This is a genomic window from Grimontia marina (assembly GCF_900060185.1).
Taxonomy (GTDB): Bacteria; Pseudomonadota; Gammaproteobacteria; order Enterobacterales; family Vibrionaceae; genus Enterovibrio; species Enterovibrio marinus.
In genome coordinates this window covers 56651-114321 of sequence record NZ_FIZY01000012.1, presented here as the reverse complement: position 1 = coordinate 114321, position 57671 = coordinate 56651, and the positions used below count along the sequence as shown (strand labels likewise).

Below are 57671 nucleotides of genomic sequence, written 5' to 3'. Positions count from 1 at the left end.
CGAGTTTTTTCATGTTATTTCCCTACTTGCAAAAAAAAGGGCGAATCAATACCGCCCAGTAAAAATGGGTGCCAAATCGAGCTAGAACTGTTTTAACGATTCACAAAGAAGTGTTTGTTCAGGTAATCAACCATTGGAATGAAAGCGGGGTTTTCCCAGCTTCTAAGCACTTCATGCGGCAAGAGAGTTGGATCATCAGTACCAACAATCCCCTTGTTGATGAACTTGCTGCCGTCATTAATTTCAAGCTCTCCAAGCGGTGAGGTTTTTGAACCTTCAACCATATACTCGTAAACCGTGCCGGCTACTGCCCCAGGGTTCATGTCGACACCAGCAGCTTCGTGAATTGGGTCAGGGTCATTGGTACATGATGGGATTTGACCATTGGAGTAAGCACAATAGTCATAAGATGAGATATGCGGCAGCACTACAGATTGAGCATTTGCCTGCGCCGCAACAAAAGGGATAGCGATATTGAAGGCGGCATAGGCTGTATCCAGCTCATCACCTGCGAGCGTTTGATCGTCAATGTAGTAATCAAAAAGCTGCATCATTTTCTGGTAAGTCGTTGGGCCGTTCGTCTCGTTGATACCGCCATCTTGGGTGAACAGTAACTCAACGCCATTGACCACACTTTTACCGTTCAAGGCGAGGTTAACAACAAATTCTCCTGCTGGCGTTGGTGAAGAAGGGTCAACATCGTTCTGAGAGGGAATGACGCCCAATACCAGTGTTTTGGCATTAAAGGCATTTTGAACATCACGGCTCGCCCAGGTCATCATATTAGTGACCCGTGTTACAACGGCTTGATGCTCTGAGGCAGAAATATTGGAAGGGTCAAAGTTAAGAACGTAAACCCCTTTGTTGAAAGGACAGTTATTCACGTCCTGTGCTGATGTGAATTCACAATTATCAATGGACTGATAGATATTCACTGTTGTTGCTGTGTTACCTGAATTTGACTTGTCCTCGCCACAACCTGTAACGACTAACCCCAAAGCCAGTGCAAGGCTGATACTTCCTGCTCGCATCTCTTTAATCCCAAATATACGAAAACACCAAAACATCCCAGTAAGGCGCTTTGTTAATCCTTATAGAGCATCCAAGCTCAATGCATTTGTTTTGCGAATCATCGTCCGGACAATCAATTCGGCGGCATTATATGAACGGTGTTTTTAATTCTCAAGATGAAATCACATGTAAAAGTTATGGTTTTATATTTGTGTTATCTGATGAAGTGCGTACCAAATATTCTGTCTGATAGAGCATTCGTAACATCGCGATAACCTGGAGTGTAACAACGGAAAGAGCAAACGTTTGCTTTGTGTGCGTTTAAATGAATATTAAGTGAGGGGGGAAGGGGCTTTTCAGTTTGACCCTTGAAGAGGCAGTGCTTCAAACATGTATAGGAGATGGCAGTTTTATGACGCCGATATTGATCTTGGTGATAACATTAGCGCAAAGTTCAAGTGGTCAATAAGTAGCCTCTCAATGCAAGAAAAAGCACTTGGTGGGCTTGTCACCAAGTGCTTTGGGTATGTGTTTCATCCAACGAAAAATGAAAACGCATGCCCTTTGTCCATGCTAATCGAAAAACAAGTGCTTTGTGAATGCTGCTTTGCACGGACTTTAATCGTCCCTAAGAATGATTGTGATGAGAAAGGGAGAAGCATGAAGCAATCTATTATCCACATTGCTTTGGTCGTGAAAGACTATGACGAAGCGATTGATTTCTACATGAACAAGCTGAAGTTTGAATTGATTGAAGATACATACCAACCAGAATAGGATAAACGTTGGGTTGTAGTGTCACCACCAGGTTCAAACGGGGTGACCTTGTTGTTGGCAAAGGCATCGAAACCAGAACAACTCAATTTCATCGGCAACCAAGCTGGTGGCAGGGTATTCCTGTTTCTGAATACTGATGATTTTTGGCGTGATTATCATCGAATGGTGGCGCTGGGAATCAAGTTCGTCCGTGAACCGAAAGAGGCAGATTACGGCACGGTCGCTGTGTTTGAAGATTTGTATGGCAATCTCTGGGATTTACTTCAAATGAAGGATGAGCATCCAATGGCGCTTCGTGCTGCTCTGTGTTCAAGATGAAGTAGATGGTGACGAGAAAGAAGGCCTCTTGCTGCATGCTGGCAGAGCGCTGCTGACAGAGGCCTTTTATTATGAGGTTGTTTGTTCAGCGATTGTAAACAGATTGGCCATAGGAATAGGTGTCATATACGGTTCTGTCATCACCCAACGTCATTAGCACAAAGAGTTTGTCTTCTAATGATTGAGCGTGTTCCATCCTGAACTTCATTAATTGGGTCGCATGTAAATCCAGTACAACAAAATCAGCTTCTTTGCCTGATTCGAAATTACCTATTAAATGATCCAGAGAGAGCGCTTTGGCTCCGCCTAATGTGGCCTGATACAGCGATTTCAAAGGGTGCAGCTTTTTACCCTGAAGTTGCATCACTTTATACGCTTCGCTCATGGTTTGAAGCAGTGAAAAGCTGGTGCCAGCGCCGACATCTGTTCCCATTCCTACCTTAATTCCCTTGGCTTCCATCTCGGAAAGAGGGAACAAGCCGGAGCCTAAAAACAGATTCGAGGTAGGGCAAAAAGCTATCGCCGAATCGCTTTCTGAGAGCCTCTTGCATTCGCCATCACACAAGTGAATACCATGGGCAAACACTGAACGGCTGGATAGTAAGCCTTGCTGGTCGTAGACATCCAGGTAGTTTTTACTTTCGGGGAACAGCTCCTGTACCCACTCGATCTCTTTTTGGTTTTCAGAGAGGTGAGTGTGCATATAAACATCGGGATACTCTTCAAGCAATTTGCCTGCTAAACGTAATTGCTCAGACGTGCTGGTGGGTGCAAAACGAGGTGTCACGGCGTAATGCAAACGCCCCTTGTTATGCCATTTCTCAATCAGCGCTTTGCTGTCTTCATAGCCAGACTCAGGGGTGTCGGTCAGATCTTCAGGTGCATTTCTGTCCATCAGTACCTTACCGGCAATCATTCGAAGGTTTCGCATCTCAGATTCCTGGAAAAAGACATCGACGGATTCTTTATGTACTGTGCCGAAAACTAACGCCGTTGTGGTGCCATTTCGTGCGAGTTCATCAAGAAACTGTACGGCAACTTCGCGGGCGTAATTTACATCAGCAAAGCGCTTTTCTTCTGGGAAGGTGTAGTTATTCAACCAGTCCAGGAGCTGTTCACCGTAGGCGGCGATCATCCCTGTTTGCGGGTAGTGGATATGGGTATCAATAAAACCCGGTGTGATCAGTTTGTTCTCGAGCACGACCACTTCAACGCTGGGGTCGAGCGAAGGAAGGATATCGTCAGCATGACCAACTTTCACAACGTGACCATCGGCAACCAGTAGAACGCCATCATCAAAGTACTGATAAGAGTCTTCCAAACCCACGTCCGTTGGGTTGGCAAGGCTATGTAATATGGCAGCGCGAAAGGCTTTTGCCGGATGAGCTTTTGGGTCTGTCATTCCTTTATGCCCTTATTTTCTCGTTATTTTTATTATCATTATCTTCAGGCTCTCGTTTAAGAATAGAGAGTTTCTCAGCCTGTTTCTGTGATGCTGAATGGGAAGAGGGCTCGCGTTTATTGGCAATCTGCTCACCCTGATAGCAAGCGATAAGCTCACCTGTTACAGATACCGCAATCTCCGCTGGGTGTTTTCCTTTCACCGCGTCCATGCCGATAGGGCAAATCATGGTGTTAATGGTTTCATCATCAAAGCCGCGTTCTTTTAAGCGATAGTCGAAGCGTTTGCGTTTTGATAGGGAACCAATCAGGCCAAAGTACTTAGCGTCTCCACGTTTCAAAATGGCGCGTGAGAGGTCGAAATCCAACTGATGATTATGGGTAAGTACGAGATACATACTGTTAGTTGGGAGCGTGGACACTTCGCCAACAGGATCGTCCGTTAAGCGCATTTCCACGTTGTCAGGAATGACATCAGGAAATTGATCTTCTCGCTCATCAATCCAAATCACGTTAAATGGCAAAGTAGCCAGAATATGGATCATGGCTTTGGCAACATGTCCTGCTCCAAACAGTGCCAACGCATGGCGCTGTTGACCGATTGGCTCGAAACTCAGTGTGACCATCCCACCACAACACTGACCGAGACGTGCGCCCAGATTAAAGTGCTCGATTTTCATGTCGCTTTCACCTCGGGCGAGCATCTCATGGGCAGTTTTCATGGCGACATGCTCGAGGTGACCACCGCCAATCGTGGCGATAACCTCGTTTTGGGAAACCAGCATTTTGGTGCCCGCCCCACGGGGGGCGGAGCCTTTGTCTTCGAGTACCGTGACCATCACACAGGGCGTGCCTTTGGCTTCAAACTCTGCCAGCGCCTGGATCCAATTGTCTTTAAACATCACTGACCTCCATTTCCCGGCGTTTACAGCGTGAATGACACAGGCGATTTGCCTTTTCGCGCTTGTTTGATGGTGTTGTATACCTGCTCAGGTGTCGCTGGTGCAGGTAGATGAGGGATCTCGCCTTCATCTGCTACACTGACGATTGCATCACGAATAGCGCTCCACACTGAAATGGCCAACATAAACGGCGGCTCGCCGACCGCTTTAGAATGGAAGACGGTGTCTTCCGGGTTGGCGCGGTTTTCGACCAATCGAGTGTTGAATATTTCCGGTGTATCAGCGACAGCGGGGATCTTGTAGCTGGCAGGACCAGAAGTCATCAACTGGCCTTTGTCATTCCAAACCAGCTCTTCTGTTGTCAGCCAGCCCATGCCCTGAATAAAACCGCCTTCGACCTGGCCAATATCAATGGCTGGGTTAAGCGATGCGCCCACATCGTGAAGAATGTCAGTGCGCAGCACTTTGTATTCGCCGGTGAGCGTATCGACGATCACTTCTGAGCATGAGACGCCGTAAGCGAAGTAATAGAACGGGCGACCGCGTCCTTTTTCGTGATCGTAGAAGATCTTCGGAGTGCGATAGAAACCGGATGCCGCCAACGATATTTGGTTAAACCAACACAGTTCGGTGAAGTCAGCAAAAGTGATGGTTTGCTTGTTGCCAATCGACACGATACCGTTGCTGAAGACTACATCTTTAGGTGAAACATCGAAGTGCGAGGATGCAAAGTTAACCATTCGCTCTTTGATGGTGAGTGCGGCATTTTGCGCGGCTTTACCATTCAGGTCAGTACCGGAAGATGCTGCAGTTGGTGAAGTGTTCGGTACTTTTTCTGTGTTGGTTGCTGTTACCTGAATCGCGCCGATATCCACACTAAAGGTTTCAGCGACAATCTGGGCGACCTTGGTGTTCAAGCCCTGACCCATTTCCGTGCCACCATGGTTCAGCGAGATGCTGCCATCGGTATAAACCGTGACTAGCGCGCCAGCCTGATTGAGAAATGTCGCGGTAAAAGAGATACCGAATTTCACAGGCGTGATAGAAATGCCTTTCTTCAGAATAGGGCTGTTGGCGTTGAACTCCGCAATGGCTTTTCGGCGCTTTTCATACTCGCAGGACATTTCCAAATCAGTGGTCATTTCGTGAATGAAATTGTCTTCGACCTTCTGGTAGTAGTGCGTTTCGTCACGACCTTCGCCTGCGTAGTAATTCGCTTTACGAACTTCAAGAGGATCTTTCTTGAGGTGACAGGCTATTGTGTCCATCACATGTTCAATAGTCATCATGCCCTGCGGGCCACCAAACCCACGGTACGCAGTATTCGACGCCGTATTGGTTTTCACACAATGCCCGGTTACCGTGGCATTGCCGAGGTAATATGCGTTGTCAGAGTGGAACATGGCGCGGTCGACGATTGATCGAGACAGATCCGGTGAATGGCCAGCGTTACCCGATACCACGATTTCGATTCCTTGAATTACACCGTTGTCGTCAAAGCCCACCTTGTATTGATTAAAGAAGGGGTGGCGTTTGCCGGTCATCATCATGTCTTCACGACGTGGTAAACGGAATTTCACCGGTTGCCCTGTTTGATTTGCTATCACGGCTGCGATACAGGCGGGTGCAGCGGCTTGTGTTTCTTTACCACCAAAACCACCACCCATACGGCGCATGTCGATCAATACCTTGTGCATAGAAACACCCAAAACGGACGCAACCAGTTTTTGCACTTCTGTCGGGTTTTGGGTGGAGCAGTAAACAATCACGCCACCATCTTCAGTGGGGACAACACTCGAGACCTGGGTTTCAAGATAGAAATGCTCTTGACCGCCGACATGGATTGAGCCTTCCAACACGTGTTCTGCATTAGCTATCGCTGCCGCTGAATCTCCCCGTTTTTGGGTATGGCTATCGGTAACAAACAGCTCCTGCGCCAAGGCTTCTTCTACATCAAGAGCGGCAGGCAGCAATTCGTATTCAACGATGGCGGCTTCTGCACCTTTTCGTGCATTGTCGAGGCTGTCAGCGGCAACAGCAATCACAGGCTGACCGACATAAACAACCTTGCCGTCAGCGAGCATAGGATCGCCAGGAAGGACAGGACCAATGTCGAGTTCACCCGGCACATCTTCAGAGGTGATCACAGTGCGAACACCGGGCACTTTGTAGCAAGGTGATACATCCAACTTAGTAATATTCGCGTGAGCATGTGGGCTCATCAGCGCGTATACATGAAGCTGATTAGGGAATTCGCCGCGATCATCAATGTAGAGCGCTTCGCCTGATACCTGCTTTTCAGCACTTTCATGTTTTACCGATTTGCCGACGCCAGTTGCTAATCCAGCTTTCGCTTGTGCAGTCATTTCTTCCATGGTCATGGCTGGGGCCGTTTTACGAGACATAATGAATCACCCTCGTTTCAATTTTCTTTCCATCAGCCGTATAGCTGAGTTCTGTGAACAGACGGTAAAGCAGGTTCGCTGCAGTTTCAGCGCGATATTCCTTTGTCGCCCTAAAGTCGGATATTGGCGAGAAGTCATTTTCCAACGCCGACATTGCGGCTTGAATTGTTGCGGCACTCAGCGGATTGCCGACAAGTTCCTGTTCGCAATGTGTTGCGCGTGCTGGAATGGCAGCCATGCCACCGAAAGCAATACGAGCTTCAATGACAGTGTCACCTTCGAAAGTCAGCCTGAATGCACCGCAGACTGCTGAGATGTCATCATCAAAACGCTTCGAAATTTTGTAGGCTTTGAATGCCTGATTAGGTTGCGGTTTCGGCACACGAATGGTTTGTACAAACTCAGAAGGTTGTAGCGCCGTCACTTTGTAATCTTTAAAGAAGTCTTCAAGCAGGATTTCCCGCGCCGTTTCACCACGGCGAAGAATCACGGTGGAGCCCAAGGCAATCAGCAGAGGTGGCCCGTCACCAATGGGAGAAGCGTTGGCAATATTGCCACCGATCGTGCCTTGGTTACGGATCTGTAAGGACGCAAAGCGTTGTAACAGCGCGCCGAAATCTGGGTAGTGTGGTTCTAATGCGCGATATACATCAGTGAAGGGCACATTGGCACCGATTTCGATATGGGTGTTAGTCTCGTTAACGGTTTTGATGTCGTCAACACGGCCAAGATAGATCAGTTTGTCGATATCGCGATGAAACTGTGTCACTTCCAGCGCAAGGTCAGTACCACCTGCCAGAAGTTTCGCAGTGGGGTGCGCCATCAGCGTTTTTGCCAGTTCATCGCTATTAGTCGGTGTGAATGCGGTTTTACCGTCTGCGTGATATTCCAGTTCAGGTTTGCCAATCGCATTCAGCTTTTCAATCGTTTCACGCTCGTACTCTGCAAACTGGTCGCGAATCGGTGTTTCCTGACTCAACGACAATGCAGCCTCTACAATCGGGCGATAGCCTGTGCAACGACAAAGGTTGCCCGCCAATGCTTCATAAGTATCTTCTTTGTCTGCATTGGGATGATTCTTGGAGAGCGCGAACATCGACATGATAAAGCCAGGTGTACAGTAGCCGCATTGGCTGCCGTGAAAATCAACCATGGCCTGTTGTACGGGGTGCAGTGAATCTTTTGTACGCAAGTCTTCTACTGTGATGAGTTGCTTACCATGCAGTGCGGAAACAAAGGTCAAACAAGAATTCACACTTCGGTATTCCAGCTTGCCATCAACCACTTCACCTAAGACGATAGTACAGGCTCCACAATCACCTGAACCACATCCTTCCTTAGTACCTGTCTTACGCACATGCTCGCGCAGGTAGTTCAACACAGTGAGGTTTGGAGAAATATCACTCTCTTCCTGCAAAGTCTGATTTAAAAGAAAACGGATCACACGACCTCCATGACGTTTTCGTATCCATTAATTACAACCTAGTCATTTCTGACCGACTGGTCAACTTTCTGTTAACAAGTGATTATTCTGAAATTAACAATAAAATATTGAATAAAAACAGTGGTTAATGAACTTTTCTTAGGATCGACTACAAAAATGTCAAGTGTGGATTGTATACAATATGTGAGATTGATCGTTCCTAATTCTCGGTTTTGATAACTGAGATGACGATGACAGAAAGAGAAAACGGCCTGAAGCTTCAACATTCAGGCCGTTTTTAGGCTGATTGAGTGAGGTATTAGGCTTTCTTCTTCAAGACATTCGAAAACACAGCATGAAGATCCTGTGAGCCAGAGTCATCATGCAGGTTCAGTTTAGAATTGATATGGTCAAGGTGAGTCTTCATTAGCGCAATAGCCGCTTGCTTATCTCCCGCTTCAATCACATCAAGCAACTGGGTGTGTTCGTCACAGGCACAATTTGTTTTCTTGGATGATTCATAGAGGGCGATGATCAGAGAACACTGCGACACCAGACTGCGTTGAAAACTCATTAGCGGCATATTGTTCGCCATGGCGGCGAGTTCAATGTGGAATTCACCTGAAAGACGGATACTGCGTCCGGTATCGCTTTTAACAACGGCTTCATTTTCCTCTGCAACCATGGCGCGGCATTTGGCGATCTGTTCTGGTGTCGCGTTCTCTGCTGCCAGTTCGACAATAGCGAGTTCCATTACTTCACGTGCTTTGAGGATTTGCATCGCTTCCTCAACGGTTGGCGATGCCACAATAGAACCGCGGTTTGGACGGGTACTGACAACCTGTTCTACAGAGAGCCGGAGTAATGCACGGCGAATGATGGTGCGGCTGACGCCGAAGATCTCGCCTAATGCTTCTTCGCTGAGCTTTGTACCTGGTGGTAGGCGCTGTTCCAGAATGGCATCAAAAATATGACCGTATACGATGTCATCCTGGGTTAGTTTAGAGTTTGTAGGTTTGGTTTTCTTATGAGTTGCTTTGAGAAGCCCTGTCATACAGTTGTTCCTTTCCCGACTCGCCGTCTCTAGCGAGCCCGCTGCAAAATAACGTTCTAAAAGAGAACGTAAAGGTTATGCGTCTTGTTTTGTATATGAATAGCCAAACTGATTGTACAACATTGCTGGAGCAATTGTATCTATGGTGTTATCGGTTTGTGGGGCGTGTTTTGTTCCAAGGAAGAGAATCATGAACATAGAGCAATCGGCCAGAGGCTTCTGGCCGTTTGGATTGGTGGACTAGCCTTCCAGAGTGGCATCAGTTTTTAAACTGGATGCGACAATACCTGCAATTGCTACCGCTTCATCAGTATCAGAAATATCGCCGGAAACACCAACGGCGCCGAGCAATTCTGATTCTGCATCACGAATAAGTACACCACCAGGAACAGGAACGAGGTTACCCTGTGCAAGTGTGGATACTGACGAGATAAAACACGGTCGATGCTGGGCATCATCTGCAATTTTTCTGGAAGAGCAGCCCAGAGCGAGTGCTCCCCACGCTTTTGCAATCGCGATTTCCGGCCGCATCATGCTGGAGCCATCTTGCCTCTGTAGCGAAATGAGTGCACCACCTCTATCCAAAATGGCTACTGTTAGCGGTTGGGTTTTCCGTTCTTGCGCTGCATCGAACACCTTGGTGGTGATTTCCAGTGCTTTTATCATCGTCAGATTTTCCATTGAAGGTCTCCTAGATCTTTAGGGGCGGCTTAAAGCAGCCGCCAATGCTCGTTATTCGAGTTTTGCGTAGCAAGGAATGGTGAGAAAATCCGCAAAGTGAGTATCGGTTGAAAGGGTGAAAAACAACGCCGATGCTTCATCAAATTTTCTGAATTCGCCATTGCCTGCTGACGCTTTCATGTCCTTTACTTCCTGATCGAGCCACGCTCTAAATAGCTCAGTGGTAAATGGTCGACCATCATCCAGGGACACCTGATGCTTGAGCCATTGCCAAATGTTGGCGCGAGAAATTTCAGCTGTAGCGGCATCTTCCATCAACCCGTAAATAGGTACGCAACCAATACCACGTAGCCAGGCTTCCATATAAAGCACCGCGATTCGGATATTCTTTCTTACACCGGGCTCATCTTTTGGTCCTTGGCTTGGTCGAAGAAGGATTTCGCTGTTAAAGCTTCCATCAGGAATAAAGTGGCGTTGGTTTGTCGCGCCATTCAGGTATTCATCAAATATTTCGCGGGCAAGTGATACCAAGTGTGGATGAGCGACCCAGGTGCCATCATGACCATTCGTCGCTTCACGGCGTTTATCTTCAATCACTTTCTGTGTTACGCGAGCCATCTCGTCAGGATCTTTGGATGGAATGAAGGCAGACATACCGCCAATTGCTAATGCTCCACGGCGGTGACAGGTTTGGATGAGACGTTTGCTATATGCCTCTAAGAAGGGTTGATCCATACCAATGGCATGACGATCAGGCAGGATGCGGTCAGTATGATTCTTGAGCGTTTTGATGTAGCTGAAAATATAGTCCCAACGTCCGCAGTTCATACCTACGATGTGCTTACGCATCGCATGGAGGATTTCTTCCATTTGGAATACGGCTGGAAGGGTTTCAATCAGCACTGTCGCACGGATAGTGCCAGTTTCAACAGAAAAGTACTCTTCCGTGAAGTCAAAGACTGACTCCCACCATGCAGCCTCTTCCATTGATTCGAGTTTTGGCAGGTAGAAATAAACACCTTGTCCGCGTGCGTTGCGGGATTGGTAGTTATGGAAAAAGTACAAACCGAAATCCATCAAGCTTGCAGGCATGGGTTTGCCTTCAAATAAGATGTGGGACTCTTGTAGGTGCAAGCCACGTGGTCGATGGATCAACGTAGCGGGTGTTGATGACAATTGATAGTGCTTACCGGTTTTCGGGTCGACATAAGCCATCGTACCTGTATTCGCATCGCGCATGTTGATCTGGCCATTCACCATGTTTTCCCAAGTTGGTGAGGTGGCATCTTCAAAGCAGCACATAAAAATATTTGCGCCGGAATTAAGTGCGTTGATCACCATTTTGCGGTCAATGGGACCAGTGATCTCAACCCTTCTGTCGAGTAATGCCTCTGGGATATCTGCGACTTTCCATTGACGGTCATCTCGAATACTTGCTGTGTCAGTACGAAAATCTGGAAGCACACCGGTATCGAATGTCTCTTGTTTTCGTTTACGTTCAGCCAGCAATGAATTCAACTGACCACTAAAGCGGTTGCAAAGTGATGACAGAAATGCGAGCGCATCGTTGTTGAGTATGCTTTTGGCATCTTCGTTAAACAAAGGGCCGGTTACCTGAACACTAGTAGGGCAGGAGTGGTTTTCTGACGGATTTTCTAATTCATACATAGGTAAGGTCCTTTAAGTAAATGTATACAATAAAAAGCTATATAAGATGTTTATAATTGTTTTGATGGAGAACAATAAAAGCACAGTGTTAATGCAATGTGAATAGTTCAAAGCCAAATTTCATCATTGTCAGGGTCTTGTCTGACCTCTTTTCTAAGTGCCATGTGTACTGATCTCATTTCCTAATCAATGTTAAAAAATGTTTAATAACTGTTAAAAAATCCTTGCGATTAATAATTAATCGATCTAAGAATACAATTAATAATTAAATTGTATACAAAAAGGCGTTTTGTATGGGAAAGATGAGAGCGATTGATGCAGCTATTGCAGTGCTGAAAAAGGAAGGTGTGGTGAAAGCCTTTGGTGTGCCCGGCGCGGCGATAAACCCTTTTTACTCTGCATTGAAGAAAGCGGGAGGTATCGACCACATACTTGCCCGTCATGTTGAGGGGGCCTCTCATATGGCTGAGGGCTACACACGAGCGAACCCTAGGAACATCGGTGTCTGTATTGGGACTTCAGGCCCTGCAGGTACCGACATGATCACCGGGCTCTACTCCGCACAGGCAGACTCAATTCCGATTCTTTGCATTACGGGGCAAGCACCACGCGCAAGACTTCACAAAGAAGACTTCCAGGCGGTCGATATAGAATCTATTGCTCGTCCTGTGACCAAGTGGTGCTCAACCGTTCTTGAACCAGCTCAGGTTCCGCGAGCTATCCAACACGCTTTCCAAGTCATGCGTTCAGGTCGCCCAGGACCTGTGCTCATCGACCTCCCTTTGGATGTTCAACTGGCAGAGATCGAATTTGATATCGACAGTTATGAGCCTCTTGAGCCATACAAACCTTCCATTTCACGCTATCAAGCGGAGAAAGCGTTGGCTATGCTGAACGCCGCTGAACGTCCACTCATTGTTTCAGGTGGGGGCGTGATCAATGCGAATGCTTCTGAGCTCTTGCAAGAGTTTGCTGAGACTGTTGGTGTCCCAGTTATTCCAACTTTGATGGGCTGGGGCACTATTGCTGATGATCATGAGCTGATGGCTGGCATGGTTGGCCTTCAAACCTCTCACCGTTATGGCAATGCATCACTGCTTGAGTCCGACGTGGTGTTCGGTATTGGTAACCGTTGGGCCAACCGTCACACGGGCTCTGTAGATGTGTATACCCAAGGTCGTAAGTTTGTTCATATCGATATTGAGCCCACACAAATTGGTCGCGTTTTCTGTCCTGACTTGGGGATTGTATCTGACGCTTACCAAGCGCTTACTGTGCTGATCGAAGTAGCAAAAGAATGGAAGGCAAAGGGCAAATTGAACGATCACTCTTCATGGGTTGGTGATTGTCAGCAGCGTAAAGCTACCATGCTGCGCAAAACGCACTATACGGAACAGCCAGTCAAACCGATGCGTGTCTATGAAGAGATGAATCGCGCGTTTGACCGTGAAACCTGTTACGTCAGTACCATTGGTTTGTCTCAAATTGCTGCTGCGCAATTCCTACACGTTTATAAACCGCGCCACTGGATTAATTGCGGTCAAGCTGGACCTTTAGGCTGGACGGTACCGGCTGCGTTAGGTGTTCGCGCTGCGGATCCTGAGCGCCAAATTGTCGCTATTTCCGGAGACTACGACTTTCAGTTCATGATTGAAGAGCTCGCCGTTGGTGCCCAATTCAACCTCCCTTACATCCACGTACTGGTGAACAACTCTTATCTGGGGCTTATCCGCCAAGCACAGCGCCAGTTCGATATCGATTACTGCGTGCAGCTTGCATTCGAAAACCAGAATGCACCTGAACTTGCCGATTATGGTGTCGATCATGTGACTGTGGTGGAAGGGTTGGGTTGTAAGGCATTGCGTGTCAGTGACCCAGAGCAAATTGCGTCAGCGTTTGAAGAAGCAAAGGCTTTGATGGCGAAGCATCGTGTGCCGGTTGTTGTAGAAATCATTCTGGAGAAAGTCACCAATATCTCCATGGGTGTAGAGATTGACTCAGTGAATGAATTTGAATCTCTGGCTGACTCTATTGCTGATGCGCCGACGGCGTTGGCTGCGGATCGCAAATAACTTCTCGGTTCTTATGGAATAAGGAAATTGAAATGCCAAAGTTAGCTGCCAATTTATCAATGTTATTTACGGAACTGCCTTTCATCGAGCGCTTCAATGCTGCGGCAAACTTCGGTTTTAAGGGAGTGGAGTACCTATTCCCATACGCATTTGATGCCAATGAGCTGAAGGCTGAATTGGATCGCAACCATCTCATGCAAGTGTTATTTAACCTACCAGCAGGGGATTGGGACGCGGGAGACCGCGGGATTGCTGCTGACCCGGCACGTGTCGATGAGTTCCGGGCAGGCGTTGCACTCGCGATTGAATACGCCAATGTATTGGACTGTGAGCAAGTGAACTGTCTCGCTGGGATTGTTCCTTCGGGTGTTAGTCAGGAACAAGCTGAAGAGACTCTGGTTGAAAACTTGAAATTTGCGAATGCTCAGTTGGAAAAGGCCGGTATCCGGCTGGTTGTGGAGGCAATCAATACCAGGGATATTCCCGGCTTTGCGCTTACCAATACCAAACAGGCACTTGGGATTTGCGATGCTGTCGGCAGTGACAACCTTTCACTGCAGTACGACATCTACCACATGCAAATTATGGAAGGGGATATCGCTCCTACCTTGAGCTCAACGTTAGACCGTATTGGGCATGTTCAGCTTGCAGATAATCCCGGCCGTCATGAGCCTGGGACCGGAGAGCTCAACTATCACTTCCTGTTCAGCCACCTAGATTCTATTGGCTATGAGGGTTGGGTTGGGTGCGAATATAAGCCGGCTACCACCACCGAAGAAGGCATGAAATGGCTTCAGACATACGGACAAAATGAGGAGTAATGGAATGACAACTATCGCATTTATAGGCACCGGCATCATGGGTAAGCCAATGGCTGAAAACCTACAAAAAGCCGGTTATCAACTCACTTTGTCAGAAAGCCGTTCGGCGGCACCTGCTTCTTTAGTCGACGGTGGTGCAAAAGCCTATCCTTCGAATCGTGAAGCGGTCAAGGACGCGGATTTCATTATCGTTATGGTGCCAAACACCCCAGATGTCGAAGATGTTCTGTTTGGTGAAGATGGTATAGAGCCAGTGCTGGATGCCTCAAAGACGGTCATCGATATGAGCTCTATTTCCCCCATTGAAACTCAAAGCTTTGCTGCCCGGGTTATCGAAAGTGGTGCTGCTTACCTTGATGCGCCTGTTTCTGGCGGTGAAGTCGGCGCCATCAATGCCACATTGACCATCATGGTGGGTGGTGAAGAAGCCACGTTCGAAAAAGCATTGCCACTGTTTGGTGCCATGGGGCAAAACATCAATCTGGTCGGTGATAACGGTGCAGGTCAAGTGTGCAAGGTCGCTAACCAAATCATTGTGGCACTCAATATTGAAGCCGTGTCTGAGGCACTTGTGTTTGCTTCAAAAGCAGGCGCAGATCCAGCAAGGATCCGCAATGCGCTGCTGGGTGGCTTTGCTAATTCAAAAGTGCTGGAAGTTCATGGTGAGCGCATGGTGAAAGGAACCTTTGACCCTGGTTTTAGGATCCGCCTGCATCAGAAAGATTTGAACTTAGCATTAACAGGGGCTGAAACGCTTGGCGTTTCACTGCCGAATACAAAATCCGCACAAGAGCTATTTAGCTTATGTGCTGAGCAAGGTGGGGAAGATTGGGATCACTCTGCGCTTATTAAAGCCATTGAATCGCTTTCAAACCACAACATCCGCGGCGAATAACGCCGTGCACCATACCAAGCAGTTTGAAGTGTCCAGCTTTTCGCTGCTTGGTGTACCTCCAACTTGACTTTACGTTTTACAGGTCCTTAGTATTTTGCCCGCTTCTTTCACGACGGGCTTTTTTTTCTATGGAGATAAGCAATGGATCAGCAGGAAGTGTTCAAGGAAGGCGAAGAAACCCCAATAAAACAGTCAGAATCAGAAAAGACATCCATTGGAGGTTTATCACCCTCGATATTTCTCCGGGAATTGTTTGACGCTGCGGTTGAAGCCGCCCTGCCTCATGGAAATATTAAAAAGTACCTGCCCGAAGACCGTTCGGGGAATTTAGTCGTGATCGGTGCAGGTAAAGCGGCTGCTTCAATGGCTCAAGCGTTGGAAGATGAATGGGATGGGCCGATAAATGGCGTTGTTGTCACACGTTATTTGCATGGCGCACCTTGTAAGCACATCGAAGTATTGGAAGCGTCGCACCCGGTTCCTGATGGTGAAGGCGAGAAAGTCGCGAAGCTCATCCTAAATTTGGTCACGAACCTTGATGAAACTGACACGGTGATATGTTTGCTATCCGGCGGAGGCTCAGCCTTATTAAGCTTACCTGCACCTGGCATCGACTTTTCCGAGAAACAGGAAGTCAACAAAGCCCTGTTGAAATCGGGAGCTACCATCAACGAAATGAATTGTGTAAGAAAGCATCTTTCCGCTGTAAAAGGAGGGAAGCTGGCACAAGCGGCTTACCCTGCAAGTGTGCTTACGCTTGCGATATCTGATGTGCCGGGAGATGCCGCAGATGTTATCGCATCAGGTCCGACAGTCGCAGACCCGACGACGCGTTTTGATGCTATTAACGTATTGAATAAATATGACATCCCAGTAAGTGACAATGTCACTTTGTGGCTGGAAAGCGAAGCATCTGAAACCCCAAAAGCCGGTGACGAGAGACTGTCAAAAAGCCGTTTTGAGATTATTTCAACGCCTTTCGAATCTCTGGTTTCTGCGCAGACTTTATCGGAATCGCTAGGGATTCCTGCTTATATTCTGGGAGATACTCTGGAGGGAGAATCAAGGGATGTCGCACTGGTGCATGCAGCCATGGCAAGCAGTGCAGCTAAACATGATCAGCCTTTCCCTGCACCTTGCGTCATCCTCTCTGGCGGTGAAACCACTGTAACAGTCAGAGGTAATGGTCGTGGAGGGCGCAATTGTGAGTTTCTGTTATCACTCTATCAGGCGCTTGAGAAAGAGCCCGCGATTCGGGGCAGAATTTATGCGTTGGCCTGCGATACGGATGGCATTGATGGTGTGGAAGACAATGCCGGAGCAGAGTTGAAACCGGATTTTTATGTCGCCGCTGCAGAGAAGAAACTGTCACCCGAACCTTACCTGACTAACAACGACAGTTATGGTTTTTTTGAAGCGCTTAGCGGCTTGATTTTTACCGGGCCAACCCGCACCAATGTGAATGACTTCAGAGCAATATTGATATTACCAGAGTGATTGACTGGATGAATTGTCTAGGATTCATTAAAGTTGTGATTACACGCTTTAATGAATCCACGGACGGGCAATGTCACGCATCAGGACGAAAAATCAGGAAAAGATCATCGAAGTTGCCAGCCAACTGTTTGCAGAAAAAGGCTATGCCGCGACAACGACAGCCGAAATTGCCCAACGCGCTGAAATTCCCAAGCCCAACCTCTATTACTATTTCAATACCAAAGACAATCTCTATCGTGCAGTGCTGGAAAGCGTCACTCAGCCATTGCTTGAAGCGTCTTACCCTATCGAGCAGCTCAACGACCCGAGAGATGCGCTTACCCAATATATCCGTACCAAACTGCGCATATCTAAAGAATACGCCGCCGCTTCGAAGACTTTTGCTGCTGAAGTGATGGCTGGCGCACCACACCTCCCTAGTGACATTGCAGAATCCTTGATGGATCAATCTCGAATGATTCTGAACAAGTTCGAATATTGGATTGATCGGGGTTGGATGGAGCCAGTGCCTCCCAAGCATCTGATGTTTATGCTCTGGTCATCAACCCAAACCTACGCTGACTTTAACTGGCAGATATGTCAGGTCAGCGGCCAGTTTGAACTAGAAGATCAAGACTTCGAAGATGCGGCAGAATTTCTGGTGAATTTGGTGCTGAGAGGGTGCGGCGTAAAGCATGCGAATTGAGTTAGTTTCAAAGCGATAAATACAAGGAAGCTCATGCAACACATTATGTTCGATATCGATGGGACACTGATTCAATCCTATGAGTTCGACGAAAAATGTTTTATGGATGCCGTTCATGAAGTCACAGGAATTGCCATAAAGAATGATTGGGAAACCTACCCGCATGTGACCGACAGAGGTGTTCTTCAAACCTTTATTGAAAGACAAGTACCTCAATACTCACTTGAAGAATTGGAAAACAGAGTAAAGCCCGTTTTTATTCAAAATATCGAGCAAACCATCAAAGAAAGCCCAGCGATTGAAGTTAAAGGTGCAAAGCGTTTCCTTCTGCACGTATTGAACAATAACGACTATATCGTTTCGGTTGCGACTGGTGGCTGGGGAGAGACTGCGAGATTAAAGCTTCAATCTGCTGGGTTCGATACTGACAACCTCATCATTGCATCTTCAAATGATCATCATGCACGTATTGAAATTATGGCAATTGCACAAGCGAAAGCTGATCCTTCTAAAGGTTTGCCAATCACCTATTTTGGCGATGCGATGTGGGATGTAAAAGCTTGTAAAACGCTAGGCGTTAACTTGGTTATCGTTGGAGAAAGAGTCCAGCACCATCAACGTATTTCAGATTACTCTTCACTGGAGACTGTATTGGGCCTTCTCAGTTAATGAGAAGATTGACGGCTCATAAAGAACCATTCGAGTTTAAGACTCACCAACTCATAAAAATTAGCAAGGGCTAATGTAAATCTTAGTCTCATTGTCTCGCCAGATCAGACAGCGCTCCGCGAGCATACTGCGATAAAGGACTATATCGCAGTATTTTTAGGCAGGAACTGTCATGAAAAAAGTAGGATTAGGCGTGTTACCGCTTCTCTTGTTTGGCTGTGGAGGTAGTGATGATCCGCAAGATGGGATTGTATTTCCTGATGGTGATGGGACTTCGCTTAGCTCGTGCTACAACCCAACATTAAACGAACTGGGTACAGAAACTATCACCAACATTTCAAAGAAAGCTGGATTGGCTCAACCCGTCAACGTTCAAGAGAGAGAGGTTGTTCAGGCTGTTGTGGATTATGAAGGCCAAAGCGGAGTGTTGGAAGTCAGACTCTATGATGATACGCCCGACAACAGAACATATGTTGTTGTGGATGAATCGAGTCAGGCAGTAACAACGTTAGGTCAATTTTTTGAGGGGGAAATGATAACTTACAAACCAAGTGGGCTGGCATATTTCTTTGACCTTGCTTCTGGTGAATCACGCACACAACCTACTATTACGGTTTATACCGATGGTGTGGAGACCGGCACAATGGATGTGAAAATGAAGTACGAGAAAAGAGAAACCGTGACTGTACCAGCTGGCACATTTGAAACGTGCTTGGTCACTCTCGAAATCATGCTAGTTGACGACGGACAAGAGTCCACCGCTCTCTTCAAAACAAACTTTGGTATCGGAAATGGCATAGCCATCAGAGACGAGCTTACAGCAAGTAGCAATGGCACGACTTTGACGACGGTTGACGAGCTAATCTCAGGAACAATCAATGGTGAACCCATCCAGTAGGACGTGGTTCAGATTTCACCAACACGAATTCCAATGCTTTTAGATATAGAAATATTGGTTATGTAGACAGGGTTGTTAAGCAGAAATGGCTGCTCTAAGGTCAACAGCCCCTAACCACCAAGGGAAGTTTCTCTCGAATAAATTCCGCCAACGCTTTGGTATGTGGCGGTACGCCTAGCCTTGAAGGCATCAACAAACTTAAACTTGCCGACTGTGAAAGCCAATCAGGCAGAACGCGAACTAGCTCTCCCGTTTGTAATGCAGTGCGGCATACATAGTCAGGCAGTGCAGTCACACCTAACCCTTCAATCGCGGCTTGTCGTATGGTCGACATATCTTCTGAGCACAAAGCGATATTGGATGTTTGGTGAGTACGTAGCCCGTCTCGGTTCATGAGTGGAATAGCGTCTTTGGAACCGCTTCTGCCAACTTTCAGAAACTGACAATCAGCAAGATCGTAGGGCGTGTTTAACTGTTGAAGCGTTTCGAGGTAACGGGGCGAGCAGTAGAACTGCCATTCCACAGTAGTAATAAATCGCTGGATGAGACTGGAGTCAGGCAGCTCTGCGCTATGTCCGCGGATTGCTATATCAATCCCTTCGGCGACAAGATCTTCCATTGCGTTGGTAACACGTTGCTCGATATGCACTTTAGGATGTAGCTTGGCAAACTCGGTCACAATGCTTAGTAAGGCAAATTGAGCGACACCTGTTGAGCAACTAATGACCACTTTTCCTGTGAGTTTCCCACTGCGGTTATCCATGGCAGCTTCTGCAAGTTCTAAGGTATCTACCAACTTTCGGGCATGATGGTAGAAGCTCTTTCCCTCTTCTGTCACCGCAACATTGCGGGACGTTCGCTGTAATAACCTGACACCTAAGCGCTCTTCCAGCTGTACAACATGTCGGCTCAGCCGTGACTTTGGCATATTCAACGCTTTAGCGGCGGCAGTGTATCCCTTTTTCTCAACGACATGCACAAAGTAAAAGTAGTCATTCAAGTCGACTTTCATTTTATTGTCCTATTTATGGAACGTAGAGTTCGAATTCTAACGGTTTTTATCCGGAATCCAACTCGTTACATTGTTTTTAAGCCAACAAATAGAACGGAGTAGAGCAATGACGAATACAGCAGCCCAATTAAACCAGAGTACTGTCTTGGATAAGCATGTTACTGGCAGCCCATTGAATATTGGAGAAGGATTCACGGGTATTGGTTTTCGCCATACGCAATTTGAAGGGGCGATGGACCCAATCATTATGGTTGATCATTACACCATGACAGTACCGACATTCGGCGCGCATCCACACGCGGGTATCTCAGCGGTTTCCGTTCTGTTTGAGGATACAGAAGGCAAATTTAACAACCGTGATTCGCTAGGCAACGACTTTGATATTCATGCGGGCGATCTCTATTGGCTGAACGCTGGTCGTGGCGCGGTTCATGACGAAGCACCAAGACTTGGTGCGAAAATTCATGGTTTGCAGATCTTCGTGAATCTCCCGGCAAGGTTGAAACATGAGTCGCCTAGCTCTCTTCATGTGAAGCGAGAGGACATGCCTACGCTGGTAGGAGAAGGATTTCGCGTTAGGCTGGTGCTAGGAGAAAGTAACCGCGCGAAAACAAAGGTCTCCTCGGTATGGCCGTTTACCATTCTTGATGGTTTTGCCGATGAGCGTTCAGGTTTTGAACACCAAATTCCAGATGACTTCAATGCTTGGCTCTATGCCGTGGAAGGAAAAATCGAGTATCAATTAGACGATGAATGGCATGTTCTAGATCAAGGCGAGTCTGTCTCAATCATCCCTAAAGACGTTTCCGTATTGAGAGTCCGTGGTGATAACAAGAAGCAGAGCCATTTTGCTCTGTTGTCTGGGGAAACCATTAATGAGAGCTTTGTCCAGCAAGGACCGTTTGCAATGAGCTCACAACAAGAAATCAATGAGGTTGTTGTCCGCTATCAAGCCGGAGAGTTGGGCCAGCTTTAAGACCAGACTGATATTGATTATCCCAAGTATCATTATTGAACAAGATTAAACGATGAAAATACTCGCTTTTGCTGCAACTAACAGCCGTAAATCAATTAACAAGCAACTCGTCCAATATGCGGCGGGAAAGATCAAGAACGCTGATGTCGACTATGTAGAAATCAATGATTTTGATTTACCTATCTACAATAGCGATTTGGAAGAAGATTATGGCATTCCTAGATGTGCCTACGCTTTTCAGAAGCGGATAGAAAATGCCGACGCAATTTTAGTGTCATTTGCTGAGCACAATGGCAATTTTACGGTGGCATTTAAGAACCTGTTTGATTGGCTAAGTCGTATCGATCGAAACGTCTATCAAGGAAAGTCGATTATCTTGCTCGCGACATCCCCAGGCCCAGGTGGCGCAAAAACAGTACTGAAGCTGGCTAAAGAGGGGGCTCCGCATTTTGGTGGTAATGTCGTCGGAACATTTAGTTTACCGAGTTTCTATGACAACTTTGACCAGGAAAACAAAGCCATAAGAGATACAAGCCTTACCGCAGAATTAGATGAAATATTGCGTCAATTTGAGGGCGCTGTTTCTCCAGTCTAGCAAGTTAACTCTCCTATTAACTTCGATAAAACCCGCAGCCCAATGCGGGTTTTTTGTTTGCGAAAACACATAGCCTAAGACGGTGGCGTAGCCGAATATACCGATATGGATTAGTGCTTATTTCCAGAACTATTAGTTCATTTAGTACCGGATTATGTTGCTAATCACGGTGCTGTAGATTGGTTTCTGTACAACAAACAGTACGACTATGGATAAGGAGTTCGCATGACAATCAATAAAGTCACCTTAGCAACAGCGCTTGTTACTTCAATGGCACTTGCTCCAGCGGTGATGGCGAAAGAAGGAAGCCCAAAAGGCGCTGACACTGTGAAATCTCACAAACAGTCTTATCAAGGTAAGCGCTTCAGCAACTCTGATGTAGATTTCTCGAACTGCCGGGAAATTGCGGGAGGTATAGCTGTACAGAAGGATGCGCTGACTTCGCTGGTGCCGGCAGACATTAAAGTAAACAGCCTTTCTGACATGGGTTTTGTATTTGAGGGGTCAGACAACCTCGGCATGCTGATTATTCGATCATTACAGTGCGAAGTCATTCAAGTGACAGATGCAAAGGGCCGAGTATTCACTGATGAGAATGTCGCGTTTGCTCATGTGGGCACACCAATCAATACTTCCAATCTACCTGCGACGACCTTCAATAACGACGGTTCTAACGGCGCTGATTTCAATATATTCGCATTGAGCTACCAAACCTCTTCTCCTGCATATTACGGCGCGATGAAAAGAATGGGTATGAAAACTGCGATGTTTAATGAACACATGATTAACGCGCAGGTTGATACCACGCCGGGTACCTGTGATGTTGCACAACTCAGTGTGAGTGTGCCGGGCAATCATGACTATTCATTTAGCATCTTCGGTGAAGTGGTAGAAGCAACCGCCGAATGTCACCCTGGCGGGGCAAATTTTGTGGCGAACTGGTGGAGTGTTGATCGCAAGAAACGCGTTTCAGCACTCAGCAATTTAGTGACGGATCAGACGTTCACTGAAACTGCTGGCCCTAACGTATACGTAGCAGCGAAACCCGGGACGACCATGGGTTCTCTAATTGGTGAGGCACCATCAGCCTTTACAGGATTCTCCGGTAGCGGCTATTTTCCATCCGGTGGTATTGGCAATGTCGATATGGTGGCTGAAGCTTTAGGTAAATTGGCGCGTTAAACTTCCACTGCAAATAGCGCTATTAAGTCAAACGCCCCTAATAGAATAGGGGCGTTTGTTTATGTGCTCATTCCGCGAGCTGGTCTGCCAAAAACCGAGCCAACAAGAGCGTCAGATTCTCTCTTCGTGCTTTATCCGGCCAAACCGCGTATCGCCCAAGCTTACGCAGAGACCAATCTGGAAGAAGTTGTACCAACGCGCCGGATTTTAGCCCTGGCTCGGCGATATGTTGGGGCAGAATCGCGATCCCGGCATTTTGATGAGCAAGATGACAAAGCGCTTCAATGGTGTCGACTTGCAATTGAAAATTGTTAAAAACGACGAGCACTTTGTCATCGCCAGACATGAACTCCATTCTGTCCTTACGATGTTTGAAGCTTAACCACTCAAGATCAACAAGATCGTCTGGATGCTGCGGTGGTGGGTGAGAAGCGGCATATTCAGCGCCAGCGACCAAAACACGCTGATATTCCCCCAATTTTCGAGAAAGCATAGAACTGTCATCTAGCCAACCAATCCGTACGTTCAGGTCATACCCATCGTCAATCAGGCTGACGGGCATATCTGTATAAGAAATTGACAGGGAAACACGAGGGTATAAGCGGGTGAATGCAGCTAGTGCAGTGGATACGTCAGAGGAAGCAAGAAATGCAGGTAAGGAAATACGCAACTCTCCGACGGGTTCAACCGAGATAGCATTGAGCTCGTTTAATCCCAGTTCTGCTTGCTTGAGCATTTCTACCACTCGAGGGTAAAACATGCGCCCCTCATTGGTCAGGGAAAGCTTTCTAGTCGTGCGGTAGAGCAGCGTCTTACCTTGGTAATCTTCTAGGTCTGAAATGGTTTGGCTCACTCGGGAAGGAGCAAGATTTAGCTGTTTGGCGGCAGCTCGGAATGATCCACCGTCGACAACACGGACAAAGATAGCCATATGTTTGAGGTATTCAATCATTGTTCTTCCTGAGCGAATTATGAAGTCCGTTAATACACGATAATACAAATAAACATCTTCTTGTACATTGTTTGTGTGCGACATGGCGTACGGGAAAACAAAGGGACATGAAGATGATTTCAAAGAAAACCAGGCTCTCACTTGCGGTATTGGCTGCGACTGTATTATCTACTTCGACTTTTGCAGAAGGTGTGTATGTCACTGTGCTGGCGGGTAAAAGCTATCAAGCGACAGACAGTGAAGCCTATGGCGACAACATAGCTGTTGATGCGGATTTTCCAAACGACTTTGATTCCGGTGATGGTGAGGTAGGTACGATTGGCTTGGGCTATATCGTTAATGAGTCGTTCCGAGTCGAAGGGCGATTGGGTTATCGCGAAAGCGATTTTAGCAGCACACGTTTTGGCACCGTAGCGAGAAATGGCGAGGAGTATGCTCTGGTCGGAAAACTTGAGAGCACAACGCTAACGGTGGAAGGCTTTTATGATATCGATACAGGCACTGGCTTTTCGCCCTATATCAAGGGTGGCTTGGGTATCGCCCGTAACAAGTACAGTGCCAAACTAGGTGGTCAGGGCGTTTCCGCCTTTGACGCATTTGATGGTGTGTCAGATGGCTTTTACGATGGTTATCCAGACAAAACGGAGACGGAATTCACCTGGAATGTCGGTGTTGGAGCAAGCTATTCCTTCAATGAAAGCTTTGCAGTCGTTGGCGAGTATCAGTATGTCTCGCTGGGTGATGCTCAAACCTATCAGGATTCCTTTACCGATGGCTTCCAAATAGACGGCGCTACCGCCCACGAAGTGTCTCTTGGGTTGCGTTATCGTTTCTAATACGGTTGGGAGAGAAAGCTTATGAAGTTCAGAGTGAAAAGCGTGAGTTGGTTTTCAACAGTTTTGCTTGCCGCAACATTAAATGCGCATGCCAATGTCGATGGCGAACTTTCTCCAAGAGAAACGTCTATTCCGGATACGACCGATAGCGTTCCTCATGTGCAGTTGAATGTGAAAACAGATGCTGACCTGATTGCTGAATTCAGAAACAAGGTAGCAAAGATCCCTGATGTATCATTGTAAAGCTCAATGCTTTCTCTTCCTGGTGCGGAAGGCTTCTGGATTCGCGAGGGTGTTCCGCTTGCGAATCCTCAGGTCATCGTCGGTGGCCGAGAATTCGCGCATTTACATCCAGACGGCAGTCTTCATGCTTCACTACCGCCAGAGTTAGCCAAAGAAGCGGTGAAAAACAACTGGGCAACCTTTCATCCCTGGTCGTCTCAGCGTTTGGGTTGGGAAGGCTTTGTCATGATCTATACGCCTTCGACTCAAGCCGAAGTTGATGTTGTTTATGCGCTGGTGGTTTCGTCGTTCAACTACGTCACCGGTAAAGAGATCAACGCGCAAAGCTTAAGCGGAAAGAAATCGGTTAAGCGTTCCCCTAACTAACATGGCAAAGAAAAAATGAAGGCGCTTTTTAGCGCCTTAGTTGTTGAGCTTTAGCAGCCAGCTTTCTTGCTGCTGCACGGTGCCTTACCATCAACTCTTGCTTATCAACATCGACCAATTCGCCATCAACCACCCGCCAATCACCATTAACCATGACGCGGTCTGCGCGATGGTGGCCGCAAAGCACCAGCGCAGCGAGAGGATCGTGGCTGCCACAGAATTGAATTTCATCCAGCTTGAACATAGCAATATCTGCCAACATACCTTTGTCCAGCGTGCCGATGTCTTTTCGGCCGATATTTCTCGCCGAGCCCTGTGTCGCCCAGCGGAACGCATCAAAGTGACTGACTTTGGCAGAACCGTATCTCAGGCGTTGAATGTAAGTCGCCATTCGTAGCTCATTCACTAGATTGGAGCCATCATTGGAAGCGGAGCCATCCACGCCAAGACCAACAGAAGCGCCAGCTTGTTCTAGCTCTAGATTTCGGCAAATACCCGAGGCGAGCATCATGTTAGAACTTGGACAATGACAAATTCCAATGCCAGATTGTCCAAGCCTGCGAATCTCTTCGTCGTTGAAATGTATACCGTGTGCCAGCCAGGTTCTGTCATGCAGCCAGCCCACCTCTTCCAGGTAATCGACGGGACGATAACCGAAACGTTCGAGACAAAAGTTTTCTTCGTCTATGGTCTCGCATAGGTGAGTATGTAGCATCACATCATGTTGTTTGGCAACGTGAGCCGTTTCTTTCATGAGCTCTGTGGTGACAGAAAAAGGAGAGCAGGGGGCGAGGGCAATTTGAGTCATACCGCCAAATTCAGGTTGATGATATTCGCGGATTAGGCGGACGCTATCATCAATGATGGTTTGTTCAGTTTGAATGGTGTGCCTTGGGGGCAGCCCGCCCTGATCTTCACCAAGACTCATTGATCCTCGGGTCAGCACAGTGCGTAAACCGAGCTTTCTAGTGGCTTCTACCTGAATATCAATGGCGTGTTCCAAACCAACTGGGATTAAGTAATGGTGATCGGAAGCTGTGGTACAACCGGAGAGCAGCAACTCAGAACTGGCGAGCTCTGTCCCAAGCTGCATCATTTCTTCATCAAGGCCAGCCCAAACGGGATATAGCGCCTTGAGCCAATGGAATAACTCTTTGTCCAATGCATCTGGATAAGCACGGGTGAGCGTCTGGTAGAAATGGTGATGGGCGTTAACCAAGCCGGGTAACACAATATGCTCTGAAGCATCTAGAGTATGGTCAAAAGGTTGGGTGGGAGCAGCGCCTTTGGCGACCACTTCTACTATGGTGTTTCCTTGAACAACAATGCCGCCAGCCGCGTCATCATTCGTTCCAGTCCAAATCGCGAGAGGATTTTTAATCCAGGTCGTCGCCATGTAATTATATCCTTTGCTGGAAAATGAACAGCCCCGAGTTTCTGAGAAAATCGGGGCTGACATGGAGGGTTTATTGTGTCGGTTTAGAAGGTTGATCTGTCGACACATCACTCTGAGAAGAAGTGCTAGCCATTGCAGGCTCTGCCGTATCTTCGCTGAGCGGGATTGTATGCTCGCTGTTCATTTCTTCCTCTTCTGCCTGCCTTTCAGCATGGACATCTTCTTTCGACTTCGGAAGCACTAGGTTCAGCACAACAGCGACAATCGTACCCGTAGTAATACCCGAATGAAGAAGCTGAGCAATATCGTGATGAAGGTGCTGTAGCAGGGAAGGTTTGATGGTGACAGCGAGGCCAGCCGCCAGAGAAACACAAATCACCAGCGCATTGCGGCGTGTGTCTGCTGCTTTAACCAACATTCGAATACCCGCATAGGCAATCATACCGAACATGATGAAACCAACGCCGCCAAGCACAGGCTTAGGTACAGTAACAGCCAATGCACCAAATTTCGGGAACAAGCCAGCAAGGATCAACAGAGCGCCTGTGGTACCAACAACATAGCGGCTTGCCACGCCAGTAATGCCGACAATACCCACGTTCTGACTAAAAGAGGCCAGGGGCATGGCACCAAAGAATGAACCCACAGCACTACCGATACCATCACCGAGAAGACCACGTTTAAGATCTTTACCTGAGATAGTGCGGTGACAGTTGCTGGCGAGTGCGAGGAAATCACCCGTTGCTTCAGCAATGACCACAATGTAAGCAAGACACATACTTACGATGGCAGGCCAGGAAAAGCTGAGTCCGAACTTCAGTGGCTCTGGTGCCGCAAACCAGCTTGCTTCACCGATTTGCTTCATGTCTACCATACCCATACTGAGAGCAACCAGATAACCGCCCGCTAAGCCGATGACAATTGCTGATGCAGCCACTGAACCTTTCGCATAAGTGGCAACCAGCAAAACAACCAGCAGTGAAATAGCCGCAAGGAAAAGTTTAGGTAACGTAGCAAAGTGTTCGCTTCCAGCCGGCGCATCACCTACCCAGTTCATAGCGACCGGAAGAATGGTTAAACCAATCAGCGTGACGACAACACCACTGACGACTGGAGGGAAGAGCTTACGGATTTGCTCCATAAAAAAGGCGGAGACAATCACCATACAGGCACCTACCAGTGCCGCTCCCATAATCCCAGAAACGCCATCAGCTTTCCCTATGCCTATCGCGATGCCAAGAAATGCAAAGCTGGAACCCATGACAACGGGTAGCCTGATGCCAACAGGCCCAAAGCCAATACATTGAATAATTGTGAAAGCACCAGAAATAAACAGGGCAGCGTTGATTAGCGTGACAACGTCACTTGTCGGTAAGCCAATGGCGGTGCCAACAATGAGTGGCACGGCGATAATACCGCCGATTGAGGCAAGCATGTGTTGAATAGCAAGCAGGACTGTCGAGCCTGCAGGTGGTTTATCGTTTAATTCATAGAGCAGTTTCATAACTTCTTCCTATAAGCTGCCGGCATTCCATTTTTGTTCGGCAGCGCTGGTGGTGAATGTCGAATTACCCCTTGGGACGTCGTTGGTCCTTTTGAAACGAAAAATAAAAATTAGGGGCCTCTTTGGGCCCCATTGTTCGTTATCCAATAATGATCAGCTTGAACACAAAGAGTATGCTCAATGCATACATTGCAATCGAAATATCTGAGAACTTTCCTGTGCCCGCCTTGAGCACGGTGTAAGTGATAAAGCCGAGAGCGATACCGTTTGAGATGGAGAAGGTCAGCGGCATCATCAAAGCGGTAACTGCGGCTGGAACGGAATCAGTAAAATCATCCCAGTTCACGTGGCGGATACTGCTCATCATCAGGAAAGCGACGTAAATAAGCGCACCTGCTGTGGCGTATGCTGGGATCATTCCTGCCAGTGGCGAAAGGAAAATAGCGGCTAGAAACAGAAGGCCAACCACGATAGCAGACAGACCAGTCCTTGCGCCTGCCGATACACCGGAGGCACTTTCCACGTAGCTTGTAACGGGTGGACAACCGAAACATGCACCAATAACGCTCGACATACTGTCTGCTTTGAGTGCTTTTGGAAGCCCATCGATCTTTCCAGTCTCTTTGTTAATGAGGTTTGCACGTTCAGCCACACCCATCAGTGTGCCGGCGGTGTCAAACATGTTCACAAACAGGAAGGCGAGAATAATGCTGATCATTCCTACATTCAGTGCGCCAGCAATATCCATTGCCATAAAGGTGGGGGCAATGCTTGGTGGCGCGGAAAAGATGCCACCGTATTCAAACAACCCAAGGCCTAAACCGATCAAGGTTGTGCTGAAAATACCAATGAGAACGGCGCCAAACACTTGTTTAACGGCCAGTACGGAAATGATGAAGAAACATGCCGCAGCAAGAATCGCCGCAGGCTGAGTAAAGTCGCCCAACGTTACTAAAGTGGCGGGGCTACCTACGACGATCCCCGCACTCTTGAGGCCGATAATGCCGAGAAACAATCCAACACCTGCTGTCATCGCATAACGCAATGAGGAAGGTATGCTGTTAATGATCCATTCTCTAACACGGGAAACACTCAGCCCCACAAAAATGACGCCGGATATGAAAACCGCACCGAGAGCAACCTGCCAGCTGTATCCCATTTCCCCAACCACTGTAAAGGCGAAGAAAGCATTCAGGCCCATGCCAGGTGCAAGGCCGACTGGCCAATTAGCAAACAGGCCCATCATCAGAGTGCCGATTGCTGCACCAATACAAGTTGCAACAAAAAGTGCGCCAGGATCCATACCGGACGCTGACATAATATTGGGGTTCACGAAAATGATATAAGCCATAGTGGCAAAAGTAGTGATCCCGCCGATGAGCTCATTCTTAACGGATGTTCCGTGTTGGCTCAATTTAAAGTAGCGTTCAAGAAAGCCACTCTTACCTATTGGCTGTTCAACAGTGTCTTGCTTTTCCATTGTGTTATTCCTGTTGGTCTAGGAGTTACTGCGAGTTTTCCTTATCGCATTATTCCTGGGGTACTAAACCCAGAAATTAGAACTCTGCTTTTCGCTCTACATTAGCTAACTGCCTCTATAAGTCGAAAAACTGAAGGGTGAAACTAATAAAGGGACGTGATAGTGAGCGTTTTCATCGTCAATGCCAAATCGGATCACGACATCGTCGAGGAAAGGAATGTCACTGAGCGTCATCCCACTTTTTTTAAAATAATCTGCAGTGTTGAACTGCAACTGGTATTTGCCACGCTGAAAGTCTGCCTCTTCCAGTAACGGCTCATTGGTTCGCCCATCATGATTGGTGGTCATGGTAATGACATGGTGAAGGGTGCTTACCTCAATCCTATATAGTAATACTTCGATACCTGCCCCAGGTTGGCCTTTGGCAGTGTCGAGCACATGTGTGGTTAGTCTTCCCATTTACCTCTGTCCTTATGTTCTATGGGTTATTGCTTTGTTCTTGCCTGCACCTGCTGGATATTCACCTGTATATGAGAGCTTCTCTAGCGGGTGTAATCCAATACATTTTATTCTGTGTGCACACATATAAACTTAAAATGTACACAATACTTAATTCTTGTAAAGAGTGACAAACGTGCAGTATCAATAGTGAGAATCTAGAAAGAAAGCCTTTACTTAAAGGGGTTAGTGTCGAAATTTGCTACAAATCTTCGTCTGATTGAATTTTCGGAAATATGAAGGCGGCAACATTTTGTTAACTTTTTCTTGTAAATTGTATACAAAATGTAATACTAAAAATGATCTTGTCGGGATCAAGGAGCATTTACATCTTTAATGCCCCATAGAGATATAGAAATAAACACGGCGGAGCGGGATACTTTTGATGCAAGGTTTTGACAACAGGAAATGGCGCGATGAGTAGTGATTATCCTAGGGATTTGAAAGGTTATGGTGCTCATCCTCCTCACCCAAGATGGCCGGGAGAGGCTAGGATTGCGGTTTCGTTCGTATTGAATTTTGAAGAGGGTGGCGAGCGTTGTGTATTACATGGAGACAGGGAGTCAGAAGCTTTCTTATCTGAGATCCCGTCGGCACAACCATTAGCTGGTGTAAGACACATAAGCATGGAATCGATTTACGAGTATGGTACACGTGCAGGCATTTGGCGCACGTTGAGATTGTTCCGGCAACATGAGATTCCACTGACTGTGTTTGCCGTTGGCATGGCAGCGGAAAGGTATCCAGAGGCGATTCAGGCTATGGCAGAAGAGGGTCATGAGATCTGTAGCCACGGTTATCGTTGGATCGACTATCAATATGTGCGTGAAGAAGATGAACGTGAAGATATGCAAAAAGCCATCGCGGCGATAAAGGAAGTCACTGGTGAGCGCCCATTAGGATGGTACACCGGTAGAACCAGCCCTAATACACGTAGGTTGGTAGCTGAAGAGGGCGGTTTTCTCTATGACTCTGATGCCTATGACGATGATCTTCCATACTGGCACGAAGATGGAACGGCACCTGGAAAACCACAGCTAGTGATCCCTTATTCATTGGATGCTAATGACATGCGTTTTTCTACGGTGCAGGGGTTTAATTCGGGAGAACAGTTCTTTCAGTACCTGAAAGACAGTTTTGATGTTCTCTATGAAGAAGGTATGGACGCGCCGAAAATGCTGTCCATCGGTTTGCATTGCCGTTTGGTCGGCAGGCCCGGAAGGCTAGCAGCGTTGAAACGCTTTATAGAATATGTGAAGCAGCATGACAGGGTATGGATAACCCGTCGTGTTGATATCGCCAAGCATTGGCATAAGCATCACCCACATCCGAACATGACTAAGGAGTAGGCATAGCAATGGCGAGATTTTCAACCTGTCGGCCCAGTGAGCAAACCAAAGAACAGTTTGTTGAAACGTTTGGCGGTGTATACGAGCACAGCGCGTGGGTCGCTGAGCAGGCCTATGGTTCGGGACTGGGTGGTGATTTTGATGAGCAGGATGCTCTGCACTCTCGCATGGCCGATATACTCAACAATGCGGAAGAGGCGTCAAAGATGCAGGTCATCCTTGCTCACCCTGATTTAGCAGGCAGAGCGGCGCAGGCAGGCGAGTTAACGGCAGAGTCGACCTCAGAGCAAGCCAGCGCAGGCATTGATCAATGTACGTCCGAAGAATTTGCCCGCTTTACAGATTTTAACGATCGTTACAAAGCTAAGTTCCAATTCCCGTTCATCATGGCAGTAAAAGGAGCGAATCGGCACTTGATCCTTGAAGCGTTCGAAAAGCGCTTAGAAAACGATGTAAAAACTGAATTCAACACTGCGATTGCTGAAATAAACAAAATCGCATTGTTCAGGCTACGTGATTTGTAGCTCTCTGGCCGCCGACAAGCGATGGTTATTATTGGGTTTGTCGGCGAATTCAGCGTCTCGCAAATTGAAGCTCGCCGGAAGCACATTCGATGTTTCCAGCCACAGTGAAAGGGAAACAGACGCGACCTTTTGTATCCAACAACACCTAAACCACTAGGTGATATTGTGTCTTAGATATATGTGATAAAGGAAGCAATGGAAATGGATAATCGTCCTGATTTCGTCAAGCTCATCAACCTCGCCAGCAGCCGCTTAGGTACAGAGGCAATCTACGCGACAGATGACTTCTTTGCAGATAAACAACGCCTCGTTGATGATGCACCAGCCGAATGGAAGGAAGACGTTTACGATGACAATGGTAAGTGGATGGATGGGTGGGAATCTCGCCGAAAGCGTGAAGAAGGCCATGACTACTGTGTGATTCGGCTCGGCTTGCCAGGTAAGATCATTGGTGTAGATATAGATACCTCTCATTTCACTGGAAACTATCCACCTTCGGCGTCATTGGAAGGCTGTTACTGCCCAGATGGCGAACCAACCGACAGTCAACAATGGGAAGAGTTACTGCCCTCTATGAATCTTCAGGGAGACAGTCACCACTATGCTGATATTTATTCAGATGAAGCTTTTACCCATGTTCGTTTTCATATCTACCCAGACGGCGGCGTAGCAAGACTCCGTGTTTATGGTCACCCGGAAATTGACTGGGAGAGGGTGAACCTGCAATCTGAACTCGATTTAGCCGCAGTAGAGAATGGCGGACGTGCGTTGGCCTGTAACGACCAGCACTTCGGTCATATGAGCAATCTGATCATGCCGGGTCGTGGCGTGAACATGGGTGACGGCTGGGAAACAGCGCGACGTCGTGTGCCTGGGAATGACTGGGTCATCCTGTCTATGGGGCATGCTGGATTGGTAGAGCGGATTGTTATCGATACCGCCCACTTTAAAGGTAACTTTCCTGACAGCGTTTCCATTCAGGCCGCTTTTGTAGAAGGTGGTACTGACGAGCAAATTGCCACGCAAAGCCTTTTCTGGCGAGAGCTTCTGCCAAGCCAGAAACTTTCAGCGCACAACATTCATGAGTATGCCGACCAAGTCAATAAGCTGGGTGCGATCTCCCACGTAAGGGTCAATATTTTCCCGGATGGTGGTATCAGCCGCGTACGGTTATTTGGAAGAAAATCTGGCTGAACAGATAAATCGTTGCAGTCAGAGAAGGACAAAGGTTATGGAAAAAGTGCCGGCTACAGAATTGATATTAAAACCAGAGTTGCTGACGAAAGAAGCGTTTGCGCCTTTTGGTGATGTGATTGAAGCTCAGGATCGAGAATACTTCATGATTAACAATGGCTCAACCCGCCGTTATCACAAGTTGGCTACAACCCAAGTTGATGACGGAAGTAGCGTTATTATTAATATCTTTCAGGCAACACCACTTTTGTATCCTCTGAATATCAAGATGTTGGAACGTCACCCAAAGGGTTCTCAGGCGTTTATGCCTTTGCTGGGGAATGACTACTTGGTGGTGGTTGCACCACTGGGAAATGAGCCGGATCCTGATTCGATCCGCGCTTTCTACGCAAAAGGTAGCCAAGGAGTGAACTACCATCGAGGCGTTTGGCATCATCCTGTTCTTGCATTGACTCCCAACGACCAATTTCTAGTGGTTGACAGGGAAGGTGTGGGAAATAACTGTGACGAGTTTTTCTTTTTAGAACAAACGCATGTGATATTGGCACCTAATTTATAGCGTTATCATTTCAAAGAAAACGATTTGTTGATTTGGTTAAAGCAATTGTCAATATCTGAGAAAAACAGGAAGGGACGGCGTAAGCTTTTTTATAGCAAACAAATTTAGCGACGGCGTCCGTACAGGAGGTTGTTATGGATCCGTATATCACGGAATGGCTCAATCTAGCAGTACGCTGGGTGCATATGATCACCGGGGTGGCGTGGATTGGTGCGTCTTTTTATTTCGTATGGTTGGAAAACAACTTAAACCGTGAAAACCCAAAAGAAGGGCTGTCCGGAGATTTATGGGCAATTCACGGTGGTGGTATTTATCATCTTGAAAAATACAAACTTGCACCACCCAAAATGCCAGAAACCCTTCACTGGTTTAAGTGGGAGGCTTACTTCACTTGGATTACCGGTGTGGCACTGCTGACCATTGTCTTCTATTCAAATGCAGATATTTATCTTGTGAAACCCGGCTCCGGTATAGAACCAATGACAGCGGTAGCGATCGGTGTTGGTTCACTGATAGCGGGCTGGTTTGTTTATGATTTTCTGTGTGACTCGGCACTTGGTAAGAAACCCATGTTATTGGGTATCGTACTGTTCGTATTTCTTGTGTTTGCATCCTGGGCGTTGAGTCTGGTGTTCAGTGGTCGTGGCGCTTACATCCACGTCGGTGCAATCATCGGTACCATCATGGTAGGTAATGTATTCCGCATTATCATGCCTGCCCAACGTGGTCTGGTTAAAGCAATCGAAGAGGGAACAGAACCGGATCCTGAACTTCCGGCTAAAGGTTTATTGCGCTCTCGTCACAACAACTACCTGACATTACCAGTACTGTTCATCATGATTAGCAATCATTTCCCCAGCACTTACGGTAACGAATACAACTGGGCGATTTTGGCGGGCTTGTCAGTGATCAGCGTACTGGTACGACACTATTTTAATACACGTCACGGAAGCCAGAAATATGCTTGGACCATTCCAACAGCGGCGTTGGGCTTGGTGTGCCTGGCATTTGTCTCTGCACCCCAATCAAATGCACCGAGTGCGGCCAGTTCACATTCTCACGATGCCGTTGCCCCTAGTGGTAATGAAGGAGCGACAATGTTTGTGTCGGTAAAAGGTATTATTTTGGAGCGTTGTACGGTTTGTCACTCGCAATCGCCTACGCATCCAGCTTTTGCTACGGCACCCGCTGGGGTAATTTTGGACACACCCGAACAAATGCAGTTAGAAGTTTCGCGTATTGTGGCTCAGACAGTGACTACAAATATCATGCCTTTAGGTAACCTTACTCAAATGACGCAGGAAGAAAGGGCATTGATTGGTAAATGGGCTGAAGGCGGTGCTCAAATTCAATAAAACTGTCATATTTACATGGTGAATAGAAGGCCGCCCCTACATGGGGCGGCTTTCTTTTTAATGATTGAAATCAAAGAATTATTTTCGACATGCTTCTACTCTGAATATGAGTTCGTGGAGGCAATTCACGGATTCTATTGTCGGAGTGAATTTTTTGACTAAAAAGTTAACATTTTTCGAGATCTGATAACGAGATTTGGTTATAATTCGCGCCGAACAAAAAATCAGCAATTCGCAAAAGCAAGACGTGGCGGCAGTGATTGAATGCTACGAAACGCAAAGCAAAACCTTTTAGGAGAGAAACTTGGAAACTATTCTGGTCGTCGCATTTATCGTAGCAGCATTTTTCATTGTTAAAAAAGAGCGTGCTTGCCGTTCATAAGCGGTCCGTTACCGTCTGATTGACCTTACTTTTTAAAGTCGATAACAAAAATTAAAAGCGCTAAAGCGTAAAAAAGAAAAAGCAGAGCCTGAGCTCTGCTTTTGTGTTTCTGGTACTTGTTAACCTTGCGCTATTCGCTCACGACGTTTCCATCACCTGCGAGACATAAAAGGTGCTGTTTGATGGCATTTGATGCGTCTTTATTCAGGCCATACACATCATAAATACCGAAAATTTTCCGATCAGATTCTTCTGAGCTTAGCAGCATTCCTGTCGCTACAGGTGCGCCTTGCTCCATCGCCACATAAAGCCCAACATGCATGCCGTCAGGCGTTGGCAGATCTGTGAGCGAAAGTTGAGAGAGAAATTCCATGATGGCTTCGCGTTCTGATTCTGGCCATTTTTGTGCCAGCGTTTTCGCGTAGCGAACCATCAATGGGTGGCAATCAACTTCATAAAACGTAAAGCCTTCTGTTGCGCCACCGGACGATGTTTCCGTTGAAGCAGGCTCTGATTCCGCTGCCTTGTACAAACGTAAGCCTTCTTTGCTTTCAGCCGTTGGGAATTGTGCACTTTCTACGTGGCTTGCCATCCAAGCCTGTTTTTTGTGGAAGTGGGAAAGAACGGTGGATTCGCTCATAAGAACTCCGGAATCTAGAATGTCCGAGAACTCAATCTCTCGGCAGCGTGAAGGCAATCTTCAATCGTGCTTCGATAATAGCGCCGTTCAGTGAAATAACAATGGTACACCAACAAAATGAGGAAATACTCAAGCCGATTGTCGATAAGTTAGCCAGTCAACCATTGCTGGAGAATCCTAATATTAGGTATAAAATAGGAAATAGATTCCCTGACTTCTGACCTCTTAGGTTCCCCTTTTTATGTCTGGACAACGCCTTCAAACACAGTTTTCAATGATTTATAACCGTTTCAAAGGAAAAGACGCTGATACCAATCTCGAGACGATGGCGGACATCTTTTGCTGCACCCGCCGAAACGCGAGAATGGTATTGAACAAGATGTCGGAGCAGGGCTGGTTGAGCTGGGAGCCCGCTGTAGGCCGAGGAAAGCAGAGTCGCCTGACGTTTCACCGCAGTGATTCCGATCTTCAAATGCGCCGCGTTAGAAAGTGGGTTCAGGAGGGTAAGCTGGATGCTGCACTTGAGGAGCTGGACAACGATGCCGCCAAGCTGGCAAGACTAATTCAGGAACAATTAGGTGTTTCTACGCAGGAAGGTAAGCAGATCATCCGCCTTCCTTATTACCGCTCTTTCCCTACGCTAAATCCAGCCAAACCTTTGCGCCGTTCTGAGCAGCACTTGGTCTCACAAATATTTAATGGATTGACGCGACTTAATGAAACTAATGAGAAAGTCGAGGCAGATTTAGCACATCACTGGGAATCCATCACAGATACCCATTGGCGATTCTATTTGCGCCCTGCGGTGAAATTTCATGATGGCACGCTATTGAGCGCAGAAGATGTGATTTGGTCAATCAATGCGATGTCCGGCAGTCCTTACTTTTCTCATATTCAGCATATTGAAGCGCCGGCAGAGAACGTTGTGGATTTCATTTTGAGCCGGCCTGATGTGAGGTTTGCTGAAACCTTGGCTGTTCCTATGGCGTCGATTCAATCTCACAAGGCTGCAAAAAGTAAAGATGCCGACGCTTTTCCTGTAGGGACAGGCCCGTACAGAATCGTCGAAAACAACAAACGCCATCTGGTGCTAAAAGCACACGACCAGTATTTCGGGTTCCGTGCACTGACTGATGAAATTGAAATATGGGTGCTGGATAGCGCGGCAATGTGCTATCTGCAGCCAACAGCGACGCTTGATCCTACTGCGTTAGATTCTCGACAAGGTGCACTTCAAAGCGCTGCGAATGAGCGACTGGAACTCGATGAAGGCTGTGATTACCTCTTGTTGAACAGAAAAACGGGTATTGCGAAGGACAAGCGCTGGGCGGATTACCTTTGCCATCGTGTTTCATCTCTTTTCTTATTGCCTCACTTAGCGGAAAGGGGAATTGGTGAATACCGTCTGACTAATGCCTATGGTTTAGTTCCTGGATGGATACATACCAAAACGGCGAGACAAGATGTATCGCCCCCATCAAAATCAAAACTGAGGCTGGCTCATCAGGCTGATAATCCACTCTTTCCGCTTCTCGCAGCGGCACTAAAAGACATGTTGGAAGAGGACGGCGTTGAGCTGGAAATTCACACTGTGCCATACGAAGAAATGATGCAGCCTACTAACCCGAAAAAAGTAGATATTTGGCTTTGTGGGATGAGTTTGGGCAGCAAGAAGCATGATGCCATTCTGCCTTGGTTGATGAATTTTGATCATGTTTCATCAGCTATGCCAGAGAGTGAGTTTGAGGCATTGATTGAGAAAATGGCGGTGTGGCGCGCCCAGAAAAACGAAACCTTCAATGCGGAGTCATTAGGACGTATGCTGGTTGAATCCTCACAGATCGTCCCACTTTTCCACATCTGGCAGGGCGTTGTAGATGGACAGGAACTGGAAGATGTCGCCTCAAACCGCGTTGGCTGGTTTGATTTCAAATCTGTATGGAAAAAGCCCTCTGTTTAACGCTTCATAACCATGCAAAAGCCGCGATAAGCAACAAAGGTAGCGTCAATACGGTAAAGCCATTTCCGAACAGCACCATTGACGCCACCTCATCTGCGCCCACTTTAAAGCGCTCGGCGTAAAGAAAATTCATCACGGCTGGTGGCAGCATGGCGAACAAAAGCATCATTCGCATGTGCTCTGACGGAAGAGGGATAAAAAAGTAGATCAGAGTAAAGCTGATTGCACCTGTCACCAAACTTAATACCGTGCTCAAAATACCAACGCGAATCCCAGACCACTTAATGGCAGTAAGTTGCACGCCAAGTGAAATCAGCATGACGGGCACCGCTGCATTACCAACGAGCGTCATGCCTTCATTGAGTGGATTCCAAACTGTCCAGCCATTGAAATTGAAAACCAGCGCGAGCATAGCCGCCCAAAGTAGGGGCATTTTGAGGACGTTGTTGAAGCGATATTCGCTGTTGCTTAGCAAAGCCATGCCTACGGTGATGTGGAGAATGACGGAAACCACAAAGAGCAAGACAGCAGGTGCCTCTGCGCTAACCCCAAATGCATAGCCAAAAAGAGGAATAGCAAGATTTCCGCTGTTACGGAACATTTGAGGTGGTCCCCAGGTTTTAAAGGGCAGTGACATTATGTTTCCGATGCCAAACATTAAAACACCAGGGAGTAGAACAGCGAGAACAGCAGCCACGATGAGTGAGTTCTGTTGCCCGCCCATAGGCATCACAGAGAGGGTGGTGAACACCAGACACGGCACCATTAAATCGATATTGATTCGGTTGATATGGCGCATATCAGGCTTGAATGCTTTGCCTACAAAAAAGCCAGCAGCGACAACGGCAAATACCGGAAACAGTATGCTAATGACTTTTTCGAGCATCCTTGCCTCTTATTGTGGTGGGTTTTTATGTGACACCGTAACTGGTTGAGTTTGATGCAACTTCCACAGCATCCATAGTGTCAGCAGGGTGCTGGTACAAGCGAGTGAAATCCATGTACCCGTTGTGCCGGCGAATTTCGTTAGGAAATATAACATTGCGGCAATAATGACCAGTTTACCGCCCGTTAACCAATTGGCAATGCTCGCCTGATTGATAGACTGAAAATATATCGCACCGACTAAAAGCAAACCTTCCATTGGCAAGCCCCAGAAGTAGAGGTACATGCCTTCTCGAGTCACTGCAGCCAACTCTGGATTATCTCCGCCAAAGGCATAAATAATGGCTTTAGGAAATCCGTATACGATAAACAAGCCAAAAGCGGCGACAATCATGGTCGCACCAAAGGCGATATTCCGGCTGGTTTTAACACGCTGAATCTGGCCTGCACCCAGGTTAAAACTGGTGATCGGCTGCATGCCCAAGGCGATACCTTCAAAAGCTAAATAAAAAAAGGCTTCTGTATAACTGACTATGGCATAGGCAGCGACATTGATAGGAGCACCAGAGGCGAGAAACGCCATATTATGAAAAGTGAGCACCACAGACAGATACAGGTACATCAGAAAACCCGGAATGCCGAGTTGAAGAATGTCTGTGATCGTTTTGGCCCTAATGACGATGGAATTTAGCGTAAACCGTAACCGGGTGGTTGGTTTGAAAAAGTGACGTAAACAAAGCAATGCAGTTGCGGCCTGAGACAGCATGGTCGCAATCGCCGCGCCTTTCAGCTCCCATGGGATCAAAACGATAAATACCCAATCTAGAAAGATATTTAGCACACCGCCAAAGATCATAATGAAAGTAACGCGGTTTGGTTCCCCATCGTTTCTCAGCAAAATAGAGAATGCCATGGAGACCAGCGCAAATACGCCCATCCCGAAATACCACCGAAGATAAGTGACAGCCATTTCTGCAACCCGACCTTCAGCGCCGAGTGTCAGAATGACATCTTCGCAAAACGCCATGCCGACGATCGAGATAATAAGGCTGACAATCAGTGATAAGGACAGTGCGTTCCCGACAATATGCTGCGCGACGTTTGGTTTTCCTTGTCCAAGGTTGATAGAAACGAGAGACGCAGCGCCCATGCCAATTAGATTGCCCAAGGCATAGAGAATGGATCCGACAGGATAGGCAAGTATGATAGCTGCTAGTCCTTCTTCACCCACGAAATGGCCGATAAACATGCCATCAACGGCAACATAAATACCCGTCACCAGCATGGCAGCGATTGTTGGCAATGAATAACGAAGGAAAAGGCGTAACAATGGCGCGTCGCGCAACATCGCGTCGTTAGCGTGAACTTCTGTGGTCATGGGATTCCGTTCAGGGTGGATCAGTTACAGCGTGTAGGCAGCGGTGAGTAGCATGTATTTGAACAGTGGCAATCCATCGCGATGACGGAAAAGAGGATGAAATATCCGGTGTCGACCGTCACTCAGATTGCATTCTTGCCCAATATCTTCCGAAAGGCTGCGATCTGCGTCGACTAATCGAATGCCTTGCGCCACATATTCTTCTTTATGGATGGGTTGATGACCTAACCACCAGCTTGGGACAGATTTACTCGCACTTGAACGGTCAACCCAATGGTCTGCCAAGATGACCAAGCGTTTTTCTTTATCGCTTGCGGTATCCAGATGATCCAGCGTCCACTGTATGTCTTTCACCAATCCTTTTCGGCAGGCAACATTTGCACTGATTAAGCGATGGGCGATGATATAGATTTGGTGGTTGGGGCTTTCTATCCTAAATGCAGGGTGTTTAAGTACGCCAGCTTCATCGAGCTGAGCATATTGAGCGTCAATGTTGAGGTTGTCGTAAGAGTGAATTAACCGACGTGCAAAGGCTTTGCCCAAGTGGCTTTCTTTCATTCCACGATTGTGGATTGTCGGATAGTGGTGTTCGCAAAAGCTGACACAATCAGATTGAAAGTCTCTCAGGCTCTGCGAAATCAGTTCGTCCAGCAAAAACGCCTACTCCAAAAATCAACACTACAACATAGGGTTGCGCTAAGGTTCCCTAAAGTATGGCAAAAATTTGAAATTTGCTATATCTGGATGCGCTAATTGTGCAGAGCCGTTCAAAAGTGAGGTTATGTCCGCCTAAATACTGGTCGTGAAACGATTCTTTTGAGGGTTTTCCAACGAATCGCCAACAGTGTTAGCGCCAAAAGTAGGTAAATCGTGGGTTCAATGAGTTCTGATTTTGACGACCAGTAGAAGTGAATGGGGCCAACAATCAGTGCAACATAAACGAGGTTATGCAATTGCTGCCATTTCGCGCCCATACGACGTTGTATTTTTGCAGTTGATGTCATTGTCAGTGCAAAAAGGATCAGCCATCCCAATGCACCAAATGTCAAATAAGGCCGCGACAGGATTTCCGTCCCAAGCAATGAGAAATTGAAAGTCAGATCCAACGCAAAATAGGTCAGCATATGTAATGTTGCCCAAAAGAATGCATAAAGACCGACGACACGACGACAACGAACCAGCAAGCCGTTTTTGGTAAAGCGGGCGATTGGGTTGATCAACATGGTCACCACCAAGGTATTCAGCGCAGCGATGCCTGTATAGTGGGTGATGCCATCGACTGGATCTGCACCAAATCGGCCCGACAAAACCAAGTTCACCAAGTTGACTGCAAAGCCTAGGCTAACAAGATGAACAATAGTTTTAATCAGCGTGATGTGCGTGGGCGTTAAACGCATTAATAATTCGCCTTCAGGTTCATGTCCGTATAAAGGTGAGCGACTTCTTCCAGATAGCCATTAAACATCGCGGTCGGCTGACGACGCGAGCTGAAAATAGAACCTTCACCAATAAAACGTTCTGAAGCTTGGCTCCAACGAGGGTGGTCAACCTGCGGATTGACGTTGGCATAGAATCCGTATTCGTGCGGCGCCAACAAATTCCAAGTTGTTGCTGGTTGCGCTTCCAGAAGGTGAATTTTCACAATGGATTTGATGCTCTTGAAACCATATTTCCACGGTACAACCATACGCACAGGTGCACCATTCTGCGGTGCAAGTGTTTGACCAAACAGTCCGACGCTAAGCAAGGTCAGCGGATTCATGGCTTCATCCAGTCTCAAGCCTTCTACATAAGGGTAATCAATACCACCACCAACAAACTGGGAACGTTGGCCTGGCATTTGTTTTGGGTCATGAAGGGTTTCGAATGCCACGTATTTTGCGCTTCCCATTGGATCCGCTTCTTTCAACAGTGCCGCGAGGGAAAAGCCTACCCAAGGAATGTTCATGGACCATGCTTCAACACAGCGCATGCGGTAGAAGCGGTCTTCGAGCGGGAATTTTTTAAGCAAGTCGTCATAGCTCAGCTTCATGGGTTTGTTCACTAAGCCATCGACTTCTAGTGTCCATGGATTAACCACGAAATTCTGGCTGTTTTCGACAGGATCGCCTTTTCCTGTGCCGAATTCATAAAAGTTGTTGTAGGTCAGTACTTTTGACTCAGGCGTCGTTTCGAGGCCTTTGCCATAAGGTGTTTTCTCTGCAACCAACGGGGATCTGACAAAGGTTGTGCCGTCGGCTGCTTTGTCATCGTCACCACTGAAAATACCAAAAATATTAGCTTGGGATTGGGCGGCGAAGGGGAGGCTTGCGGTCACAATTCCGAGCTTTTTCAGAATTTCACGACGGGACTTGTAAACACTTTCCGGGGTGAGTTCGTTTTCTTTTATTTCTGATTTCTTTGGCACTCGGATCAGCATCAGGTTACTCCGTTTATCAAACCGTGCGAAGGCACGTCACTTCACTGACTTATCAGACCTATATAACGTTATTATTCTTTCAGGAGTTTAGGTTTTTATGAAAAACGTTATTAAAGTATGGTAGTTATAACAGATGATGGGTAGAGTGATTACAATTGACCTGTTGGTACCTAGTTGGTTGTTTAATAGCCAGTTTCCAAACTAAATTTCGAGAATTGATTTCTAATGAAACGTTTTTTTTTGATGTTCGCACTTGCTGCTACCGCATTGCCCGCGTCTGCACAAGGATTTTCTGCGGGCGTATTCATTGGCACCCCTATGTCCGGTGTCACCATAGAACAGAACAACCTTCGTATTTCTCTCGGTGTTGAAAAAACCGGTGTCGCTTTAGATGGCTTGTGGAACCTTGGGGATTGGTTAGCTCGCCCTGAGTTTTCGCCAATGTATGCTTATACGGGCGCACAGTGGGTTGATGATAAACACCACGAATGGGGGCCACGTGCAGGTTTGGGTATTACTGTTCCAATGGGGCATGGAAATATAGAATTGTACGGTGAAGTCGGTACGGCTTGGTATTGGCAAGAAGATGCAGCATTCAAGTTCGAAGGCTCTTTTGGGCTGCGCATGTTCTTCTGAACATAGGTTGAGCAGTTAATGAGTTGAGTAGAAAGAGCGCCGAAAAGCGCTCTTTGTCTTTATGTGTCGGCCATGAGAAAAAATGACGAATAATTGGGAGTAATGAAAGGCATAGCAGGGAGCAAAGGTCTTATCTCATGTTATCTTTTAAGTAGATTGTAAGAACCCCAAATACGAGAGAAAAAGCGAGATGAAATTCGCGCGTAAACTTATCCCAATGCTATTCGCCAGCCTTGTGCCCACATTATCGATGGCGAATGATTATGTCTGGCCAGAAGCCCAAACACGATTGATAGGGGATAATCCTGTCCATATCATTAAGCCGGGTGAACACCTCGAGCTGATCGCAAAACAATATAACGTGGGTTTTTTAGCCTTAATGTCTGCAAACCCAGGTGCCGATCCTTACCTGCCAAAACCTGGGACTTTCGTGACTATTCCTCAACAAGTAATCCTTCCTGACGTTGATTACGAGGGCATTGTTATCAACCTGGCGGAACTGCGCCTCTATTATTTTGATCCTGAAAACCAAAAAGTTCATATTTTTCCGATTGGCATCGGCAGCGTCGGTCGTGAAACGCCAATCATGAAAACCAAAATTAGCCAGAAACGCGAAAACCCAACCTGGACACCGCCTGCGAGTCTCCGAAAAGAGTATTTGGAAGAAAGAAACATAGTATTGCCAGATGTCGTGCCTGCTGGTCCTGAAAACCCATTAGGGACACACGCGCTGAGATTAGCTTATGGAACAGGCTCGTATCTTATCCATGGTACTAATAAAGACTTTGGTATTGGACTTCGTGTTAGTGCGGGTTGTATTCGTATGAGACCGGACGATATTGTCTGGCTATTTGACAAAGTTGCGCTGGGCGAAAAAGTTCGAATTATCAACGAGCCAGTAAAAACCACCTATGAACCCGATGGTTCAGTATTCGTTGAAGCGCATCGACCGCTGTCCATTGACGAATCAGAAGTGGGAAAACGAGTGTTGACTCAGCCTGATCCGCTTATTGCACATTGGCTGAAATCAAATCAAATGAATTTTAGTCGTTACCGTGCGGCTCTGGCGGTTCAATCTGGTGTGCCGATTGAGGTTGGAAACGCTTTTGCTCAAAACACAGCGGCTCCCGAAGGAGCCGCAGAATTATAAGGGGATATTATAGCGTAGTTATTACTTGCTGTAAGACTGCGCCATGTTGTCAATGCGCTCGTTAGCACGAGCCGCTTCATCATAAGCGAGCGCTGAAGCCGCTGCCACGTCTGCTACATCGCCTTGTAGAGCTGAAACTTGATTAGACAGAGAATCTACCTTAGACGACAGATCAGCGACGCTTTGTTCAAGAGCTTTATTGCTTGAACAACCAGCCAGTAATGCACTGGAAGCGATTGCTGCTACTGCTAGGAGACGAATTTTCATAGTAAAAACCTCTTCGTTTTTGTTGAGTTGCCTTACTGCTTTATATTTACCTGTTATACAAACAACTGGCTGCAGTATAACCATAGACTGCGTTTTACTATTCTGCAGCTTAGGCGCTGGCTAATCCGCCTCAATGTTGATACAGCTTAAAAAACTAAGCATGTCATCAGCATAATAGTTTAGAACTTTGGCAAATTAATGTCCGTATCAGTGCTTGTGTTTCATTTGTGAGCCTGTAATGACCTTTTTAACGGGAATTTTCTTAGTGACTTTAGTGCCGTCTGAAAAGGATAGGGTCAACGGCAGTGTCTCACCCTCTTTGAGCGGATTTTGTAAACCAAATAGCATAATGTGCAGGCCTCCTGGTTTTAGTTCGCTCATTCCGTTGGCGGGAATTTCGATGTTTTCCACCTGCCGCATTTTCATCATACCACCATCCATTGTGTGCGTATGAAGTTCAACTTTCTTTGCTACTGGCGTTGCTGCTTTTACTAGTGATACTGATTCATCACCACTGTTTTTTAGCATCATAAAGGCAGCGCTGTTTGGGGCATGTGGTGGCGTAGCGCGTGCATAGGGTTTTGAAACTTCAACTGCTGCAAAAGATGAGAAAGATACAGCACTGAAAGCTGCGGCAATCAAAGAGGTGCGAAAGTTCATTTAAAACTCCTGTTTATCGAAAGGGATCAGTCTTAACCAACCACTTGGTTACTTTCTACTGAGTTTGGGCAGTGAGGCGAAGAATTGCGTCTGACACCATGTTTGGGTTCAAAGTGTGAGGTACTTTTTCAAGTAGCTCCCCATTTGGGTTGAGGAAATAGAAATAAGAACTGTGGTCGACAGCATATTCCATCGCCGAGTCTTCCAATTGGGTAATTTGATAAAGCACACCATATTTTCGAGCTAAGGCATCTGTCTTCTCTTTGGAGCCACTTGCGCCTTCAATACTTGGATGGAAATATCCCGCATACTGTTGGGCGGCTTCGCCATTGTCTCGCTCAGGATCCAAGGTAATAAATATAGGCCTTACGTCTTCCAGATTTTCTTCCGGTAGAGATTTCAGTGCGGCTGACATGATAGCGAGAGAGGTAGGACAGACGTCTGGGCAATGTGTATAACCAAAGTAAACCACGCGGATCCGATTATCATTATTATCAAACAAATTGATCGTTTCAGTACCGCTTTGAAGCAAGCCAATTTCTGTTGGTGTGGCAGCGGGTTTATCATTTTGATCTACGAGGTATCGAGCACCAAAACCAGCCAAAAGCGCCGCGACAACGACCAGAACTTTTATTTTCATCGAGCCATCCTTACGTCAATCGGTAATGAGATAGAATCATCGGAGCTTTTGATAGCGCCTCGCCAAGTCATTTCATCTTCCATGCAAATAGGCAGCATTAACTCTCCTTGGTATAAATTGTCTCCTACCGATGAGAGTTTGATTTTGTATGTTCCCATATTCATTTCAACACCTTGTAGTTCAATCATCAGATAATTAGGTGTTGAGCCAGTGACCTCAACGCTGACTTCAGTAGGAATTAGAGGCGCTGCGGTGTTAGACGCCATGGAGACTTTGGCGTTGTTAAATAAGCAGGGTGTGGAGCTAAGGGTACAGGTCGGCGCTAGCGTAGGCGTGACAGTTGCTGGTTCATCAAAAAAAGTTTGATCGGCAAAGAAATAACCAAAGGCAACAATAATTCCAAGACCCATTAATTCGACGCCACGTCGGTGTCCACAACCACTAACATTCATAAAAGAGCTATGACCAAAACAAAGAGTGAGGAGATTAACATTTCATACGTGTAAAGGATGTGAGAAACCTCTTGAAATGAAAGGAATCGTTCCAGGTTAATCGGTTGAATAACGACAAAAGACCTCATTATAGAGGCCTTTGTTTAGGGGCTGTTGATCTTTGCTGAAATTAGTCTGCCAGCTTTGCCGATACTTTTTCCAAACCGATCACTAGCACAAAACCAACAACCATCATAATGATTGCTGTCCCCAAAAGTGTAGGTTGGCCTGTTGCTGCTTCAAAAGTGCCCGGCGACAAGACTTTTTCAACCAAAGGCACTTGTTCTCCCGAAGAGTTCAAGCGGAAACTGATCGCCTCTTTCCAGGGCCATACCTTACCTAATGCTCCAATCAAAAGGCCCGTCAAGAAAGCAATGGTAAAGCTACGGTATTTGTTCAATAGCCAAGAGAGAATATGGGAGAAAGACAGAATACCCGCCAAACAGCCCGTAGCGAACACAGCAAGAATAGGTATATTCAAGCTTTTTACTGCGTCTAGTACCGGCGCATACATCCCGAGTAACAGCAGGATAAAGCTACCGGAAATCCCAGGAAGGATCATCGCACAGATGGCGATTGAGCCAGCAATAAACACGGTTAGCATGTTGAATTCCATGCTAATAGGGTTGGCGACGGTAATGCCATAGGCAAAAATGGCACCTGCAATCGCCAATACGATTTCACCCGCTGACCATTTCTCTACTTGCTTGATCATGTGAATGGCGGACGCGATGATCAAGCCAAAGAAAAATGACCAAATCACAATAGGGTGGTTCTCTAATGTGTAAGAGACTGCTTTTGCTAGGGTAAGAATGGCGGTCAAAATACCAGCCAAAAGGGATGCGAGGAATGTGCCGTTAACGTGTTTCCATACTGAAGCGAAACCTTCTTTTCTCCAAAGTGGAAAAATCGATGGGTTGACGCGACGAATGCTTTCTAAAAGCGTGTCATAGATCCCGGTGATAAATGCGATGGTTCCGCCGGAAACGCCAGGGACCACATCTGCCGCGCCCATAGCCATTCCTTTGAAAAAGGTGAGAATATTTTGCTTCATTGCTTGAATAACTAGCCATATTTATAAGAGACAGGACATTATACCCAAATAACCTGAAGATGCTGCATTCAGAGGCCATCAATGCGGTCAATTCGAGGCAAATTTCGCGAGGAATAGTCGTTCTATTTCCGTGGAATTTAACGATGAAGTGGGCGTCCCTTTGGGCGAGTTACTGGCGTCGTGCCCTTTGTTGTCCTTTTTTGATGGAGGTGACTACACCTACAAAAGGACGCCGCGATCACAACACCAGTCAAACTCGCTGAATCCGGCATCTTTAGGTTGTTTGGGTATATAACGGCTCAACACAAAAGGGCTATGAAATCCTGTCACCGTGAAATGCCCACAGATATGCGGCGGCGAGCTTTTCCTTACCATTGAAAACAATGGGATCTCCGTGAACGGGGAGAATATGATCAAATGGCCACGTAAGGATTTCCTGCAATGACTGCCTCAGTAACTTCGATTCTTTTATTTGAATTTGATATGGGAGTGGGACACGGGCATCTTTATGGCAGCCTAGTAACCTCCCAATCATTTGACGGTACATGCTTCCATCATTGAGTAACAATAGACTTTCACCCAATACCAGAGTGCGGCTTTTCGGGTCGCAAAAGATCACTTCTTCGCAGGCATCGTTGCCTCTCAAAACCGTTTGGTAAAGCTGGTTACGCCACAAAGTCGACGTGGTGGAATTCAGGATCCCATCAAATCCTAAGTCGGTACGTTTGTTGTAAAGACCGGGTGCAGCAAAAAAGCGCGCTTCCGGATAGGTAAGCCACCAATCAGACAAATTCTGGTGCAAGTTCAGGTTGGCGGTAGTAATACAACTTATTTTTCCAATTCGTTTGAGTTGTTCTTGAAGTTGGGGGGATAGGATGGCTGGGTTGTGAACAAGTAATGAGTCATCGTTTAGGCGAAAAACAGTCATTCGTTGCCCAATATTTACGCCGAAGCGACGATAAGGCTCTGTGTGGTGCCACATGATATTGGCATGCCATTCAATCATTGATATTCATCCATGAATGTCGATTAGTCAGATAAATATCAGAACCTATGGCAATCGCAAAGCTTTTCTTGTCAGAGCTCCAATCAAAATGTTGACTATCTTGTTTCTAAGGAAGCAAGCCCCAAATAATCTTGTTCAAGAATTTCGAATGACTTGTTAGTTCTAGGTGGGTGTTACCCACAACCATGCTCTCGTAGACTGATGTCAACTAAGGAGTTAAGTATGACAATCAGAACGGTAAAACGCGTAATTCGCTCACATGCTTCCAAAGATGGCGATGGTGTAAAAATCAGCCGTGCACATGGATTCAATGATCCTCAATTCAGCCCATTTTTGATGATTGATGAGCTGAAAAGTGAAAACCCTGATGACTACATCGGTGGGTTTCCTCCTCATCCTCACCGCGGTATTGAAACCTTGACCTACATGCTGAAAGGGCATTTTCAGCATCGTGACCATATGGGCAACGTTGGTGAACTTAAGTCTGGTGGCGCACAGTGGATGAGTGCAGGCAAAGGTGTGATTCACAGTGAAATGCCAATCATGAGCGATGGTGAGCTTCATGGGTTTCAAATCTGGATTAACATGCCGGCAGCCAAGAAAATGCGTCCTGCGCAGTACCACGATTTTCAATCACCTGAAATTAATGAGTATGGTGAAACTGAAAACCTACTGCGGGTGATTGGCGGTCATGCAGTCAGTAACGGTGTGCCCGTTAAAGGTCCATTGCAGCAAACCAGCATAGAAGTGTTTGTTGCAGACTGGCGTGCTGCACCAGATCAAAGTCGTGAGATTGCGTTACCAAGTGGCTATCAGGCAAACCTTTATGTCTATAAGGGAGAGGTGGAAATTGCGAGTGAGTCAGTCAAACAAAGCCACTTCGTTCAGTTATCGGGTGGTGATGCTATTTCACTGAAGGCAAATGAAGACTCTGGAGTGTTGATACTATCCGGTGTGCCCATTGATGAGCCCGTTGTTCAATATGGCCCGTTTGTGATGAACTCGATGGAAGAGATTAATCAAGCCATAACGGACTACCAAAACGGTGTGTTGACTGATTGAGTCAGGCAGATGATTAGAAGGGAGCAGTGCGCTCCTTTTTTACATCTATCTACTGTGCTTCACGAATAAATGCACGAAAGTAAACAAAATGTTGAATAGCGTTAACTCTTTTGTTTTATTTCTAAATGACAAAACGATTGGAGTTTTCACTTGTTACTCGTAATTGCACACGCGGTTGAAACTGTCTTGCTAGTGACAGGTGTTGTAGCGCTTATTCGCTGCGCTTTTCAATACGCATCCCGAACAGAGAATTGGCATCAGCTCAATGTTGTTCTATTTCACGTGCAAAGCCTTTCTCGAGACGAGATGAAATGGTGGTACATCGCGATGTTCAGCCTGATATTGGGCGGTATCGTTAGAGTTCTCACTATGCTGACTCCTGCATAACAAGCCTTGCAATAAAAGTGTGATGTGTGTGAACTGGGGTTAAACTCTGATACACTTCGTTTTTGTGCAGCGCATAAAGGAAATCATGCCCAACGTCACACCTATCACGCTATCAATTGCGCACATCAATGACACTCACTCTCACTTTGAACCGACGCCGATCTCGCTTGCTGTAAAAGGCCTAGAAGACCGTGTCTATGCCAATGTGGGTGGTTTTGCCCGAATTGCTTCTGTCACTAAATCATTCAAACAAGAAACTCAAAACGACGCGGACGGTTTTCTATTCCTTCATGCGGGTGACTGCTTTCAAGGCACGCTTTATTACAGCCTGTTCAAAGGTGAGGTTAATGCCACTTTACTCAACATGCTGAACCTGGACGCGATGGCTCTGGGTAATCATGAATTAGATTTGGGTAATGCCGCGGTTTCGAAATTCCTCGACCAAATTACCTTTCCTTTTCTGGCTGGTAACTGGGATGTCAGTAAAGAACTCCCGAACAAAGCGTTTCCTGTAAAAGGGAAAGCGCCTTTGCTGGCGTATGATCCAGACCTGAAAATTGCCAGCGTACTTACGAAAGAGTTTGGCGGCAAGAAAGTGGCCATCTTCAGCGTGGCTCTGGATAAAATGGCCGATATCGCCATGCCAGATCCTGACACGCCATTCGTCAGCTCTAAAGAAACCATCATAAACACGGTTAAGTACATCCACGAGGAAATCGGCACACCACACATTATCTTGCTCAGCCATTTAGGATATGACCAAGACCTGAAAATGGCTGAAGAGGTAGAGGGTCTGTCTGTGATTGTGGGTGGTCATAGTCATGTGTTACAGGGTGACTTTAGCAATCTTGGTCTTGGCGACATGGGACCTTATGGCCGTCAGATTAACGACACCCTTGTGGTGCAAGCCGGATGCCATTCACTTGCCCTTGGAAAGCTGACAGTCACCCTAGATGGAAATGGAAAGGTGACAGCGCATAGCGGTGGCAACTTCCTGATGCTTGGCCGCAGTTTGGCGATGGATGCGTCCTTGGACCAAAATCTTCCTGATGAAACGTTCCAGAAAGCCAAAGGGTATTTGCTAGAACAACCGAATGTTATTCATTGTCGCGGTGATGAAGGGATAAAGCAGGTGATCGCCGAGCGATATCGCCCGGCTGTAGATAAATTAAAGAGTGACGTTGTCACTAATTTGCCTGCCCGATTACGCCATATTCGTGTACCAGATGAAAAAGGCGGCAGCCAGATTGCTCCATTAGTTTGTGAAGCGATGATTTATTCTGCAAGAGAGCGCGGTTATGAGGTCGATTTTGCTATTCACAATGCGGGTGGTGTTCGCGTAAGTCTTGAGAATGGGAAGCTGACTGCAGCAGAAGTGGCGGGCAGACTCTTGCCGTTTGCCATCGATCTGATATTATACAAACCAACAGGCCTCCAAGTGATGCAGGCGCTGGAAGGTGCCATCAATAACGCGACGAATAACGGCGTAGAAGGCACAGGAGACGGTAGTTTTCCTTATACCGCTGGACTGCGTTATACCTATGAATGTTGCAAACCCAAAGGTCAACGAATTACACAGTTGGAATATCAAACGCTAGGTGGAACCTGGAAAACAGTCGAATTAGAGAAGATATACGTCGCGGTTTCCTCTGCGTACACGTCGCAAGGAAAAGAAGGCTATGATTCTTTGAAATGTATGAGTGAATTACCTTGTTCCATTTATGTCACTCTTGCCGACAGTTTTATCGAGTTTGCCAGAACGAAAGACACACTGTTAGCACCAGAAGAAAACCTTTTAACTTACCTTCCATGCCAGTCTAACGATTGAGCAAGGAACTACTTGTGATAAATCTGACAGTTAGGCGGCAAGATTGTCGCCTATATTTTCTCTCCAACAGACATTGCACATCCTACTTCACACTTCTTTTAGTTTTGTGCCCGAAATTTGCATCTGTACAGATATATGGCGGAAATTTGCCGTCTATATAAAAACAGTGAAGAAATAACTCAATTTCTTTATCCGTTGACCGTTATATAAACAAAGATGTTGTTTAAGGGGGAAGTCATGGTGGAAAAACGTGATTGGATGGATTTCGGACTTATCGCTTTCTGGATTGCTGCCTGGGCATCACTGGTTTACTTCGTGCCTGCGGCAGGTCTTTAAGCGAAAGATAAGCAAGCTTGCCTGAATCAGGGCCCTTTTAGGCGAGAACATCAAAATAAATCCAGTGGCATGCACGGTGTGTTACTCGGGGCAACGCTTCTGCTTGAGCTTATGCTTTTGCGGTTCTCTTCCTGTCTCTCTTCAAAAATAGTTTCACCAGTATCGGCTGCACATAGATAGGAAGTTGCAGCGCGCCAATCAAAGGCAAATATAAAGGCCCTAAGAAAGTACCCGCAACAGAGTAAGTGAGTAATACATTTCTGTTCCCTGATGTGATTGCCGCTACGTATGCCTCTGATCTGCCTTTATGCCAATAGATTGCTAGACCGATCATGAAAAACAAAACGCAAATTACCACTGCAATAAACAGCATAGTGATGGCAAATGATCTGTCGCTATCCCATAGCCAACGATATTGACCGGTTAGGCCAAAAGGAAAGCTAAAAACCAGAATGATGGTGAATTGTGCCAGCTTTCCATGAATACGCGCTAAACGCTCTTCGGGTATTGATTGGTGAACCAAGTAGGAGAACAACATAGGACCAATAATGAATATCACGAGCCTGATGCAATAATCTTGAAGATCGAGAGAGAATTCATCCGCACTGAACAGGGCCAGATTAATATAAAGTGCAACAGGCATCATTAGTGTGCTGGTAATGGTAAAAGCCATAGCTTTTAAGGGCTCAAACCCAACCGAACGTACTATGGCGGGGGTCGCAAATAGGGTGCCTGTCGCACAAACTGCAGTGGCAGCCATCATGAGCTCGGTGCTTGCTCCAAACACGGTACCTATAGCGGTGACCGTCAGTGTCGTGACGCCACTATGAACCAGCGCGTAAAGCCATGCCTCTTTGTCAGCTACCGATTTGACGAGTGCACGCTGGTCAATACCCGTCAAGGTAAACAGCATGAGAGTAAATAATACATAGGGAAGGTATGGCAGAGCAGATTCAGAAAGTTCTGGCAATGCAAAACCTGCAAAGGCGGCAGCGATAAGAAGAACAGAGGAATGTTTACTTAGGAATGCAAGCAAGGTGGTCTCAGTCATGTTTGTTAAAATCAGATGTTAACAAACTGAAATGAAATTGATAAATAACTATTAATAATGCGTCTTTCTATTCTATGCATTTGTTATAAATCAAATTAACACCCAATTTTACTCATTGCATGGTGACCGAATTATCATTTTCGAATAAGAAAAACTAATTGATAAGAGTAAATTAAGTCATTTTATCTGCTATGAGCAAATGATTAGAATTTACTCGGTAAAGACAATCACATAGTGAGGCGGTTATGACACAGGCAGTTAACTTCGCTCTAGCACTTGCTTCTGTAGAAAAAGTGCAAAAAAACTATGCGGTTTCTTTCAATGGATTGATTGCCCATGCGATGGACGTACTCCGCACACGTGAGCTGAATAAATCGGTTCGTTCGACGAATGAACTCCCAGAACACATCAAGCGTGATATCGGGCTGATCCGCTAGAAGCAAATCTAGATTTACTTAAAGAAGAAAAGCGTTGGCATCAGAGTCAACGCTTTTTATTTTTCGCACCCACCAAGAATTTATCTCGTTCAAACCTCAATTTTCCCTTCCGATGCTCTGGACAAAAACTGGGCGTTTCGTCACTATGAACTATCGAACTGGTTCAAATATTGAGAGTGACTTAACGTGGGACTTTTTGATTGGTTATTCAGCAGTAAAGAAAAGCCGACTAAAGAAACAGAGCCAACCGTATACAAAGGTTTTCTGATTTACGCCGAAGCAAAGTCAGAAGGTGGACAATTCCGAATTAACGGGCGCATTTGTAAAGAAGTGGATGGGCAGCTTAAAACCCATAGTTTTATCCGTTCGGATCTTCTGCCTTCAAAAGACAGCGCTAATGAGTTGATGCTTAAAAAGTCTCAATTGTTTATCGATCAAATGGGCGAAAGAATGTTTTGATTGATCAGGGCGTTATGTTTAAGCCAAAGGGATCTTTCGGACCTGACCGAGATCAAAGCAAAATTTGAAATTTCGGTCACAAAGTACACCAGCGGTTCGTAAGGATACGAAACGTCAAAGATGTGTGAGATCACTAGAAGTTAGTAAGAGTTAAATCAATAAGTTAGTAGAATTACGCTCAGTCAGGTCTGACCTCCGGCCTTAAACAAATGGTGTTATTTTATTACCAAAAGGCATTAAAATTAGCTCGTTCAGGGCTTGATAATAGATTATTTTGGTATTTTTTCTACAAATGTATTGATTAAGCTTTATCAGTTCGCTACAAACAAATTACTTACACTGCCAATAGTCAGGGACTAACTATGCAAATTGGTGTTCCAAAAGAAATACTTGCTCATGAAACGCGAGTTGCTGCCACACCGAAAACGGTTGAGCAGCTATTAAAAATGGGCTTCGAAGTTGTTGTCGAGAAGGATGCCGGGCAACTGGCGAGTTTCGATAACGCTGCTTTCGAGCAGGCCGGAGCGAAAGTTGTTGATGCCGACATTGTTTGGCAATCTGACATAATCTTCAAAGTTAATGCGCCGCATAAAGATGAAGCGGCAGGTATTGACGAAATCGATCTTATCAAAGAGGGCGCAACGCTCGTTAGCTTTATCTGGCCTGCCCAGAATGAAGCTTTGATGCAAGATCTCACCACAAAAAAAATCAATGTTCTGGCGATGGATTCTGTGCCGCGCATTTCTCGTGCACAAGCGCTGGATGCATTGAGTTCTATGGCAAACATTGCCGGTTACCGTGCAGTAGTTGAAGCCGCACACGAGTTTGGTCGCTTTTTTACAGGCCAAATTACTGCAGCCGGTAAAGTGCCACCAGCCAAAGTATTCGTTGCTGGTGCTGGTGTTGCGGGCTTGGCTGCAATCGGTGCAGCCGGCAGCCTTGGCGCAATTGTTCGTGCGTTTGACGTTCGTCCTGAGGTTAAAGAGCAGGTCGAAAGTATGGGCGCTGAGTTCCTGCAAGTAGATTTTCAGGAACAAGCGGGCAGCGGCGACGGCTACGCGAAAGAAATGTCTGATGACTTCAACAAGAAAGCCGCTGAGCTTTATGCTGAACAAGCAAAAGACGTTGATATCATCATTACCACCGCACTGATTCCCGGTCGCCCAGCACCAAAACTGGTGACCAAAGAGATGGTTGATTCGATGAAAGCGGGCAGCGTGATCGTTGACTTGGCTGCCGCGAATGGCGGTAACTGCGAATACACAGAAGCAGACAAAGTGGTTGTAACAGATAACGGCGTTAAAGTTATCGGTTACACCGACATGGTTGGTCGCCTGCCAACGCAATCTTCTCAGCTTTACGGTACCAACCTAGTGAACCTGATGAAGCTGCTTTGCAAAGAAAAAGACGGCAACATCGACATCGATTTTGAAGATGTGGTTCTGCGTGGCGTGACTGTTGTTAAAGATGGTGAAATCACCTGGCCAGCGCCACCTATTCAAGTATCAGCGCAGCCACAGGCAAAAGCTGAACCTGTTGCAGCGAAAGAACCAAAAGTTGAAGAGCCAACTTCACCAACGAAGAAGATTGCAGCTTTGGTTGTAGGTTTGGGTGCCTTTGGTTGGGTAGCGTCTGTTGCTCCACCAGCGTTCCTTTCACACTTTACTGTATTTGTGCTCGCTTGTGTTGTCGGTTACTACGTGGTTTGGAACGTGACACATGCTCTACACACTCCTCTGATGTCAGTTACAAATGCTATCTCAGGTATCATCGTTGTGGGTGCGCTACTTCAAATTGGTCAAGGCAACGGTGTGGTTTCTTTCCTCGCCTTTATTGCCGTTCTCATTGCAAGCATAAATATTTTTGGTGGCTTCACGGTTACCAAGCGCATGCTTGAAATGTTCCGTAAAGATTAATAGGAGTAGCAAAGAATGTCTGCAGGACTAGCACAAGCGGCATATATTGTTGCTGCACTGTTTTTCATCCTGAGCCTTGCTGGCTTATCAAAGCAAACGTCAGCAAAATCAGGTAACTACTTTGGTATCGCTGGTATGAGCATCGCACTCATCGCCACCATCTTTGGCCCTTATGCGGAAGGTTTGACTTGGATCATCCTCGCTATGGTTATTGGTGGTGCCGTCGGTATCTACTACGCGAAACGCGTGGAAATGACTGAAATGCCAGAACTGGTTGCGATTCTACACAGCTTCGTAGGTATGGCCGCGGTTTTGGTCGGCTACAACAGCTACTTAGAACCGCCAGCGTACTCAGGTGAATTCGCTCATACCGAACACGTCATTCACATGGTTGAAGTGTTCTTGGGTGTGTTCATTGGTGCTGTGACTTTCACAGGTTCGATAGTCGCATTCGGCAAGCTGCGCGGTATCATTTCATCTTCGGCTCTGAATTTGCCTCACAAACACAAAATGAACCTTGCAGCTGTTGTTGTTTCAACGCTGCTGATGGTTTACTTCGTGGAAGCTGATGGCAGTACGTTTGCGCTGATTTTGATGACACTTATTGCATTCGCATTTGGTTACCACCTGGTGGCCTCTATCGGCGGCGCTGATATGCCAGTTGTCGTTTCAATGCTGAACTCATATTCTGGTTGGGCCGCAGCGGCTGCTGGTTTCATGCTGGCAAACGATCTGTTGATCGTAACGGGTGCATTGGTAGGTTCGTCAGGTGCGATTCTGTCCTACATCATGTGTAAAGCGATGAACCGCTCTTTTATCAGTGTTATCGCTGGCGGTTTTGGTCAGGAAGTTTCAGTCTCGTCTGATACTGATTACGGTGAGCACCGTGAAGTGTCTGCTGATGAAGTAGCAGAAATGCTGAAAGACTCTCGCTCTGTGATCATTACTCCTGGATACGGTATGGCGGTTGCTCAGGCACAGTACCCAGTTCATGAGATCACCGAAAAGCTCCGTGCGAAAGGCGTTGATGTTCGTTTTGGTATTCACCCTGTTGCGGGTCGTCTTCCGGGTCACATGAACGTACTGCTTGCTGAGGCAAAAGTACCGTATGACATCGTTTTGGAGATGGACGAGATCAACGAGGACTTCCCTGAAACAGACACTGTATTGGTTATTGGTGCAAACGACACCGTAAACCCAGCTGCTATGGAAGATCCGAACAGCCCAATCGCTGGCATGCCAGTTTTGGAAGTGTGGAATGCAAAAAACGTAATCGTATTCAAACGTTCTATGAACACAGGTTATGCTGGTGTACAGAACCCGCTATTCTTTAAAGAGAATACAGCGATGCTGTTCGGTGATGCGAAAGAGAGTGTGGACGCTATCTCGAAAGCTATCTAATCCAGCGAAACAAATGAATCAGGCCAGC

The 57671-nt window shown here is 46.7% G+C and carries 56 protein-coding genes and 1 pseudogene (1 of these 57 cut by a window edge); 29 read left to right on the top strand and 28 right to left on the bottom strand.

Annotation, left to right across the window (positions count from 1 at the left end; genetic code table 11):
* A protein-coding gene (locus tag GMA8713_RS08730) for a hypothetical protein (protein WP_062708062.1) crosses the window boundary here: on the bottom strand, positions 1-13 show its beginning. 290 nt of this gene lie to the left of the window's left edge; 13 of the gene's 303 nt are visible here — the first part of the coding sequence; it begins with the start codon at positions 11-13; the stop codon falls past the left edge of the window.
* 79 nt (positions 14-92) lie between these two features.
* Positions 93-1031: a hypothetical protein gene (locus GMA8713_RS08725; protein ID WP_157515546.1), complete on the bottom strand. Its 939-nt coding sequence runs from the start codon at positions 1029-1031 to the stop codon at positions 93-95.
* 640 nt (positions 1032-1671) lie between these two features.
* On the opposite strand from GMA8713_RS08725, the pseudogene GMA8713_RS08720 reads away from it, so the two are divergent.
* Positions 1672-2106 (top strand): annotated as a pseudogene (locus tag GMA8713_RS08720) (VOC family protein).
* Between the two features lie 85 nt (positions 2107-2191).
* Here the strand turns inward: GMA8713_RS08720 and guaD are convergent.
* From guaD to aceB, 7 genes are all read right to left on the bottom strand, one after another.
* Complete coding sequence (guaD, locus tag GMA8713_RS08715; RefSeq protein WP_062708055.1) at positions 2192-3508, bottom strand: guanine deaminase; 1317 nt, start codon at positions 3506-3508, stop codon at positions 2192-2194.
* A gap of 4 nt (positions 3509-3512) precedes the next feature.
* Positions 3513-4409, bottom strand: a complete 897-nt coding sequence (xdhC, locus tag GMA8713_RS08710; RefSeq protein WP_062708052.1) for a xanthine dehydrogenase accessory protein XdhC — start codon at positions 4407-4409, stop codon at positions 3513-3515.
* A 23-nt stretch (positions 4410-4432) separates the two neighbouring features.
* A complete protein-coding gene (xdhB, locus tag GMA8713_RS08705) occupies positions 4433-6814 on the bottom strand; it encodes a xanthine dehydrogenase molybdopterin binding subunit (RefSeq protein WP_062708049.1) in 2382 nt (793 codons plus the stop codon).
* On the bottom strand, positions 6804-8258 hold the full coding sequence (xdhA, locus tag GMA8713_RS08700) for a xanthine dehydrogenase small subunit (RefSeq protein ID WP_062708046.1): 1455 nt from the start codon (positions 8256-8258) through the stop codon (positions 6804-6806). The genes xdhB and xdhA overlap by 11 nt, the downstream gene beginning before the upstream one ends.
* A gap of 298 nt (positions 8259-8556) precedes the next feature.
* On the bottom strand, positions 8557-9291 hold the full coding sequence (locus GMA8713_RS08695) for a GntR family transcriptional regulator (protein ID WP_062708043.1): 735 nt from the start codon (positions 9289-9291) through the stop codon (positions 8557-8559).
* Between the two features lie 240 nt (positions 9292-9531).
* Positions 9532-9972: a GlcG/HbpS family heme-binding protein gene (locus GMA8713_RS08690; protein WP_062708041.1), complete on the bottom strand. Its 441-nt coding sequence runs from the start codon at positions 9970-9972 to the stop codon at positions 9532-9534.
* Between the two features lie 51 nt (positions 9973-10023).
* Positions 10024-11640, bottom strand: a complete 1617-nt coding sequence (gene aceB / locus GMA8713_RS08685) for a malate synthase A (protein WP_062708038.1) — start codon at positions 11638-11640, stop codon at positions 10024-10026.
* A gap of 293 nt (positions 11641-11933) precedes the next feature.
* Here aceB and gcl point away from each other — a divergent pair, with 293 nt between their 5' ends.
* The 7 genes from gcl (at position 11934) to GMA8713_RS08650 (ending at position 19177) form a co-directional block, all read left to right on the top strand.
* Positions 11934-13712: a glyoxylate carboligase gene (gene gcl, locus GMA8713_RS08680; protein ID WP_062708036.1), complete on the top strand. Its 1779-nt coding sequence runs from the start codon at positions 11934-11936 to the stop codon at positions 13710-13712.
* Positions 13713-13744: 32 nt separating this feature from the next.
* Entirely contained in the window at positions 13745-14533 is a 789-nt protein-coding gene (gene hyi / locus GMA8713_RS08675; protein ID WP_062708033.1) for a hydroxypyruvate isomerase, read from the top strand.
* A 4-nt stretch (positions 14534-14537) separates the two neighbouring features.
* The gene (locus GMA8713_RS08670) at positions 14538-15428 is read left to right on the top strand and encodes a 2-hydroxy-3-oxopropionate reductase (protein WP_062708030.1); all 891 of its coding nucleotides are present in this window, start codon (positions 14538-14540) and stop codon (positions 15426-15428) included.
* A 141-nt stretch (positions 15429-15569) separates the two neighbouring features.
* A complete protein-coding gene (locus GMA8713_RS08665; RefSeq protein ID WP_232314396.1) occupies positions 15570-16925 on the top strand; it encodes a glycerate kinase type-2 family protein in 1356 nt (451 codons plus the stop codon).
* 70 nt (positions 16926-16995) lie between these two features.
* Positions 16996-17610 (top strand): TetR/AcrR family transcriptional regulator, encoded by a 615-nt coding sequence (locus GMA8713_RS08660; protein ID WP_062708028.1) that lies wholly within the window; start codon positions 16996-16998, stop codon positions 17608-17610.
* 45 nt (positions 17611-17655) lie between these two features.
* Positions 17656-18279 carry an HAD family hydrolase gene (locus GMA8713_RS08655; protein WP_232314395.1) on the top strand — a complete coding sequence of 208 codons (624 nt, stop codon included), beginning with the start codon at positions 17656-17658 and terminating at the stop codon, positions 18277-18279.
* A gap of 172 nt (positions 18280-18451) precedes the next feature.
* On the top strand, positions 18452-19177 hold the full coding sequence (locus GMA8713_RS08650; protein WP_062708021.1) for a DUF3108 domain-containing protein: 726 nt from the start codon (positions 18452-18454) through the stop codon (positions 19175-19177).
* Positions 19178-19277: 100 nt separating this feature from the next.
* Here GMA8713_RS08650 and GMA8713_RS08645 read toward each other — a convergent pair whose 3' ends face one another.
* Positions 19278-20189: a LysR substrate-binding domain-containing protein gene (locus GMA8713_RS08645; protein WP_062708019.1), complete on the bottom strand. Its 912-nt coding sequence runs from the start codon at positions 20187-20189 to the stop codon at positions 19278-19280.
* Between the two features lie 106 nt (positions 20190-20295).
* On the opposite strand from GMA8713_RS08645, the gene GMA8713_RS08640 reads away from it, so the two are divergent.
* The 3 genes from GMA8713_RS08640 (at position 20296) to GMA8713_RS08630 (ending at position 22942) form a co-directional block, all read left to right on the top strand.
* A complete protein-coding gene (locus GMA8713_RS08640) occupies positions 20296-21165 on the top strand; it encodes a pirin family protein (RefSeq protein WP_062708017.1) in 870 nt (289 codons plus the stop codon).
* A 52-nt stretch (positions 21166-21217) separates the two neighbouring features.
* Positions 21218-21760 (top strand): NADPH-dependent FMN reductase, encoded by a 543-nt coding sequence (locus GMA8713_RS08635; protein WP_062708015.1) that lies wholly within the window; start codon positions 21218-21220, stop codon positions 21758-21760.
* A gap of 225 nt (positions 21761-21985) precedes the next feature.
* A complete protein-coding gene (locus GMA8713_RS08630) occupies positions 21986-22942 on the top strand; it encodes a hypothetical protein (protein WP_062708012.1) in 957 nt (318 codons plus the stop codon).
* Positions 22943-23009: 67 nt separating this feature from the next.
* On the opposite strand, the gene GMA8713_RS08625 is transcribed toward GMA8713_RS08630, so the two are convergent.
* Positions 23010-23894, bottom strand: a complete 885-nt coding sequence (locus GMA8713_RS08625) for a LysR family transcriptional regulator (protein ID WP_062708009.1) — start codon at positions 23892-23894, stop codon at positions 23010-23012.
* A 113-nt stretch (positions 23895-24007) separates the two neighbouring features.
* Here GMA8713_RS08625 and GMA8713_RS08620 point away from each other — a divergent pair, with 113 nt between their 5' ends.
* The 3 genes from GMA8713_RS08620 to GMA8713_RS27280 are packed head-to-tail and all read left to right on the top strand — an operon-like array spanning position 24008 to position 25339.
* Complete coding sequence (locus GMA8713_RS08620; protein WP_062708005.1) at positions 24008-24730, top strand: outer membrane protein; 723 nt, start codon at positions 24008-24010, stop codon at positions 24728-24730.
* A gap of 21 nt (positions 24731-24751) precedes the next feature.
* Entirely contained in the window at positions 24752-24973 is a 222-nt protein-coding gene (locus GMA8713_RS27285) for a hypothetical protein (RefSeq protein WP_157515544.1), read from the top strand.
* Between the two features lie 6 nt (positions 24974-24979).
* On the top strand, positions 24980-25339 hold the full coding sequence (locus GMA8713_RS27280) for a luciferase domain-containing protein (RefSeq protein WP_157515542.1): 360 nt from the start codon (positions 24980-24982) through the stop codon (positions 25337-25339).
* 28 nt (positions 25340-25367) lie between these two features.
* On the opposite strand, the gene GMA8713_RS08610 is transcribed toward GMA8713_RS27280, so the two are convergent.
* The 4 genes from GMA8713_RS08610 to uraH all read right to left on the bottom strand — a co-directional run bounded on the left by GMA8713_RS08610 (position 25368) and on the right by uraH (position 30178).
* Positions 25368-26735, bottom strand: a complete 1368-nt coding sequence (locus GMA8713_RS08610; RefSeq protein ID WP_062708002.1) for an 8-oxoguanine deaminase — start codon at positions 26733-26735, stop codon at positions 25368-25370.
* Positions 26736-26805: 70 nt separating this feature from the next.
* Positions 26806-28239, bottom strand: a complete 1434-nt coding sequence (locus tag GMA8713_RS08605) for a nucleobase:cation symporter-2 family protein (protein WP_062707999.1) — start codon at positions 28237-28239, stop codon at positions 26806-26808.
* Between the two features lie 139 nt (positions 28240-28378).
* Positions 28379-29719, bottom strand: coding sequence for an NCS2 family permease (locus tag GMA8713_RS08600; RefSeq protein WP_062707995.1), 1341 nt, complete (start codon positions 29717-29719; stop codon positions 28379-28381).
* Positions 29720-29824: 105 nt separating this feature from the next.
* A complete protein-coding gene (gene uraH / locus GMA8713_RS08595) occupies positions 29825-30178 on the bottom strand; it encodes a hydroxyisourate hydrolase (protein WP_062707991.1) in 354 nt (117 codons plus the stop codon).
* 455 nt (positions 30179-30633) lie between these two features.
* On the opposite strand from uraH, the gene puuE reads away from it, so the two are divergent.
* From puuE to GMA8713_RS08570, 5 genes are all read left to right on the top strand, one after another.
* Entirely contained in the window at positions 30634-31566 is a 933-nt protein-coding gene (gene puuE, locus GMA8713_RS08590) for an allantoinase PuuE (RefSeq protein WP_062707989.1), read from the top strand.
* Positions 31567-31574: 8 nt separating this feature from the next.
* The gene (gene uraD, locus GMA8713_RS08585; protein ID WP_062707986.1) at positions 31575-32090 is read left to right on the top strand and encodes a 2-oxo-4-hydroxy-4-carboxy-5-ureidoimidazoline decarboxylase; all 516 of its coding nucleotides are present in this window, start codon (positions 31575-31577) and stop codon (positions 32088-32090) included.
* Positions 32091-32291: 201 nt separating this feature from the next.
* Positions 32292-33284 carry an allantoicase gene (alc, locus tag GMA8713_RS08580; RefSeq protein WP_062708091.1) on the top strand — a complete coding sequence of 331 codons (993 nt, stop codon included), beginning with the start codon at positions 32292-32294 and terminating at the stop codon, positions 33282-33284.
* Between the two features lie 37 nt (positions 33285-33321).
* Positions 33322-33843, top strand: coding sequence for an ureidoglycolate lyase (locus GMA8713_RS08575; RefSeq protein ID WP_084387685.1), 522 nt, complete (start codon positions 33322-33324; stop codon positions 33841-33843).
* Positions 33844-33977: 134 nt separating this feature from the next.
* Positions 33978-35198: a urate hydroxylase PuuD gene (locus GMA8713_RS08570; protein WP_062707982.1), complete on the top strand. Its 1221-nt coding sequence runs from the start codon at positions 33978-33980 to the stop codon at positions 35196-35198.
* Positions 35199-35710: 512 nt separating this feature from the next.
* On the opposite strand, the gene GMA8713_RS08565 is transcribed toward GMA8713_RS08570, so the two are convergent.
* On the bottom strand, positions 35711-36220 hold the full coding sequence (locus GMA8713_RS08565; protein ID WP_062707979.1) for a hypothetical protein: 510 nt from the start codon (positions 36218-36220) through the stop codon (positions 35711-35713).
* Positions 36221-36461: 241 nt separating this feature from the next.
* On the opposite strand from GMA8713_RS08565, the gene GMA8713_RS08560 reads away from it, so the two are divergent.
* Positions 36462-38180 (top strand): SgrR family transcriptional regulator, encoded by a 1719-nt coding sequence (locus tag GMA8713_RS08560; protein ID WP_062707977.1) that lies wholly within the window; start codon positions 36462-36464, stop codon positions 38178-38180.
* Positions 38181-38184: 4 nt separating this feature from the next.
* Here the strand turns inward: GMA8713_RS08560 and GMA8713_RS08555 are convergent, their stop codons facing one another.
* The 5 genes from GMA8713_RS08555 to msrP all read right to left on the bottom strand — a co-directional run bounded on the left by GMA8713_RS08555 (position 38185) and on the right by msrP (position 42862).
* Positions 38185-39066, bottom strand: coding sequence for an AEC family transporter (locus GMA8713_RS08555; RefSeq protein ID WP_062707975.1), 882 nt, complete (start codon positions 39064-39066; stop codon positions 38185-38187).
* Positions 39067-39075: 9 nt separating this feature from the next.
* Positions 39076-40443: an MATE family efflux transporter gene (locus GMA8713_RS08550; RefSeq protein WP_062707972.1), complete on the bottom strand. Its 1368-nt coding sequence runs from the start codon at positions 40441-40443 to the stop codon at positions 39076-39078.
* Between the two features lie 24 nt (positions 40444-40467).
* Entirely contained in the window at positions 40468-41097 is a 630-nt protein-coding gene (locus GMA8713_RS08545) for a hypothetical protein (RefSeq protein WP_062707969.1), read from the bottom strand.
* A 125-nt stretch (positions 41098-41222) separates the two neighbouring features.
* Positions 41223-41840 (bottom strand): protein-methionine-sulfoxide reductase heme-binding subunit MsrQ, encoded by a 618-nt coding sequence (msrQ, locus tag GMA8713_RS08540; RefSeq protein WP_062707965.1) that lies wholly within the window; start codon positions 41838-41840, stop codon positions 41223-41225.
* Complete coding sequence (msrP, locus tag GMA8713_RS08535) at positions 41840-42862, bottom strand: protein-methionine-sulfoxide reductase catalytic subunit MsrP (RefSeq protein WP_062707962.1); 1023 nt, start codon at positions 42860-42862, stop codon at positions 41840-41842. Before msrP ends, msrQ begins: the two co-directional genes overlap by 1 nt.
* Before the next feature lie 225 nt (positions 42863-43087).
* Between msrP and GMA8713_RS08530 the strand changes: the two genes are divergently transcribed.
* Entirely contained in the window at positions 43088-43498 is a 411-nt protein-coding gene (locus tag GMA8713_RS08530) for a hypothetical protein (protein ID WP_062707960.1), read from the top strand.
* 217 nt (positions 43499-43715) lie between these two features.
* On the top strand, positions 43716-44648 hold the full coding sequence (locus GMA8713_RS08525) for a L,D-transpeptidase family protein (protein ID WP_084387686.1): 933 nt from the start codon (positions 43716-43718) through the stop codon (positions 44646-44648).
* Positions 44649-44669: 21 nt separating this feature from the next.
* Here the strand turns inward: GMA8713_RS08525 and GMA8713_RS08520 are convergent, their stop codons facing one another.
* From GMA8713_RS08520 to GMA8713_RS08495, 6 genes are all read right to left on the bottom strand, one after another.
* Positions 44670-44915 carry an Lpp/OprI family alanine-zipper lipoprotein gene (locus tag GMA8713_RS08520; RefSeq protein WP_062708088.1) on the bottom strand — a complete coding sequence of 82 codons (246 nt, stop codon included), beginning with the start codon at positions 44913-44915 and terminating at the stop codon, positions 44670-44672.
* 207 nt (positions 44916-45122) lie between these two features.
* Entirely contained in the window at positions 45123-45575 is a 453-nt protein-coding gene (locus tag GMA8713_RS08515) for a copper chaperone PCu(A)C (RefSeq protein ID WP_062707953.1), read from the bottom strand.
* A gap of 55 nt (positions 45576-45630) precedes the next feature.
* Positions 45631-46215 (bottom strand): SCO family protein, encoded by a 585-nt coding sequence (locus tag GMA8713_RS08510; protein ID WP_062707949.1) that lies wholly within the window; start codon positions 46213-46215, stop codon positions 45631-45633.
* Positions 46212-46625: a hypothetical protein gene (locus GMA8713_RS08505; RefSeq protein ID WP_062707945.1), complete on the bottom strand. Its 414-nt coding sequence runs from the start codon at positions 46623-46625 to the stop codon at positions 46212-46214. The genes GMA8713_RS08510 and GMA8713_RS08505 overlap by 4 nt, the downstream gene beginning before the upstream one ends.
* Positions 46626-46836: 211 nt before the next feature.
* A complete protein-coding gene (locus GMA8713_RS08500; RefSeq protein ID WP_062707943.1) occupies positions 46837-47760 on the bottom strand; it encodes a polyprenyl-phosphate transporter in 924 nt (307 codons plus the stop codon).
* Between the two features lie 313 nt (positions 47761-48073).
* On the bottom strand, positions 48074-48766 hold the full coding sequence (locus tag GMA8713_RS08495) for a hypothetical protein (protein ID WP_062707940.1): 693 nt from the start codon (positions 48764-48766) through the stop codon (positions 48074-48076).
* Between the two features lie 222 nt (positions 48767-48988).
* On the opposite strand from GMA8713_RS08495, the gene GMA8713_RS08490 reads away from it, so the two are divergent.
* The 3 genes from GMA8713_RS08490 (at position 48989) to GMA8713_RS08480 (ending at position 52043) form a co-directional block, all read left to right on the top strand.
* Positions 48989-49828 carry a pirin family protein gene (locus tag GMA8713_RS08490; protein ID WP_062707937.1) on the top strand — a complete coding sequence of 280 codons (840 nt, stop codon included), beginning with the start codon at positions 48989-48991 and terminating at the stop codon, positions 49826-49828.
* Positions 49829-49978: 150 nt separating this feature from the next.
* Complete coding sequence (locus GMA8713_RS08485; RefSeq protein WP_062707934.1) at positions 49979-50215, top strand: hypothetical protein; 237 nt, start codon at positions 49979-49981, stop codon at positions 50213-50215.
* 85 nt (positions 50216-50300) lie between these two features.
* The gene (locus GMA8713_RS08480) at positions 50301-52043 is read left to right on the top strand and encodes a bifunctional metallophosphatase/5'-nucleotidase (protein WP_062707932.1); all 1743 of its coding nucleotides are present in this window, start codon (positions 50301-50303) and stop codon (positions 52041-52043) included.
* 445 nt (positions 52044-52488) lie between these two features.
* On the opposite strand, the gene GMA8713_RS08475 is transcribed toward GMA8713_RS08480, so the two are convergent.
* Positions 52489-53430 carry a hypothetical protein gene (locus GMA8713_RS08475; RefSeq protein WP_232314394.1) on the bottom strand — a complete coding sequence of 314 codons (942 nt, stop codon included), beginning with the start codon at positions 53428-53430 and terminating at the stop codon, positions 52489-52491.
* Positions 53431-53675: 245 nt separating this feature from the next.
* On the opposite strand from GMA8713_RS08475, the gene GMA8713_RS08470 reads away from it, so the two are divergent.
* From GMA8713_RS08470 to pntB, 4 genes are all read left to right on the top strand, one after another.
* Positions 53676-53867: a hypothetical protein gene (locus GMA8713_RS08470; protein ID WP_062707929.1), complete on the top strand. Its 192-nt coding sequence runs from the start codon at positions 53676-53678 to the stop codon at positions 53865-53867.
* A gap of 186 nt (positions 53868-54053) precedes the next feature.
* Positions 54054-54326 (top strand): HlyU family transcriptional regulator, encoded by a 273-nt coding sequence (locus GMA8713_RS08465; protein WP_062707926.1) that lies wholly within the window; start codon positions 54054-54056, stop codon positions 54324-54326.
* A gap of 362 nt (positions 54327-54688) precedes the next feature.
* Entirely contained in the window at positions 54689-56242 is a 1554-nt protein-coding gene (gene pntA / locus GMA8713_RS08460) for a Re/Si-specific NAD(P)(+) transhydrogenase subunit alpha (RefSeq protein WP_062707921.1), read from the top strand.
* Positions 56243-56257: 15 nt separating this feature from the next.
* A complete protein-coding gene (gene pntB, locus GMA8713_RS08455; protein WP_062707918.1) occupies positions 56258-57643 on the top strand; it encodes a Re/Si-specific NAD(P)(+) transhydrogenase subunit beta in 1386 nt (461 codons plus the stop codon).
* Positions 57644-57671 lie beyond the last annotated feature (28 nt).

Excerpts from the sequence above, each read along its gene's own strand:
- msrP (WP_062707962.1), bottom strand. The coding sequence starts at position 42,862 with ATGCTGATCCGAGTGCCAAAGAAATCAGAAATAAAAGAAAACGAACTC.
- GMA8713_RS08555 (WP_062707975.1), bottom strand. The coding sequence starts at position 39,066 with ATGCTCGAAAAAGTCATTAGCATACTGTTTCCGGTATTTGCCGTTGTC.
- GMA8713_RS27285 (WP_157515544.1), top strand. The coding sequence starts at position 24,752 with ATGAAGTTCAGAGTGAAAAGCGTGAGTTGGTTTTCAACAGTTTTGCTT.
- guaD (WP_062708055.1), bottom strand. The coding sequence starts at position 3,508 with ATGACAGACCCAAAAGCTCATCCGGCAAAAGCCTTTCGCGCTGCCATA.
- GMA8713_RS08655 (WP_232314395.1), top strand. The coding sequence starts at position 17,656 with ATGTTCGATATCGATGGGACACTGATTCAATCCTATGAGTTCGACGAA.
- GMA8713_RS08665 (WP_232314396.1), top strand. The coding sequence starts at position 15,570 with ATGGATCAGCAGGAAGTGTTCAAGGAAGGCGAAGAAACCCCAATAAAA.
- GMA8713_RS08560 (WP_062707977.1), top strand. The coding sequence starts at position 36,462 with ATGTCTGGACAACGCCTTCAAACACAGTTTTCAATGATTTATAACCGT.
- GMA8713_RS08600 (WP_062707995.1), bottom strand. The coding sequence starts at position 29,719 with ATGGAAAAGCAAGACACTGTTGAACAGCCAATAGGTAAGAGTGGCTTT.
- uraD (WP_062707986.1), top strand. The coding sequence starts at position 31,575 with ATGGCGAGATTTTCAACCTGTCGGCCCAGTGAGCAAACCAAAGAACAG.
- GMA8713_RS08690 (WP_062708041.1), bottom strand. The coding sequence starts at position 9,972 with ATGGAAAATCTGACGATGATAAAAGCACTGGAAATCACCACCAAGGTG.
- GMA8713_RS08550 (WP_062707972.1), bottom strand. The coding sequence starts at position 40,443 with ATGACCACAGAAGTTCACGCTAACGACGCGATGTTGCGCGACGCGCCA.
- xdhB (WP_062708049.1), bottom strand. The coding sequence starts at position 6,814 with ATGTCTCGTAAAACGGCCCCAGCCATGACCATGGAAGAAATGACTGCA.
- GMA8713_RS08515 (WP_062707953.1), bottom strand. The coding sequence starts at position 45,575 with ATGAACTTTCGCACCTCTTTGATTGCCGCAGCTTTCAGTGCTGTATCT.
- GMA8713_RS08630 (WP_062708012.1), top strand. The coding sequence starts at position 21,986 with ATGACAATCAATAAAGTCACCTTAGCAACAGCGCTTGTTACTTCAATG.
- GMA8713_RS08500 (WP_062707943.1), bottom strand. The coding sequence starts at position 47,760 with ATGAAGCAAAATATTCTCACCTTTTTCAAAGGAATGGCTATGGGCGCG.
- GMA8713_RS08650 (WP_062708021.1), top strand. The coding sequence starts at position 18,452 with ATGAAAAAAGTAGGATTAGGCGTGTTACCGCTTCTCTTGTTTGGCTGT.
- GMA8713_RS08620 (WP_062708005.1), top strand. The coding sequence starts at position 24,008 with ATGATTTCAAAGAAAACCAGGCTCTCACTTGCGGTATTGGCTGCGACT.
- GMA8713_RS08725 (WP_157515546.1), bottom strand. The coding sequence starts at position 1,031 with ATGCGAGCAGGAAGTATCAGCCTTGCACTGGCTTTGGGGTTAGTCGTT.
- GMA8713_RS08530 (WP_062707960.1), top strand. The coding sequence starts at position 43,088 with ATGAAACGTTTTTTTTTGATGTTCGCACTTGCTGCTACCGCATTGCCC.
- GMA8713_RS08670 (WP_062708030.1), top strand. The coding sequence starts at position 14,538 with ATGACAACTATCGCATTTATAGGCACCGGCATCATGGGTAAGCCAATG.
- GMA8713_RS08480 (WP_062707932.1), top strand. The coding sequence starts at position 50,301 with ATGCCCAACGTCACACCTATCACGCTATCAATTGCGCACATCAATGAC.
- GMA8713_RS08625 (WP_062708009.1), bottom strand. The coding sequence starts at position 23,894 with ATGATTGAATACCTCAAACATATGGCTATCTTTGTCCGTGTTGTCGAC.
- GMA8713_RS08605 (WP_062707999.1), bottom strand. The coding sequence starts at position 28,239 with ATGAAACTGCTCTATGAATTAAACGATAAACCACCTGCAGGCTCGACA.
- pntB (WP_062707918.1), top strand. The coding sequence starts at position 56,258 with ATGTCTGCAGGACTAGCACAAGCGGCATATATTGTTGCTGCACTGTTT.
- GMA8713_RS08510 (WP_062707949.1), bottom strand. The coding sequence starts at position 46,215 with ATGAAAATAAAAGTTCTGGTCGTTGTCGCGGCGCTTTTGGCTGGTTTT.
- GMA8713_RS08475 (WP_232314394.1), bottom strand. The coding sequence starts at position 53,430 with ATGACTGAGACCACCTTGCTTGCATTCCTAAGTAAACATTCCTCTGTT.
- puuE (WP_062707989.1), top strand. The coding sequence starts at position 30,634 with ATGAGTAGTGATTATCCTAGGGATTTGAAAGGTTATGGTGCTCATCCT.
- GMA8713_RS27280 (WP_157515542.1), top strand. The coding sequence starts at position 24,980 with ATGCTTTCTCTTCCTGGTGCGGAAGGCTTCTGGATTCGCGAGGGTGTT.
- GMA8713_RS08495 (WP_062707940.1), bottom strand. The coding sequence starts at position 48,766 with ATGATTGAATGGCATGCCAATATCATGTGGCACCACACAGAGCCTTAT.
- GMA8713_RS08570 (WP_062707982.1), top strand. The coding sequence starts at position 33,978 with ATGGATCCGTATATCACGGAATGGCTCAATCTAGCAGTACGCTGGGTG.
- alc (WP_062708091.1), top strand. The coding sequence starts at position 32,292 with ATGGATAATCGTCCTGATTTCGTCAAGCTCATCAACCTCGCCAGCAGC.
- aceB (WP_062708038.1), bottom strand. The coding sequence starts at position 11,640 with ATGTATGAATTAGAAAATCCGTCAGAAAACCACTCCTGCCCTACTAGT.
- GMA8713_RS08640 (WP_062708017.1), top strand. The coding sequence starts at position 20,296 with ATGACGAATACAGCAGCCCAATTAAACCAGAGTACTGTCTTGGATAAG.
- msrQ (WP_062707965.1), bottom strand. The coding sequence starts at position 41,840 with ATGCGTTTAACGCCCACGCACATCACGCTGATTAAAACTATTGTTCAT.
- hyi (WP_062708033.1), top strand. The coding sequence starts at position 13,745 with ATGCCAAAGTTAGCTGCCAATTTATCAATGTTATTTACGGAACTGCCT.
- GMA8713_RS08610 (WP_062708002.1), bottom strand. The coding sequence starts at position 26,735 with ATGGCGACGACCTGGATTAAAAATCCTCTCGCGATTTGGACTGGAACG.
- GMA8713_RS08645 (WP_062708019.1), bottom strand. The coding sequence starts at position 20,189 with ATGAAAGTCGACTTGAATGACTACTTTTACTTTGTGCATGTCGTTGAG.
- GMA8713_RS08505 (WP_062707945.1), bottom strand. The coding sequence starts at position 46,625 with ATGGGTCTTGGAATTATTGTTGCCTTTGGTTATTTCTTTGCCGATCAA.
- pntA (WP_062707921.1), top strand. The coding sequence starts at position 54,689 with ATGCAAATTGGTGTTCCAAAAGAAATACTTGCTCATGAAACGCGAGTT.
- GMA8713_RS08470 (WP_062707929.1), top strand. The coding sequence starts at position 53,676 with ATGACACAGGCAGTTAACTTCGCTCTAGCACTTGCTTCTGTAGAAAAA.
- GMA8713_RS08525 (WP_084387686.1), top strand. The coding sequence starts at position 43,716 with ATGCTATTCGCCAGCCTTGTGCCCACATTATCGATGGCGAATGATTAT.
- GMA8713_RS08565 (WP_062707979.1), bottom strand. The coding sequence starts at position 36,220 with ATGAGCGAATCCACCGTTCTTTCCCACTTCCACAAAAAACAGGCTTGG.
- GMA8713_RS08520 (WP_062708088.1), bottom strand. The coding sequence starts at position 44,915 with ATGAAAATTCGTCTCCTAGCAGTAGCAGCAATCGCTTCCAGTGCATTA.
- GMA8713_RS08695 (WP_062708043.1), bottom strand. The coding sequence starts at position 9,291 with ATGACAGGGCTTCTCAAAGCAACTCATAAGAAAACCAAACCTACAAAC.
- gcl (WP_062708036.1), top strand. The coding sequence starts at position 11,934 with ATGGGAAAGATGAGAGCGATTGATGCAGCTATTGCAGTGCTGAAAAAG.
- GMA8713_RS08635 (WP_062708015.1), top strand. The coding sequence starts at position 21,218 with ATGAAAATACTCGCTTTTGCTGCAACTAACAGCCGTAAATCAATTAAC.
- GMA8713_RS08490 (WP_062707937.1), top strand. The coding sequence starts at position 48,989 with ATGACAATCAGAACGGTAAAACGCGTAATTCGCTCACATGCTTCCAAA.
- GMA8713_RS08660 (WP_062708028.1), top strand. The coding sequence starts at position 16,996 with ATGTCACGCATCAGGACGAAAAATCAGGAAAAGATCATCGAAGTTGCC.
- GMA8713_RS08575 (WP_084387685.1), top strand. The coding sequence starts at position 33,322 with ATGGAAAAAGTGCCGGCTACAGAATTGATATTAAAACCAGAGTTGCTG.
- uraH (WP_062707991.1), bottom strand. The coding sequence starts at position 30,178 with ATGGGAAGACTAACCACACATGTGCTCGACACTGCCAAAGGCCAACCT.
- xdhC (WP_062708052.1), bottom strand. The coding sequence starts at position 4,409 with ATGTTTAAAGACAATTGGATCCAGGCGCTGGCAGAGTTTGAAGCCAAA.